This window comes from Bradyrhizobium sp. AUGA SZCCT0105, assembly GCF_018129565.1.
In the GTDB taxonomy this organism is placed as follows: Bacteria; Pseudomonadota; Alphaproteobacteria; order Rhizobiales; family Xanthobacteraceae; genus Bradyrhizobium.
Genome location: NZ_JAFCMK010000002.1, coordinates 330,939 through 387,392, shown reverse-complemented (window position 1 = coordinate 387,392; position 56,454 = coordinate 330,939). Strand labels below are relative to the sequence as shown.

Annotated in this window: 51 protein-coding genes, 3 tRNA genes and 2 riboswitches; of the genes, 23 read left to right on the top strand and 31 right to left on the bottom strand. The window is 64.4% G+C overall.

From position 1 onward, the window contains the following. The first annotated feature begins 301 nt into the window (after nt 1-301). From JQ573_RS10845 to JQ573_RS10830, 4 genes are all read left to right on the top strand, one after another. On the top strand, nt 302-1,258 hold the full coding sequence (locus JQ573_RS10845; protein ID WP_212309920.1) for a helix-turn-helix domain-containing protein: 957 nt from the start codon (nt 302-304) through the stop codon (nt 1,256-1,258). Nucleotides 1,259-1,445: 187 nt separating this feature from the next. Next, nucleotides 1,446-2,963 (top strand): aldehyde dehydrogenase, encoded by a 1,518-nt coding sequence (adh, locus tag JQ573_RS10840; RefSeq protein ID WP_212309919.1) that lies wholly within the window; start codon nt 1,446-1,448, stop codon nt 2,961-2,963. Between the two features lie 80 nt (nt 2,964-3,043). Continuing rightward, on the top strand, nt 3,044-3,394 hold the full coding sequence (locus tag JQ573_RS10835) for a DUF779 domain-containing protein (protein WP_212309918.1): 351 nt from the start codon (nt 3,044-3,046) through the stop codon (nt 3,392-3,394). 100 nt (nt 3,395-3,494) lie between these two features. Continuing rightward, nucleotides 3,495-4,991, top strand: coding sequence for an AMP nucleosidase (locus JQ573_RS10830; protein ID WP_212309917.1), 1,497 nt, complete (start codon nt 3,495-3,497; stop codon nt 4,989-4,991). Nucleotides 4,992-5,013: 22 nt separating this feature from the next. Here the strand turns inward: JQ573_RS10830 and JQ573_RS10825 are convergent, their stop codons facing one another. Together JQ573_RS10825 and JQ573_RS10820 are read right to left on the bottom strand one after the other, a co-directional pair. Then, nucleotides 5,014-5,643, bottom strand: coding sequence for a glutathione binding-like protein (locus JQ573_RS10825; protein ID WP_212309916.1), 630 nt, complete (start codon nt 5,641-5,643; stop codon nt 5,014-5,016). A gap of 10 nt (nt 5,644-5,653) precedes the next feature. Further along, on the bottom strand, nt 5,654-6,247 hold the full coding sequence (locus tag JQ573_RS10820; RefSeq protein ID WP_212309915.1) for a cysteine hydrolase family protein: 594 nt from the start codon (nt 6,245-6,247) through the stop codon (nt 5,654-5,656). A 128-nt stretch (nt 6,248-6,375) separates the two neighbouring features. Here JQ573_RS10820 and JQ573_RS10815 point away from each other — a divergent pair, with 128 nt between their 5' ends. The 4 genes from JQ573_RS10815 to JQ573_RS10800 all read left to right on the top strand — a co-directional run bounded on the left by JQ573_RS10815 (nt 6,376) and on the right by JQ573_RS10800 (nt 9,183). Continuing rightward, entirely contained in the window at nt 6,376-7,212 is an 837-nt protein-coding gene (locus JQ573_RS10815) for a LysR family transcriptional regulator (protein WP_212309914.1), read from the top strand. A 344-nt stretch (nt 7,213-7,556) separates the two neighbouring features. Next, nucleotides 7,557-7,626: transfer RNA gene (locus JQ573_RS10810), tRNA-Phe, on the top strand. A gap of 3 nt (nt 7,627-7,629) precedes the next feature. After that, a tRNA-Ile gene (locus JQ573_RS10805) sits at nt 7,630-7,696 on the top strand. 335 nt (nt 7,697-8,031) lie between these two features. Beyond that, on the top strand, nt 8,032-9,183 hold the full coding sequence (locus JQ573_RS10800; RefSeq protein ID WP_212309913.1) for an SPFH domain-containing protein: 1,152 nt from the start codon (nt 8,032-8,034) through the stop codon (nt 9,181-9,183). A gap of 125 nt (nt 9,184-9,308) precedes the next feature. Here JQ573_RS10800 and JQ573_RS10795 read toward each other — a convergent pair whose 3' ends face one another. After that, nucleotides 9,309-9,920 (bottom strand): TetR family transcriptional regulator, encoded by a 612-nt coding sequence (locus JQ573_RS10795; RefSeq protein WP_249131600.1) that lies wholly within the window; start codon nt 9,918-9,920, stop codon nt 9,309-9,311. 203 nt (nt 9,921-10,123) lie between these two features. Between JQ573_RS10795 and JQ573_RS10790 the strand changes: the two genes are divergently transcribed. Further along, on the top strand, nt 10,124-11,041 hold the full coding sequence (locus tag JQ573_RS10790) for a DUF3313 domain-containing protein (protein WP_212309912.1): 918 nt from the start codon (nt 10,124-10,126) through the stop codon (nt 11,039-11,041). Here the strand turns inward: JQ573_RS10790 and JQ573_RS10785 are convergent. The 3 genes from JQ573_RS10785 to groES form a co-directional block, all read right to left on the bottom strand. Next, entirely contained in the window at nt 11,035-11,649 is a 615-nt protein-coding gene (locus JQ573_RS10785; protein ID WP_212309911.1) for a sel1 repeat family protein, read from the bottom strand. The genes JQ573_RS10790 and JQ573_RS10785 overlap by 7 nt on opposite strands. A gap of 126 nt (nt 11,650-11,775) precedes the next feature. Beyond that, a complete protein-coding gene (gene groL / locus JQ573_RS10780) occupies nt 11,776-13,416 on the bottom strand; it encodes a chaperonin GroEL (RefSeq protein ID WP_092115232.1) in 1,641 nt (546 codons plus the stop codon). Nucleotides 13,417-13,474: 58 nt separating this feature from the next. Continuing rightward, on the bottom strand, nt 13,475-13,789 hold the full coding sequence (gene groES / locus JQ573_RS10775; protein ID WP_097674118.1) for a co-chaperone GroES: 315 nt from the start codon (nt 13,787-13,789) through the stop codon (nt 13,475-13,477). Between the two features lie 392 nt (nt 13,790-14,181). Between groES and JQ573_RS10770 the strand changes: the two genes are divergently transcribed. Beyond that, a complete protein-coding gene (locus JQ573_RS10770) occupies nt 14,182-14,472 on the top strand; it encodes an usg protein (RefSeq protein ID WP_212309910.1) in 291 nt (96 codons plus the stop codon). Between the two features lie 105 nt (nt 14,473-14,577). After that, the gene (locus tag JQ573_RS10765; RefSeq protein WP_212309909.1) at nt 14,578-15,156 is read left to right on the top strand and encodes a cupin domain-containing protein; all 579 of its coding nucleotides are present in this window, start codon (nt 14,578-14,580) and stop codon (nt 15,154-15,156) included. A 217-nt stretch (nt 15,157-15,373) separates the two neighbouring features. Here the strand turns inward: JQ573_RS10765 and JQ573_RS10760 are convergent, their stop codons facing one another. Further along, nucleotides 15,374-16,630, bottom strand: coding sequence for a NupC/NupG family nucleoside CNT transporter (locus JQ573_RS10760; protein ID WP_212309908.1), 1,257 nt, complete (start codon nt 16,628-16,630; stop codon nt 15,374-15,376). Nucleotides 16,631-16,746: 116 nt separating this feature from the next. On the opposite strand from JQ573_RS10760, the gene JQ573_RS10755 reads away from it, so the two are divergent. Then, nucleotides 16,747-17,967, top strand: a complete 1,221-nt coding sequence (locus JQ573_RS10755) for an MFS transporter (RefSeq protein ID WP_212309907.1) — start codon at nt 16,747-16,749, stop codon at nt 17,965-17,967. Between the two features lie 511 nt (nt 17,968-18,478). Here JQ573_RS10755 and JQ573_RS10750 read toward each other — a convergent pair. Then, on the bottom strand, nt 18,479-19,240 hold the full coding sequence (locus tag JQ573_RS10750) for an SDR family oxidoreductase (protein ID WP_212309906.1): 762 nt from the start codon (nt 19,238-19,240) through the stop codon (nt 18,479-18,481). Nucleotides 19,241-19,252: 12 nt separating this feature from the next. Beyond that, nucleotides 19,253-20,014: a proteasome-type protease gene (locus JQ573_RS10745; protein WP_050406373.1), complete on the bottom strand. Its 762-nt coding sequence runs from the start codon at nt 20,012-20,014 to the stop codon at nt 19,253-19,255. Nucleotides 20,015-20,310: 296 nt separating this feature from the next. On the opposite strand from JQ573_RS10745, the gene JQ573_RS10740 reads away from it, so the two are divergent. Continuing rightward, nucleotides 20,311-21,906 (top strand): ABC transporter substrate-binding protein, encoded by a 1,596-nt coding sequence (locus JQ573_RS10740; protein ID WP_212309905.1) that lies wholly within the window; start codon nt 20,311-20,313, stop codon nt 21,904-21,906. Between the two features lie 78 nt (nt 21,907-21,984). On the opposite strand, the gene JQ573_RS10735 is transcribed toward JQ573_RS10740, so the two are convergent. The 4 genes from JQ573_RS10735 to JQ573_RS10720 form a co-directional block, all read right to left on the bottom strand. Next, nucleotides 21,985-22,395, bottom strand: a complete 411-nt coding sequence (locus tag JQ573_RS10735) for a carboxymuconolactone decarboxylase family protein (protein WP_212309904.1) — start codon at nt 22,393-22,395, stop codon at nt 21,985-21,987. Nucleotides 22,396-22,594: 199 nt separating this feature from the next. Beyond that, entirely contained in the window at nt 22,595-23,437 is an 843-nt protein-coding gene (locus tag JQ573_RS10730) for a transglutaminase family protein (protein ID WP_212309903.1), read from the bottom strand. Between the two features lie 152 nt (nt 23,438-23,589). Next, nucleotides 23,590-24,534 carry an alpha-E domain-containing protein gene (locus tag JQ573_RS10725; protein ID WP_092115222.1) on the bottom strand — a complete coding sequence of 315 codons (945 nt, stop codon included), beginning with the start codon at nt 24,532-24,534 and terminating at the stop codon, nt 23,590-23,592. A gap of 170 nt (nt 24,535-24,704) precedes the next feature. Then, a complete protein-coding gene (locus JQ573_RS10720; RefSeq protein ID WP_163161604.1) occupies nt 24,705-26,123 on the bottom strand; it encodes a circularly permuted type 2 ATP-grasp protein in 1,419 nt (472 codons plus the stop codon). A gap of 227 nt (nt 26,124-26,350) precedes the next feature. On the opposite strand from JQ573_RS10720, the gene JQ573_RS10715 reads away from it, so the two are divergent. The 3 genes from JQ573_RS10715 (at nt 26,351) to JQ573_RS10705 (ending at nt 28,448) form a co-directional block, all read left to right on the top strand. After that, nucleotides 26,351-27,103: a molybdopterin-binding protein gene (locus JQ573_RS10715; protein ID WP_212309902.1), complete on the top strand. Its 753-nt coding sequence runs from the start codon at nt 26,351-26,353 to the stop codon at nt 27,101-27,103. A 6-nt stretch (nt 27,104-27,109) separates the two neighbouring features. Then, nucleotides 27,110-27,637 (top strand): xanthine phosphoribosyltransferase, encoded by a 528-nt coding sequence (gpt, locus tag JQ573_RS10710; protein ID WP_092115219.1) that lies wholly within the window; start codon nt 27,110-27,112, stop codon nt 27,635-27,637. A 187-nt stretch (nt 27,638-27,824) separates the two neighbouring features. Further along, complete coding sequence (locus JQ573_RS10705) at nt 27,825-28,448, top strand: hypothetical protein (RefSeq protein ID WP_212309901.1); 624 nt, start codon at nt 27,825-27,827, stop codon at nt 28,446-28,448. 16 nt (nt 28,449-28,464) lie between these two features. On the opposite strand, the gene JQ573_RS10700 is transcribed toward JQ573_RS10705, so the two are convergent. Then, the gene (locus JQ573_RS10700; RefSeq protein ID WP_212309900.1) at nt 28,465-29,487 is read right to left on the bottom strand and encodes a methionine synthase; all 1,023 of its coding nucleotides are present in this window, start codon (nt 29,485-29,487) and stop codon (nt 28,465-28,467) included. A gap of 100 nt (nt 29,488-29,587) precedes the next feature. Here JQ573_RS10700 and JQ573_RS10695 point away from each other — a divergent pair, with 100 nt between their 5' ends. The 3 genes from JQ573_RS10695 to JQ573_RS10685 all read left to right on the top strand — a co-directional run bounded on the left by JQ573_RS10695 (nt 29,588) and on the right by JQ573_RS10685 (nt 31,978). Further along, nucleotides 29,588-30,292 carry a glutathione binding-like protein gene (locus JQ573_RS10695; protein WP_212309899.1) on the top strand — a complete coding sequence of 235 codons (705 nt, stop codon included), beginning with the start codon at nt 29,588-29,590 and terminating at the stop codon, nt 30,290-30,292. 100 nt (nt 30,293-30,392) lie between these two features. Further along, a complete protein-coding gene (locus tag JQ573_RS10690; protein ID WP_212309898.1) occupies nt 30,393-31,004 on the top strand; it encodes a 2-hydroxychromene-2-carboxylate isomerase in 612 nt (203 codons plus the stop codon). Next, nucleotides 31,004-31,978, top strand: coding sequence for an NADPH:quinone oxidoreductase family protein (locus tag JQ573_RS10685; RefSeq protein WP_212309897.1), 975 nt, complete (start codon nt 31,004-31,006; stop codon nt 31,976-31,978). The genes JQ573_RS10690 and JQ573_RS10685 overlap by 1 nt, the downstream gene beginning before the upstream one ends. Before the next feature lie 80 nt (nt 31,979-32,058). Here the strand turns inward: JQ573_RS10685 and JQ573_RS10680 are convergent, their stop codons facing one another. The 11 genes from JQ573_RS10680 to JQ573_RS10630 form a co-directional block, all read right to left on the bottom strand. Beyond that, nucleotides 32,059-32,733: a triacylglycerol lipase gene (locus JQ573_RS10680; protein ID WP_212309896.1), complete on the bottom strand. Its 675-nt coding sequence runs from the start codon at nt 32,731-32,733 to the stop codon at nt 32,059-32,061. Next, nucleotides 32,730-33,620 (bottom strand): crotonase/enoyl-CoA hydratase family protein, encoded by an 891-nt coding sequence (locus tag JQ573_RS10675; protein WP_212309895.1) that lies wholly within the window; start codon nt 33,618-33,620, stop codon nt 32,730-32,732. The genes JQ573_RS10680 and JQ573_RS10675 overlap by 4 nt, the downstream gene beginning before the upstream one ends. Nucleotides 33,621-33,756: 136 nt before the next feature. After that, a complete protein-coding gene (locus tag JQ573_RS10670; RefSeq protein ID WP_212309894.1) occupies nt 33,757-35,175 on the bottom strand; it encodes an amidase in 1,419 nt (472 codons plus the stop codon). Further along, nucleotides 35,168-36,340 carry a M20 aminoacylase family protein gene (locus JQ573_RS10665; RefSeq protein WP_212309893.1) on the bottom strand — a complete coding sequence of 391 codons (1,173 nt, stop codon included), beginning with the start codon at nt 36,338-36,340 and terminating at the stop codon, nt 35,168-35,170. Before JQ573_RS10665 ends, JQ573_RS10670 begins: the two co-directional genes overlap by 8 nt. Before the next feature lie 7 nt (nt 36,341-36,347). After that, complete coding sequence (locus JQ573_RS10660) at nt 36,348-37,868, bottom strand: M81 family metallopeptidase (RefSeq protein ID WP_212309892.1); 1,521 nt, start codon at nt 37,866-37,868, stop codon at nt 36,348-36,350. Nucleotides 37,869-38,108: 240 nt separating this feature from the next. After that, the gene (locus tag JQ573_RS10655; RefSeq protein WP_212309891.1) at nt 38,109-39,758 is read right to left on the bottom strand and encodes an ABC transporter ATP-binding protein; all 1,650 of its coding nucleotides are present in this window, start codon (nt 39,756-39,758) and stop codon (nt 38,109-38,111) included. 154 nt (nt 39,759-39,912) lie between these two features. Continuing rightward, nucleotides 39,913-40,800: an ABC transporter permease gene (locus tag JQ573_RS10650; RefSeq protein ID WP_176530408.1), complete on the bottom strand. Its 888-nt coding sequence runs from the start codon at nt 40,798-40,800 to the stop codon at nt 39,913-39,915. Between the two features lie 3 nt (nt 40,801-40,803). Further along, the gene (locus JQ573_RS10645) at nt 40,804-41,745 is read right to left on the bottom strand and encodes an ABC transporter permease (RefSeq protein WP_212309890.1); all 942 of its coding nucleotides are present in this window, start codon (nt 41,743-41,745) and stop codon (nt 40,804-40,806) included. A 263-nt stretch (nt 41,746-42,008) separates the two neighbouring features. Beyond that, on the bottom strand, nt 42,009-43,325 hold the full coding sequence (locus JQ573_RS10640; protein ID WP_212309889.1) for an ArgE/DapE family deacylase: 1,317 nt from the start codon (nt 43,323-43,325) through the stop codon (nt 42,009-42,011). 126 nt (nt 43,326-43,451) lie between these two features. Then, nucleotides 43,452-44,759 (bottom strand): D-amino acid dehydrogenase, encoded by a 1,308-nt coding sequence (locus tag JQ573_RS10635; protein WP_212309888.1) that lies wholly within the window; start codon nt 44,757-44,759, stop codon nt 43,452-43,454. A gap of 68 nt (nt 44,760-44,827) precedes the next feature. Further along, nucleotides 44,828-44,942: riboswitch (glycine riboswitch) on the bottom strand. A gap of 3 nt (nt 44,943-44,945) precedes the next feature. After that, nucleotides 44,946-45,050, bottom strand: a riboswitch (glycine riboswitch). 91 nt (nt 45,051-45,141) lie between these two features. After that, nucleotides 45,142-46,272, bottom strand: coding sequence for a M20/M25/M40 family metallo-hydrolase (locus tag JQ573_RS10630; protein WP_212309887.1), 1,131 nt, complete (start codon nt 46,270-46,272; stop codon nt 45,142-45,144). Nucleotides 46,273-46,541: 269 nt separating this feature from the next. Here JQ573_RS10630 and JQ573_RS10625 point away from each other — a divergent pair, with 269 nt between their 5' ends. Further along, the gene (locus JQ573_RS10625) at nt 46,542-48,161 is read left to right on the top strand and encodes an ABC transporter substrate-binding protein (protein WP_212309886.1); all 1,620 of its coding nucleotides are present in this window, start codon (nt 46,542-46,544) and stop codon (nt 48,159-48,161) included. Nucleotides 48,162-48,245: 84 nt separating this feature from the next. On the opposite strand, the gene JQ573_RS10620 is transcribed toward JQ573_RS10625, so the two are convergent. Continuing rightward, nucleotides 48,246-48,542 (bottom strand): hypothetical protein, encoded by a 297-nt coding sequence (locus JQ573_RS10620; RefSeq protein ID WP_212309885.1) that lies wholly within the window; start codon nt 48,540-48,542, stop codon nt 48,246-48,248. A gap of 275 nt (nt 48,543-48,817) precedes the next feature. On the opposite strand from JQ573_RS10620, the gene JQ573_RS10615 reads away from it, so the two are divergent. Further along, nucleotides 48,818-49,105: a PilZ domain-containing protein gene (locus tag JQ573_RS10615; protein WP_249131597.1), complete on the top strand. Its 288-nt coding sequence runs from the start codon at nt 48,818-48,820 to the stop codon at nt 49,103-49,105. A gap of 124 nt (nt 49,106-49,229) precedes the next feature. Beyond that, nucleotides 49,230-51,164 carry a phospholipase D-like domain-containing protein gene (locus JQ573_RS10610; RefSeq protein WP_212309883.1) on the top strand — a complete coding sequence of 645 codons (1,935 nt, stop codon included), beginning with the start codon at nt 49,230-49,232 and terminating at the stop codon, nt 51,162-51,164. An 18-nt stretch (nt 51,165-51,182) separates the two neighbouring features. On the opposite strand, the gene JQ573_RS10605 is transcribed toward JQ573_RS10610, so the two are convergent. The 5 genes from JQ573_RS10605 to JQ573_RS10585 all read right to left on the bottom strand — a co-directional run bounded on the left by JQ573_RS10605 (nt 51,183) and on the right by JQ573_RS10585 (nt 55,209). Further along, nucleotides 51,183-51,269 (bottom strand) — tRNA-Leu (locus JQ573_RS10605). Between the two features lie 320 nt (nt 51,270-51,589). After that, a complete protein-coding gene (locus JQ573_RS10600; protein ID WP_212309882.1) occupies nt 51,590-52,612 on the bottom strand; it encodes a zinc-binding alcohol dehydrogenase family protein in 1,023 nt (340 codons plus the stop codon). 9 nt (nt 52,613-52,621) lie between these two features. Continuing rightward, nucleotides 52,622-53,530, bottom strand: coding sequence for a 3-keto-5-aminohexanoate cleavage protein (locus tag JQ573_RS10595; RefSeq protein WP_212309881.1), 909 nt, complete (start codon nt 53,528-53,530; stop codon nt 52,622-52,624). A gap of 12 nt (nt 53,531-53,542) precedes the next feature. Further along, nucleotides 53,543-54,298 carry an SDR family NAD(P)-dependent oxidoreductase gene (locus JQ573_RS10590; RefSeq protein WP_212309880.1) on the bottom strand — a complete coding sequence of 252 codons (756 nt, stop codon included), beginning with the start codon at nt 54,296-54,298 and terminating at the stop codon, nt 53,543-53,545. Between the two features lie 8 nt (nt 54,299-54,306). Beyond that, complete coding sequence (locus JQ573_RS10585) at nt 54,307-55,209, bottom strand: dioxygenase (RefSeq protein ID WP_212309879.1); 903 nt, start codon at nt 55,207-55,209, stop codon at nt 54,307-54,309. A gap of 34 nt (nt 55,210-55,243) precedes the next feature. Between JQ573_RS10585 and JQ573_RS10580 the strand changes: the two genes are divergently transcribed. After that, complete coding sequence (locus JQ573_RS10580) at nt 55,244-56,356, top strand: LacI family DNA-binding transcriptional regulator (protein ID WP_212309878.1); 1,113 nt, start codon at nt 55,244-55,246, stop codon at nt 56,354-56,356. The last annotated feature ends 98 nt before the right edge of the window (nt 56,357-56,454 follow it).

The window sequence follows — 56,454 nt, the reverse complement described above, 5'->3', positions numbered from 1 at the left end:
TCCGGACCACGGCTTTTTCGACAACACGAACGTCTTCATGTGCCGGCCGTGATGCCCAATGGGAGGGGTGCGGATCGAGAGAACGGGGACGGCGGTCGATTGATGCCGCGGCGACTGACACCCGTGCGCGGCTTGCCTCGGGCAGGTGGCTTGGGAGGATACACCGGTTCCGGAAGCGCCGCAATGAGGCCTTCCCTTGAAAGCCCTCGGGGCACGCTATATTCTGCAAAATATAGGGGTGTCAGGGCCAACAACGCCGCGCTCCCGAGGGTCACAGAGCCCGCGGAGCAGGGAGGGAAGCATGAGCCGGTCGCCAGGTGTCATGCATACGGACAAGGTTCTCGACGTGCTGGCCGGAGGCGGAGCGCCCTCCGACCTGTCGGCGTCGTGGCGTCGTTCCGGTCATCTGCACGCGCTCGATCCGGCGAGCCGCCTGCCTTCGTATCGTCTCCAGCAGGCTGACGTCGCCGCCGCGCAGCAGCGTCTCGCCGAATTCCTGGCGGTCGCCCAGCGCACGCTCGACCGGCTGTTCCTTGCCGTGGGCGGGGTCGGTTGTTCGGTGCTGCTCGCCGACCGCGACGGCGTTGTCGTCGACCGGCGCGGCGCAAACGCGGATGACGCGACCTTCGACGCATGGGGGCTCTGGACCGGTGCGGTCTGGAGCGAGAAGCATGAGGGGACCAACGGCATCGGCACCTGCATCGTCGAGAAGCGGCCGCTGTCGATCGATCGCGAGCAGCATTTCTTCACGCGCAATTCCGCCCTGTTCTGCACCACTGCGCCGGTCTTCGACGAGCACGGTGAACTGGCCGCCGCGCTCGACGTCTCCTCCTGTCGGGCCGACCTGACAGGCGGATTCTCCCGTCTGATCGCGACCACGGTCACCGATGCCGCGCGCGCGATCGAAGCCGAGAACTTCCGCCGGGCGTTTCCCGACGCACGAATTCTCCTGACACCGAGAAGCGAGCGCGCCGTGAATTCGCTGCTAGCGGTCGATCGCGACGACCTCGTGGTCGGTGCGACGCGTGCCGCGCGCCGTGCGCTCGGCCTCACGGCGGCGTCGCTGGCGCGGCCGCTGCCGGCCGCCGATCTGATCGGCGAGACCCGCGATGATGGCGGCCTCGTTGCCGCGGAACGCGCGGTGCTGCAGCGCGCGCTGGCGCGGGCCGGCGGCAACGTGTCCAGGGCTGCCAAGGACCTCGACATGTCCCGCGCGACACTGCACCGCAAGCTGAAGCTGCTTGGCTTGCATCGTTAGGGCGTTTCCGCCGGGAGCCGGGTTCAGCCCCCAGGCGATGTCGCGCCGCCGCCGATTGGCGGCGCACTCTGTCTCAGATTTGCGACAGTTCCCGTCGGCGCCTGACGCGGGTCCCTGTTCTGCGCGCATGATTTGACCGACCGTTGGAGCCAACGCCGTGTGCATCGGCGTGCCAACGGAGGAACACATGAACAAGGTGGACATGCAGTCCGTGCTCAAGGCGCCGTTCGCCAAGCGCTACGGCAATTTCATTGGGGGCGAATGGCGCGAACCTCGCTCCGGAAAATATTTCGACAACATCTCGCCGGTCACCGGGTTGCCGATCTGCGAAATCCCGCGCTCGGACGCTGCGGATATCGAGGCGGCGCTCGATGCCGCGCACGCGGCCAAGGACGCCTGGGGCAAGACCAGCGCGGCCGAGCGCGCGCTCATCCTCAACAGGATCGCCGACCGGATGGAGGCCAATCTCGACAAGCTCGCCACCGCCGAGACGTGGGACAACGGCAAGCCGATCCGCGAAACGACGGCCGCCGACATTCCGCTGGCGATCGATCACTTCCGCTACTTTGCCGGCGTGGTTCGTGGCCAGGAGGGTTCGATCTCAGAAATCGACCATGACACGGTGGCCTATCACTTCCACGAGCCGCTCGGAGTGGTCGGCCAGATCATTCCCTGGAATTTCCCGATCCTGATGGCGACCTGGAAGCTGGCGCCCGCGCTTGCCGCCGGCAATTGCGTCGTGCTCAAGCCCGCCGAGCAGACGCCGGCCTCGATCCTGGTGTGGCTCGAACTGGTCGGCGACCTCCTGCCGAAGGGCGTGCTGAACGTCGTCAACGGCTTCGGCCTCGAGGCCGGTAAGCCGCTGGCGTCGTCAAACCGGATCGCCAAGATCGCCTTCACCGGCGAGACCACGACGGGCCGGCTGATCATGCAATATGCATCGCAGAACCTGATCCCGGTGACGCTCGAACTCGGCGGCAAGTCGCCCAACATCTTCTTCAGCGATGTTTGCGCCGAGGACGATGATTTCTTCGACAAGGCGGTCGAAGGCTTCGTGATGTTCGCGCTCAATCAGGGCGAGGTCTGCACCTGCCCGAGCCGCGCGCTGATCCAGGAGTCGATCTACGATCGCTTCATGGAACGCGCGCTGAAGCGCGTCGAGGCGATCACGCAAGGCAGCCCGCTCGATCCGACCACGATGATCGGCGCGCAGGCATCTTCCGAGCAACTGGAGAAGATTCTCTCCTACATCGACATCGGCAAGAAGGAGGGCGCGCAGGTCCTGATCGGCGGCGAGCGCAACAATCTCGGCGGCGGGCTGTCGGGCGGCTATTACGTCAAGCCGACCGTCTTCAAGGGCCACAACAAGATGCGCATCTTCCAGGAGGAGATCTTTGGACCGGTCGTGTCCGTGACCACCTTCAAGACCGACGACGAAGCGCTCTCGATCGCCAACGACACGCTCTACGGTCTCGGTGCCGGCATCTGGAGCCGCGATGCCAATCGCTGCTACCGGTTCGGCCGCGCCATCCAGGCCGGCCGGGTGTGGACCAATTGCTATCACGCCTATCCGGCGCACGCGGCGTTCGGCGGCTACAAGCAATCGGGCATCGGCCGTGAGACGCACAAGATGATGCTCGACCACTACCAGCAGACCAAGAACATCCTGGTCAGCTACAGCCCCAAGAAGCTCGGCTTCTTCTGAGGTCTCAGGCCGCGCGCTGCGGACGAACGCGACAGGCTTCGGCGGGGTGTCCCGCCGGAGCCTCTATCACGGAGGCCGAGATGGCTGACAAGGTGACCGCGACGCCGGCTGCGCTGGAACTGATCGCCGAGATCATCGCCGATCATGGGCCAGTGCTGTTTCACCAGTCGGGCGGCTGCTGCGACGGTTCGTCGCCGATGTGCTATCCGCAAGGTGACTTCCTGATCGGCGATCATGACGTCAAGCTCGGCGAGATCGGCGGGGCGCCGTTCTATATCAGCGGTTCGCAATATGACGTCTGGAAGCACACCGATCTGATCATCGACGTCGTTCCCGGCCGCGGCGGCATGTTCTCGCTCGACAACGGGCGCGAGCGCCGGTTCCTGACCCGGTCCGAGATCTGCGCGCTGCCGCCGCGCGAGCCGGAATAGGGCAGTCCGGGGTCGATCTGGAACTGGAGGCCATTGTCGCTATACTGCGCTGATCCAGGGCGAGTCTCAACTCGGCAACGGATCCGGTGCAAAGCGAACAATGTCTCCGACACCCCCCATCGAAACCCCGCCGCCGATCACGACCGAAGCGTTCGTCGATGCTGCGGCCGCCGTTGCCCGTCTCGAGGAGATCTACGAGCGCAACACGGGATTCCTGCGCAGTCGCTTCGAAGCCTATGTCAACGGGGTGCCGTGCACGACGCGGGTGCGGGCGCATTACCCGTTCGTCCGCATCACGACCTCGTCGCACGCCCGGCTCGATTCCCGTCTCGCCTACGGTTTTGTCGCGGGACCTGGCGTTCATGAGACCAGCATCACCCGGCCGGATATTTTCCGGACCTATCTGACCGAACAGATCGGGCTCCTGATCAAGAACCATGGCGTGGCGGTCGAGATCGGCGAGTCCAACGAGCCGATTCCGATCCATTTCGCCTACCGGCGCGACATCAATATCGAGGCGGCGCTGACCATCGCCGACAGTTCGGCGTTCACACGATCGCTGCGCGACGTGTTCGATACGCCCGACCTTGCGGCGATGGACGATGCGATCGCGGACGGGACGTTTGAACTGACGCCGGGGACGCCAGAGCCGCTGGCCCTGTTCCGTGCCGCGCGCGTCGATTACTCGCTGCGCCGGCTCTATCACTACACCGGCACCGATCCCGAGCACTTCCAGAATTTCGTGATCTTCACCAACTACCAGTTCTATGTCGACGCTTTCGCGCAATCGAGCCTGCAGCGTCTCGCATCGGGTGAGGAAGGCCTCGAGGCGTTCGTCGCGCCCGGCAATGTGATCACGCGCAACGCGCTGGCAGGCGGCGGCGTGAGCGGGACGGCCTCGGATCGCGTCCCGCAGATGCCGGCGTTTCATCGCGTCGAGCCCGGTTATCGCGGCATCACCCTGATCAATATCGGGATCGGTCCATCGAACGCGCGCAACATCACCGACCACGTCGCGGTGCTGCGGCCGCATGCCTGGCTGATGATCGGGCATTGCGCTGGCTTACGCAACACGCAGCGGCTCGGCGACTATGTGCTGGCCCATGGCTATGTCCGTGAGGATCACGTGCTCGATCACGAGCTGCCGCTGTGGGTGCCGATCCCCGCGCTTGCCGAGATGCAGGTCGCGCTTGAGGAGGCGGTCGGCGAGGTGACCGGGCTCACCGGATTCGAGCTCAAGCGGTTGATGCGCACCGGCACGGTCGCGAGCGTCGACAATCGAAATTGGGAAATCAGCGGGCCGCAGGTGATCCGGCGGATGTCGCAATCGCGCTCCATCGCGCTCGACATGGAATCGGCGACGATCGCCGCCAACGGCTATCGCTTCCGCGTGCCCTATGGCACGCTGCTGTGCGTCTCCGACAAGCCGCTGCATGGCGAGATCAAGCTGGCGGGCATGGCGAGCGAATTCTATCGCCAGCGCGTCGGCCAGCACCTTCAGATCGGGCTGAAGGCGCTGGAGCGGCTCAAGCAGCAGGAATCCGAGCGGCTGCATTCGCGCAAGCTGCGCAGCTTCGCCGAGGTCGCGTTTCAGTAACGTGGCGCCGGGCGCGCGGCGATCACGCCGCGACGCTCTTCCACAATTGCATCTCGATGCCGATGGCGGCTTTGACCTGTGGCCGCGCCTGGATGCGTCCGAGATAGGCGGCCAGCGGCGGCCATTGCGCCACATCGACGCCGGCGGTGCGAAGCAACAGCAGAGCCCAGGCGAGATGCGCGTCCGCTACCGTGAAGCGGTTACCGACCAGAAATTCGCGGTCGGTAAGATGCGCTGATGGCACCGACAAGGTCTGTCCGATCCTGGCACGCGGTTTGGCGAGCGATGCATCGTCCTTGTACCAGAAGGTCGGGAACAGGAATCCCTTGTGGATCTCGGTGCCGATGAAGCTCAGCCATTCCTGCAAGCGGTAGCGGTCCGGATGGCCTGGCGGCGGCGCGAGGCCGAGTTCGGGCTTGAGGTCCGCGATGTATTGCAGCACCGCGGCGCTCTCCGTCAGCCGCTCGCCATTCTCGAGCACCAGCACCGGCACCGCGCCTTTCGGCGCGACGGCGCGGAAGTCGCCGTCGTCCTCCAGCACCTTCTTGGTCCAGAGATGCACCATGTGATAGCGCGCGTCGACGCCGGCCTCCATGAGAGCGATCCGGCTGGCGAGCGAGCAGGCCATCGGCCAGAAATACAGCTCGAGCATGATGGTGATCTCAGGCGAGGGCGTTGCCGCGGGCGATGATCGCGAAGCGGTCGGACAGTTCGGCGAGGGCGACGTCGTGAATGAGCTTCGCGGCAATCGTGCCGCCAGTGCCGTCGGGCAGGTCGCGGGTGGCGCAGCTGTCGGCATCGATCGTGGTACGGAAGCCGAGATCGAGCGCGGCGCGGGCGGTCGAGCTCACGCACATATGCGTCATGAAGCCGGCGAGCACGAGCTCCTTGCGGCCGGTCGCGGCAAGCTGCGCGTTGAGGTCAGTGCCGGCGAATGCGTTCGGCAACTGCTTCTCGATCACGATCTCACCGGGCCGCGGCGCCAGCGGCGCGACGATCGCGCCACGCTCCGCAGTGCGATCGAACAGGCTTCCCGGCGCTCCCTTGTGCGCAATGTGGATGATAACAGCGCCGCTTTCTCGCGCGCGGGCGAGCAATGCGGTGGCGCGCGCGATCGCGGGTTTGGCGTCGGGCAAGGCGAGGGGACCGGCGAGATACTCGTTCTGGATATCGATCAGCACGAGGCAGCTGTCGCCGAGGCGGGGCGGGGTGAGGTCGATACCGGCAAGCTGCATCAGCGTTTTGGCTGCGGTCATGGTCCTGAGAACTCCGGAGGATGCGTCTTGCGGAAATATAGCCGCGGACCTGCCTGCCGTTATGCAGGGATATTGCAGCCGGTGGCTGCGTTATTGCAGGGAGGCCGGAGGCGATGTAGCCTGAGGCCATGAACTGGGACGACCTTCGCATCATCGCGGCCGTCAGGGACGAGGGCACCTATGCCGGCGCCAGCGCGCGGCTGCGGATCGACGAGACCACTGTCGGCCGCAGGCTGGCGCGGATCGAGCGTGCGCTCGGGCTGCGTTTGTTCGAGGCCGCCGACGGCGTTCGCAAGCCGACCCGGCAGTGCGACGTGGTGCTCGCGCATATCCAGGCGATGGCCGCGCATGCCGAGGAGATCGGCCGGATCGGCGAAAGCCTGCCCGGCCCGGTCGGCCGGTTGCGCATCGCCTCCACCAACGCGATCGCGGAGGAGGTGCTGGCGCCGCGCACCGGCGAATTGCTGCGCGTCCATCCGGGCTTGACGTTGCAGTTTCTGACGTCGAGCGAGAACGTCAAGTTCTCGCGCTGGGAGGCCGATCTCGCGATCCGCCTGCGCAAGCCCGACAAGGGCGACTTTGCGATCTCGAAGCTCGCCGAAGTCAGGCTGTATTTCTTCGAACCGGTCGCGACGACGGCGGGAGAGGCGGTGACGTGCGCCTATCCCGACGAGCTCGGCGGGATTCCGGAAATGCAGTTCCTGCGCACGAAGCGACTTCGTGCGCGCTGCGTGACCGACAATGTTCGGATCATCCACAAGCTGATCCAGTCGCATCAAGCAGTCGGTGTGCTGCCGGAGCACAGTTGCGTGGACCTGATGACCGATCGCCGTCTGCGCGCCACGCTGCTGCCGAAGCGGCGCGACGTCTGGCTTCTGGTGCAAAGCCATCTCAAGCGCGATGCGGCGACGCGCGTGACGATCGACTGGCTGCGCGGCTGTTTTCAGGACGTCGCGCGCAGCTGACGATGCGGAGGCGGAGCATCCATATGCTCTCCGTCATTCCCCGGTGCGCAATTGCGCACCTGAGGGCGGCGCGCAGCGCCGAGCCCGGAATCCATTTTTCAGCAACGCTTGCGGCTCGATGGATTCCGGGCTCTCGCTTCGCGAGCCCCGGAATGACGAGGTGAACGTGGTCAACTGGGCCACAACGCCGCCCCGTCATGAAAAAATCACACGCCGCCTCTTGCAACCTGGGCGCGCTTCGTTTATTAGCCCGCTCCTTCGCTTCGGCCATGGGTTCGGGCTCGTTGAGATCCCGACTGGCGCGAGCCGCTTTGCGGTGTCGTGTTCCGCCGAAATGAAGATCGCGAGATGTAGCTCATGGAGAGCATCGGGGATGAAACCCCGAAGGCACCGGTTCGATTCCGGACGTCTCACAAAGGATAGCTCAGTTGGTTAGAGCAGGTGAATGATACTCATCGGGTCACGGGTTCGATTCCCGTTCCAAGCGCTCCGTTCAGCCTGAAAAGCTGATACCTCTGAAGGGGACCGGACGCGCGCTTCAGTCGCAGTCCGGCCGTCCTGCCGCAAGGCTCTTCGTCCGAACCTAGACACTGTGAGACCGGCTTTGCGCCGCGGTGGATACCGCTTGTGCTGATGCCGGGTGGCTCCGCTCGGCCGCGCGACATTTGTCGCGCGAACGCGCGCGTGCGCCCGTCATCGCGCAGGCTCAAGCCACGGCCCGCTTGGCTGACAGGAAGCCGCGTTCGCGTCCTCACGTCCTTTGCAAAATGAAACCCGCTCTCCGGCCCATGGGCCAGAGAGCAACAAAGGAGGCGTGCCATGACCTGGCATTTCTTGACGACCACATTGACGGTGAAGGATGGCGAGCGCGCGTTGCTGACGCGCGACGGCCGGCTCGAGCAGGTGCTCGCGCCCGGACGTCATCGCCTGTTCGATCCCCTGCATCAGCTCAAGGCCGAGCTGTTCAGCGTCGTGCGGACCGAATTCCCCGCGGATCGTTACGCGGTGATCAAGGCCGCGCGCCCTGATCTCGCCGACGAGCTGTTCAAGGCGGTCGAGACCCGCGCGAACGAGATCGCGATCGTCAGCCTCGACGGCCGTCCCGTGCAGCTGATGACGCCCTGGCAGACGCGCGTGTACTGGAAGGTCGCGACGTCGGTCGACGTCGAGCGCATCGACGTGACCAGCGATGTCAGGGTCACGGCACGCCACCTCGCGATGATCCAGCCCAACCGGGCCGGCGTCATCACCGAGGCGGTGGTCGAGAACCACGAGGCCGGTCTGCTCACGGTCGAGGGCAAGCTGGTCGAGCGGCTCGCGCCCGGCCGGCACGCGTTCTGGATCGCGGGCCGCAAGATCGAGGTCAAGCGCCTCGACCTGCGGCCTCAGGCGATCGAGATCACGGCGCAGGAGATGCTGACCAAGGATCGCATCGCGCTGCGCGTGACGCTGACCGCGTTCCGCCGGATCGTCGATCCCGAGCGGGTCGTGGCAACGGTGCCCGACGTGGATGCGTGGCTGTACCGCCTGGTGCAGTTCGCGATCCGCGAGGCGGTGGCCGGCCGTACGCTGGACGAGGTGCTGTCTGCGAAGACGGCGCTCGACGAGGAGCTTCGCGACTATGTCCGCGCCCGTGTCGCGGATTCCGGCGTCGAAGTCACCGAGCTCGGCGTGAAGGACGTGATCCTGCCCGGCGAGATCCGCGAGCTGGTCAACAAGGTGGTGGAGGCGGAGCGGGTGGCGAAGGCCAACCTGATCCGCCGGCAGGAGGAGACCGCGGCGACGCGTTCGCTCCTGAACACCGCCAAGCTGATGGAGGAGAACCCTCTGCTGCTGCGGCTCAAGGAGCTGGAGTCGCTCGAGCGTCTGGTCGAGAAGGTCGGCCGCATCGACCTGCATGCGGGCGACGGTCAGGGTCTCGATGCGCTCCTGACCAAGCTGGTCCGCCTCAAGGCGCCCGAGAGCGCGTAAAGACAGGAAGGGCCGCCCACGGGCGGCCCTTCGCTTTTTGGAAGCGGCGTTGCTCGGCCAGCGGCGCGGAAATCTATCTTTCGTCATTCCGGGCTCGCGCTGCGCGCGCCCCGGAATGACGGGAATCAGATCGCGGCCTTCAGATTGGCGAAGGCGTCCTCGACGTATTTGGTGAGCTGGCGCTTGCCGCCTTGCTCGAGCCAGGCGTCGACCGCGATGCGCAGGGCGCCGCTCGCGGCCATCGCGACAAGACGGAGGCGGTCGCGGCGGTCCTTGCCCGGCCACAATTCGCACAGCGTCTCGTAGACGACCTGCTCCCGATGCAGATCGTTGCGGTGCTTCCGGGAGCTCAGCACTTCGCTCTCGCGGATCAGGCGTGAAATCGCAACCGTTCGCGACGTCTGGAAGCGGGCGCACACGTTCAGCAAGGCCTCGCGGACGACGTCGATCGGCGTACCGACGGAGGCGTGGTCGCGGATCGATGCCCTGAGCGCGTCGTCATAGCCGGCGATATGGGCGAGCAGGATGTCGTCCTTGCTCCTGAAATAGTAGAAAAAGGTCCTGCGCGAGATGCCGGCAGCCGCCGCGATCTCATCCAGCGTCGTCGCATCAAAGCCGTTAGCCAGAAACAGCTCCATGCCGACATCGGTGATGCGTTGCAGCGTCTCTCGACGATTTCGCTCGCGCAGGCCTTCGGTTTTTGCAGGCCGCTGGGTTTTCGTCAGTGTCTCCGGCATCGGCCGCTTCTCTCATCAACAGGCAATCAGGGCAAAATCACTTGGTGGCCTCGGGTTCGCGCGGCCGTCGGCGTCAACGCGCGAAGCGGCGCCGTTGGGTATGCGTCTTCCGGTCGCAGCCCGCGGTCACGCCATAAAACCGCCCAACACGATAATTACACCGAGTGTAATATTTACACTTAGTGTAAGTCAGTGGGGCCGCAATGACAACCTGTTCGCGCGTATGCCGGATCAAACGGATTCCGGCGGCAAATGGGTTCGTCAGCGGGCGGGGGGCACTCTTCCGCGGCTGGGCGGCGGCGAGCCTGCTCGGCCTTTTGGTCTCGGGCTGCGCGACGGCGACGCTGGATCAGGCCGGTTCACTCCGCTCCTACGACAACATGGAGCAATCGGACGGGATGTTGACCCGTTCGAAGCTGCGGGTGAGCAAGGACGAGGTGCTGGCGGCGAAGACGATCAGGATCGTGCCCACCGTGTTCTCTGACGGAACGGCAGTGCCCTTCACGGCTGCGCAGCGCAGGCTCGTCACCAACGCCGCCGACCGTGCATTGTGTGCGGGCCTGAGCGAACGCTTCTACGTGGTTGCGTCAGAGCCCGCCGACCTGACCGTTCACGCCGTCATCACGCATGTGGTGCCGACCGATCCGACGGCCGTCGGCGTCTCCAAGGGTGTGTCGGTGGCGAAGACGATTCTGCTGCCCGGTGTGCCGGTACCCGTTCCGCGCATTCCGGTGGGGCTCGGCAGCCTCTCGCTTGAAGCCGAGGCGCGCGATTCGGCTGGACAGCAAAAGGCGGCGATGGTCTGGGGCCGTGCGGCCAGTGCCTTCGACAACGGGCGGATGTCGGAGGAGGGGGATGCGTATGGCCTTGCGGCATCGTTCGGCGGCGATTTCAGCCAGATGCTGGTCACCGGCGTGACGCCGTTCGGCGGCGTGCCGTCGATGCCCTCGATGCAGCGGTTGGGCTTCCTGCTCGGCGGCGCGCCGAAATACCCGGCCTGCGAGGCGTTCGGGCGCGCGCCGGGTCTCGTCGGCATGGTCGGCGACAGCGCCGGCGTGCCACCGGATTGGACCGACAAGGGACCGGTTGCAAAGGCGGATGAGCCCGCGCCCGGTCAGTGATCGATCTCCTTCAGCAAAGCCCTTCCCGCGATGCAGGCCTCATCGTCTTCGCCAAGGTAGCAGGATTGGCTGAGCGCCTTTCGCGCTCGATCAAGGTCTCTTTCGATGCCAATGCCGCGGATCAGGTGAAATCCGGTCATCGTGCAGGCCCAGGGGTCCTTTCGGTCGCATCCCAATTGGTACGTTCGGATGGCGCAGCTGCTGCCCTGGCCCGAATCCATGCCCGCGGCGCGATTGGTGCAGCCGGAGACAAAACCGAGTGCGCAGGCCCGCAGGAACAGCGCCTGCGACAGGCGCTCGCTGCCGGCCTTCTGGATCACGAGCGCTGCTGAATAGCAGTCGCTCGCATCGCCAGCGTGACAGCGGTCGACGCATCGATCGAGCGAGGCGGAACAGCGCGCGATCGAGAAGCTGAGAGTGGTCTCACGCGTCGGCATGACGTCGGCCGGGCACGTTTCTAGCTTCGGAAGCCAGTCTGGCCGGGAAGCCTCTAACTCGCCGATGACCTTGGCTGAGTCGGCAGCGCTTGCCTGTGAAGACTTGAACGAGATCACGGCGAGGGCAACCGCGAGAGCTATCGTAAAGACCGACAGTGTCCGCCGTGACATCGCAGCTCTCCTGTTGCCATGAGAAGTTATTGCGAGCACGGACAGGAAAGCAACGCACCCCAAAACAAAAACCCCGGCATCGCTGCCGGGGTTTTGCATTTCGTAATTTGCCTGAGTGGCTGGACGTTAGAAGTCCATGCCGCCCATGCCGCCGCCCGGAGGCATTGCGGGGCCGCCGGAGTTCTTCTTCGGCAGCTCGGCAACCATCGCTTCCGTGGTGATCAGCAGCGCGGCAACCGAGGCAGCGTTCTGGATCGCGGTACGGACGACCTTGGTCGGGTCGATGATGCCCTTCTTGACGAGGTCGGCATAGTCGCCGGTCTGGGAGTCGAAGCCGTAATTGTAGGCCTTGTTCTCCAGGATCTTGCCGACGATGACCGAACCGTCTTCACCGGCGTTGATCGCGATCTGGCGAGCCGGAGCCGACAGTGCCTTGCGCACGATCTCGACGCCGGTCTTCTGGTCGTCGTTCTTGGTGCGCAGGCCCTTGAGCTGCTCGGAAGCACGGAGCAGGGCGACGCCGCCGCCCGGGACGATGCCTTCCTCGACAGCCGCACGGGTCGCATGCATCGCGTCATCAACGCGATCCTTGCGCTCCTTCACCTCGACCTCGGTCGCGCCGCCGACGCGGATCACCGCGACGCCGCCTGCGAGCTTGGCGAGACGCTCCTGCAGCTTCTCACGGTCGTAGTCCGAGGTGGTTTCCTCGATCTGCGCCTTGATCTGGGCAACGCGGGCGTCGATGTCGGCCTTCTTGCCGGCGCCGTTGACGATCGTGGTGTTCTCCTTGTCGATCATCACCTTCTTGGCGCGACCGAGCATCTGCAGCGTGACGTTCTCGAGCTTGATGCCGAGGTCTTCCGAGATGGCCTGGCCGCCGGTCAGGATCGCGATGTCCTGCAGCATGGCCTTGCGGCGATCGCCGAAGCCCGGAGCCTTGACGGCCGCGACCTTCAGGCCGCCACGCAGGCGGTTGACGACCAGGGTGGCAAGCGCCTCGCCCTCGACGTCTTCAGCGACGATGACCAGCGGCTTGCCGGTCTGCACCACAGCCTCGAGCAGCGGCAGCAGCTCGTTCAGCGAGGAGAGCTTCTTCTCGTTGATGAGGATGTAGGCGTCGTCCATCTCAACGCGCATCTTGTCGGCGTTGGTGACGAAGTAGGGCGAGATGTAGCCGCGGTCGAACTGCATGCCCTCGACGACGTCGAGCTCGGTCTCGAGCGACTTGGCTTCCTCGACCGTGATCACGCCCTCGTTGCCGACCTTCTTCATGGCGTCGGCGAGGAACTTGCCGATCTCGGCATCGCCGTTGGCCGAAATGGTGCCGACCTGGGCGATCTCCTCGTTCGAGGTGACCTTCTTCGAGTTCTTCTGGAGGTCCGCAACGACGGCTTCGACCGCGAGGTCGATACCGCGTTTCAGGTCCATCGGGTTCATGCCGGCGGCAACCGACTTGGCGCCTTCACGCACGATCGCCTGGGCGAGCACGGTGGCGGTGGTGGTGCCGTCGCCGGCCGCGTCAGCGGACTTGGAGGCGACTTCGCGCACCATCTGGGCGCCCATGTTCTCGAACTTGTCCTCGAGCTCGATCTCCTTGGCGACGGTGACGCCGTCCTTGGTGATGCGGGGGGCGCCGAACGACTTCTCGAGCACGACGTTGCGGCCCTTCGGGCCGAGAGTGACCTTCACCGCATTGGCGAGGATGTCGACGCCGCGCAGCATCTTGTCGCGCGCATCGACGGAGAATTTGACTTCTTTAGCTGCCATCTGAATTTTTCCTTGGAATGGTTTTACCCTGGAGGAATCTTGGGGAGCGAGGAGGCGCTTAGGCCGCCTTCTTCTTGGAAGCGGGGACGTCGAGCACGCCCATGATGTCGCTTTCCTTCATGATCAGCAGGTCTTCACCGTCGATCTTGACCTCGGTGCCGGACCACTTGCCGAACAGGACGCGGTCGCCGACCTTGATGTCGATGGGGATCAGCTTGCCAGCTTCGTCGCGGCCGCCCGGGCCGACGGCGATGACTTCGCCCTGCGAGGGCTTTTCCTTGGCACTGTCCGGAATGATGATGCCGCCAGCAGTCTTCTCTTCGGCGTCGATACGCTTGACCACGACGCGGTCGTGAAGCGGACGGAATTTCATGCAGTCCTCCTAAACGTTTGCGGATGCTGTAGATTTTTGGAGAGTTAGCAGTCCAGCCCGGCGAGTGCCAGACCGACTGCGCAGGAGATAGGCCAAGCCTGGGCGGCGGGCAAGTGGCTCTAGCAGAAAAATTGGCACTCGCGAATGGCGGCTGCCAGGTTCATTTCGAGATCATTTCGGCATCCTTAATGCCGCCCGGCAGGGGTCGCCGGGGCTATTAGCAGATGCGGTAAGCTGCTGCTAACGCAAGAAATTTCAACAACCTATTAAACATTTAGGCTTGAGATGGGTTAGTCGCGTGCGTCACATTTGTATCATGTGAGCGCATCCATTGCCGGTGGTCCGGCGGGGGTCGGCCGCCATGTGAATGCGCTCCGTCACAGGAGGTTGGCATGGTCTCGCGAGTTGGTGGGGTTGTTTCCGACGATTTCCGGAAGCAGTTGCTGGGGTATGGACTGACGACGGCGCAAATCCTGTATCGGATGCCGGACCATCCCTCGTTGCTGCAAACCTATGTCTGGCAGAACTACGACCTGTTTCCGAAGTTTCCGGCGCTGCGGGATTTCCTCGCCTTCTGGGAGGAAAAGCTCGAGGGCCCGCTGTTCTCGGTGACGGTGGCGCATTCCAAGCTGGTCAAGCCGGCTGAACTGCGCGCCGTCGACGGCGTGTTCCGGCTGCATTGATCCGCAAGGGGCAAGGGAAGCAAGGCGCGGCCTGCGCCTTTGCCCACCTCGCGCGGCGCGACTTGTGTTAGCCTTCGTCCGTCACAAAAAGACGGGAGGCGAACAATGGCCAAGAAGACGGCATCGAGATCCGCAGCCAAGACCGCGGTGAAGAAGAAATGGTCGGGGCTTGGCGCCGGCGCCAAGAAATCGTCGGCGAAATCGTCCGCGCGCAAGACCATCAAGTCCAAGGGCCGCGTCACCGCGGCGAAGAAGAGTGCGCCGAAAGCAGCGACCAAGACAGCAAGCAAGGCGCGGCCGAAGCAGCGCATCGCCATCAGCCATCACCGCGAAGAGGATTTCAAGGCCGACGGGCTGCGTGCCTATGCCAAGTACCGCGACCTCGGCATATCAGCAGCATCCCATGGCCTCGCGCAGGCGCATGTCATCCGGTTGCAGGGACCGTGCAATCCGGATGAGGTGTCGAAGCTGCACTTCCACGACGTCGAATTCCAGATGGTCTACGTCCTCAAGGGCTGGGTGAAGACCTACATGGAAGGCGAGGGCGAGACGCTGATGAAAGAGGGCAGCGCCTGGACCCAGCCGCCGCGCATCCGGCACATGATCCTGGACTACTCCGACGATGTCGAGCTGCTGGAGGTGATCCTGCCGGCCGAGTTCAAGACGGTGGAGCTGAAGGCGTAGGAAACCGTCGTCATTCCGGGGCGCGCGCAGCGCGAGCCCGGAATCCATTTTTCCACCTGGTTTGCGGCCTGATGGATTCCGGGTTCGATGCTTCGCATCGCCCCGGAATGACGACTACGTCGTCACGTCGGTTTTGTAGCCCGGATGGAGCGAAGCGAAATCCGGGATTCGCGCACACGGTCAGCACTGCCCCGGATTGCGCTGCGCTTCATCCGGGCTACGGCGCTGTCATCATCCCCACGATCGCGCCCATCAGGCACGTCGTCAGCGTGCCGGAGACGACCGACTTCAGTCCGAGCGCGTTGATCTCGTCGCGCCGCTCCGGCGCCATGATGCCGAGGCCGCCGATCATGATGCCGAGGCTCGCGAAGTTGGCAAAACCGCACATCGCGTAGAGCATGATCAGCCGCGAGCGCGGATCGAGCGCATCGGGCCCGAGCTTCGACAGGTCGACATAGGCGATCAGCTCGTTCAGCACGGTCTTGGTGCCCATCAGGCTTCCCGCCGTGATCGCCTGCGGCCACGGCAGGCCCATCAGCCAGCACACCGGCGCCATGACGTAGCCGAGTAGCCGTTGCAGCGAGATCTTCGCGCCGCCGACTTCGGGCAGCAGGCCGATGATCGCGTTCACGAGATAGACCAGCGCAACCAGCACCAGCAGCATCGCGATGATGTTCATCAGCAGTTCGAGCCCGGCGGCGGTGCCCTTCACGATGGCGTCCATCGTCGATGACACCTGAACATCGGGATCGTCGAGCGACCCGCCGGTGCGCTGGTCCGACGTTTCCGGCACCATGATCAGGCTCACCAAAATGGCGGCCGGCGCGCCGAGCACCGAGGCAATGACGAAATGCGCGGCCGCATCTGGGATCAGCGGCGCGAGCAGCGTCGCATAGAGCACCAGCACGGTGCCGGCGATCCCGGCCATGCCGCCGGTCATCACCAGAAACAATTCGCTGCGGGTGAGCTGCGCCAGATAGGGGCGGATGAACAGCGGCGCCTCCACCATGCCGAGGAAGATATTGGCGGCGGTCGAGAGCCCGACCGCGCCGCCGACGCCGAGCGTGCGCTCCAGAATCCAGGCCATGCCGCGCACCACAGGCGGCAGCACGCGCCAATAGAACAACAGCGTCGTCAGCACGCTCATCACCAGCACGATCGGCAGTGCCTGGAAGGCGAGGATGAAATCCGAGCCCGGCGCCTTGGGATCGAACGGCGCCGGACCGCCGCCGACATAACCGAACACGAAGGTGGTGCCGGCGCGCGTCGCGGCCGCGATGGTGCCGACGGCATCGTTGATCGCCCCGAAGGCCTGCGTCACCAGCGGCACCTTGATCAGCAACAGCGCAGTGACGATCGTGACGACGAGTCCGATCGCCGCCTGCCGTAGCGACACCTTCAGGCGATTCTCGCTCAACGCCCAGGCGATCACCAGCAACGCCACCACGCCGAACGCCGATTGCAACTGCAGCATCACGCCCCCAAGAACCCTCGGGCGATTATGGGCAGGGGCCTCGCGCAGCGCAATGCTGTTACGCGTTGATCCCGAATCCATTGACAAGTTGCAGGGGCTCAGTCACGCAATCGTGCATGTCCTCCGCCACGCCGGCCGGTGCCCGCGATCTGCTCGGCCACAGACCGTTCCTGTTCTTTTTGTCGTCGCGCAGCCTGTCGCGCTTCTCCAGCCAGATCGGCGCGGTGGCGATCGGCTGGCAGATCTATGATCTGACTGGGAGCGCGTTCGATCTCGGCATGGTTGGACTGGTGCAGTTCCTGCCCACGGCGCTGCTGGTGTTCGTCGCCGGCCACGCCGCCGACCGCTTCGAGCGCAAGCGCGTGGTGCAGGCCTGCCAGATTGCGGAAGCGCTGACTGCATTGTTTCTCGCCGGAAGCACATTTGCCGGCACCATCTCCGAGATCCAGATCTTCGCTGCGACCTTCGTGCTTGGAATCGCCGGCGCGTTCGAGAGTCCGGCGACCGCCGCGCTGCTGCCGCTGATCGCGCCGCAAGGCTCGCTGCAGCGGGCGACCGCAATCTCGAGCGGCGCCGCTCAGGTCGCGACAATCACCGGACCCGCGCTCGGCGGCTTCGCCTATGCGCTGATGCCGAGCGCGCCCTATGGCATCATGATGGTGTTCTGGCTGTTCGGCGCGCTGCTGACCGGCGGCATCGGCCGACTGCAGCAGGCCGCCAAGAACGGCGAGGTGTCGGATGACCTGTATGCCGGCGTCACCTTCGTTCGCAGCAATCCGGCGATCCTCGGCACCATCTCGCTCGATTTGTTCGCGGTGCTGTTCGGCGGCGTCACCGCGCTGCTGCCGATCTATGCGCGCGACATCCTGCAAACCGGCCCGCTCGGGCTTGGCATCCTGCGCGCCGCGCCCGCGGTCGGTGCGCTCTTGATGACGATGGTGCTGGCGCGGCACACCATCAACCGCCGCGTCGGCATGCGCATGTTCCAGTCGGTGATCGTGTTCGGCGTCGCGACGGCGGTGTTCGCGCTGTCGCACTGGATGTGGCTGTCGGCGCTGGCGCTCGCAGTGCTCGGCGCCGCCGATACGATCAGCGTCGTGATCCGCTTCTCGCTGGTGCAGCTCGCCACCCCCGACGAGATGCGCGGCCGCGTCGGCGCGGTGAACTTCCTGTTCATCAACGCCTCGAACCAGCTCGGCCAGTTCGAGAGCGGCGTCACCGCGGCGCTGCTCGGCGCCGTGCCGTCAGCCGTGCTCGGCGGCGTCGCGACGGTTGCGGTCGCGCTGCTCTGGATGAAGCTGTTCCCGACGCTGCGGGATGTCGAGAAGCTGGAGTAGGAGAGTTCTGCTCCGCAGACACAGCCTCATCCTGAGAGGATGTGAGGCCATATCCTCGTCCACCGCTGTCATCGCCCGGCCTGTGCGCAATTGCACACATGGACCGGGCGATCCAGTACGCCGCGGCCCCTCGGCTCAAGCACTGCGGTCTCTGGAATACTGGATCACCCGCATGCGCGGGTGATGACACTGAGCAAGCCATATGCGAGGAGGCACAATTTCGGAATAATGGAAAAATATCGCTGATTTGCCCGACGTGTCAAGTTGCCGTGTCGAACGCCGGTAGCTGCCGGCTACTTTGCATGGGGTTGTTTTCGATATTTTGGCAGTGCGCCCCTGCGAAGGCATCGCCGGGACAAGCCCGCCGCGCGGTCTCGTGTCCCGGACGCGGTGCAGCGCGAAGCGGTGCGCCGCAGAGCCGGGACCCATCTCATGGTACGACGGATCGAGCCGGTGGGCCCCGGTTCAGCAGCGCGTCATTGCATGCCGCGCTGCGCCCGGGGCACCAGAGTTAGCCCCGGCCCACGAACGGCATCTTGGTTGCCATGACCGTCATGAACAGCACGTTGGCGTCGAGCGGCAGGCCGGCCATGTAGGCGACGGCGTCGCCGACCGCCTTGGCGTCCATGCGCGGCTCGTGCTTGGTGGTGCCGTCCGGCTGCAGCACGCCGGGGCCGTTGACCATGCGGTCGGTCATCGGGGTCGCGGCATTGCCGATATCGACCTGGCCGACCGCGATGTCATACATGCGGCCGTCGAGGTTGGAGGCCTTGGTCAGGCCGGTGATGGCGTGCTTGGTCGAGGTGTAGGCCGCCGAGAACGGCCGCGGCGCATGCGCCGAGATCGAGCCGTTGTTGATGATGCGGCCGCCGCGCGGCTTCTGGTCCTTCATGATGCGGAAGGCGTGCTGGGTGCACAGGAACGGCGCGGTGAGGTTGGTGTTGACCACGGCCTGCCACTGCTCGAGCGGCAGATCCTCGAAATTCACCGGCGGTGCGCCCATGCCGGCGTTGTTGAAGAGAACGTCGAGCCGCCCATAGGTCGCCTTCACCTTGTCGAACAGCGCGGCGATCGCGGCCGGGTTGGCCATGTCGGCCGAGACGCACAGGCTCTTGCCGGCAGGGCCGAGCTTGGCGGTCTCTTCCAGCATCTCGATGCGGCGTCCGGCGAGCACCACGGTGTAGCCCTTGTCCATCAAAGCGAGCGATGCCGCGCGTCCGACACCGGTGCCGGCGCCCGTGACGAGCGCGATCTTGCTGGTTGCTTCGGTCATCCGAGTTTCCTCTTACTTGGTTTTTGCTTCGGTTTCGTTCTTGTAGGGTGGGCGTGGAATGTTCTGGTGCGCCGCGCGCAGCGCAGCCGACCAGCGCGAGCGCAAATCGTGGAAATAGGGCTCGCCGGCCTCGATGCGGTGGTTGAGGTCCGCCTCGCAGGCGTCGGTGCGCACCACCAGCACGTCGATCGGCAGGCCGACGCCGAGATTGGAGCGCATCGTCGAATCCATCGAGATCAGACCTGTCTTGAGCGCTTCATAGAGCTCGACGTCGTAATGCATGGCGCGGTCGAGCACGGGCTTGCCGTATTTATGCTCGCCGATCTGCAAGTAGGGCGTGTCGGTGGTGCATTCGATGAAGTTGCCGGCGGTGTAGACCATGAACAGGCGCATCCGCGAGCCCTTGATCTGGCCGCCGAACAGGAACGAGACGTCGAAGGAGATATCTTCGGAACGCAGCGCATCGCCCTCGGTGGCATGCACCGACCGGATGGCGCGGCCGATCCGCTGTGCCGCCTGGAACATGGTCGGCGCGTTCATCAGCGTCTCGAGCTCGCCGGTGTGCGGATCTTCCATGCCCTCGGTCAGGGTCGACAGCACCGATTGGCTGATCGCGAGGTTGCCGGCGCTGGCGATCGCCATGATGCGGTCGCCGGGCTTTTCGAAGATGTGCAGCTTGCGGAAGGTCGAGACGTTGTCGAGGCCGGCATTGGTGCGGGTATCGGCGATCATGACGAGGCCGTCGCGCACCAGAATTCCGCAGCAATAGGTCATTTGCAGTCCTCAAACGGTCCGAGTTTCTCGGCGCCAAACGTGTAGCCAATTTCGAGGTCGCATCCAACCCTAATTCCCCGTGACGGGACATGCGATGGCCGGTCAAAAGGGGCCGGCGGCGGTCCGTGTCAGGACCCGTTCCACCGTTGGCCGCCTGAAAATCCCGGTCCGCGACCAGCCTCGTTCTGCGTTGCACGCAGCCGGCAATGATCTGCGCTCCCGTGTCATTGCGGGGCATCTGGCGTTGTGGTCGACTGCCCGCAACCGACAACAACAAGAAATTCCGGGAGGCGAGAATGTCGTTCAAACTGGCCACGTGCATCGTGGCATTGGGCGGAGCAGTGATGGCTGCGAGCCCTGCATCGGCGCAGAAGAAGGGCGGCACGCTGCGGCTCTATCACAACGACAATCCGCCCTCGACCTCGCTGCTCGAGGAATCCACCATCGCCTCGGTGATGCCGTTCGCGACGGTCTTCAACAACCTCGTGGTGTTCGATCCGGCCAAGGTGCACGAAAGTATCGACACCGTGATCCCTGATCTCGCCGAGAGCTGGTCGTGGGATTCCACCAACACAAAGCTCACCTTCAAGCTCAGGCACGGCGTGAAGTGGCATGACGGCCAGCCGTTCACGGCCAAGGACGTGCAATGCACCTGGCGGATGCTGATCGGCAAGAGCGAGACCCAGGACTTCAAACGCAATCCGCGCAAGGTCTGGTATTCGAAGCTCAAGGACGTCAGCGTCAATGGCGACGATGAAGCGACCTTCGAGCTGACCGAGCCGCAGCCCGGCCTGCTGGCGCTGCTCGCCAGCGCCTTCTCGGTGGTCTATCCCTGCCATGTGCCGCAGCAGGTGATGCGCACCAAGCCGATCGGCACCGGGCCGTTCAAATTCGTCGAATTCCGGCGCGGCGATTCGATCCGCCTGGTCCGCAACCCCGATTACTTCAAGAAGGACCGGCCGTATCTCGACGAGATCACGGTGCGCTCGATCGACAGCCGGGCCACGCGCATGCTGGCGTTCGCGACCGGCGACTATGACATCACCTTTCCATCCGACGTCAGCATTCCCCTGATGAAGGACGTGAAGGTGCGCGCGCCGAACGCGATCTGCGAGATGACCTCGACCAATCTGCAGATCAATCTCTTGGTCAACCGCGTCAATCCGCCGTTCGACAATCCGGATATCCGCAAGGCGATGTCGCTGGCGTTGGAGCGCCAGGCCTTCAACAGCATCCTGTTCGAAGGCACCGGACGGCTCGGCGGCGCGATGCAGGCCAAGCCGGAAGGCGAATGGGGCATGCCGCCGGAGATCCTGTCGACGCTGATGGGCTACGGCGCAGATACCGGGAAGAACCTCGCGGATGCGCAGGCGATCATGCAGAAGCTCGGCTACAGCGACGCCAAGCCGCTGTCGATCAAGATCCAGACCCGCAATCTGCCGACCTATCGCGATCCGGCGGTGATCCTCGCCGACCAGCTCAAGAAGATCTACATCGTCGCCGAGCTCGATATCCTCGACACACCGCGCTGGTACTCGCGGCTGCAACGCAAGGATTACACGATCGGCCTCAATGTCACCGGCGTCAGCGTCGACGATCCCGACGGCAATCTGGTCGAGAATTATTCCTGCAACTCCGAGCGCAACTATACCCAGTATTGCAATGCCGAGGTCGATAGATTGCTGGCTGCGCAGTCGCGCGAGGTCGACAAGGACAAGCGCCGCAATATCGTGTTCGACATCGAGCGCCTGCTGGTCGACGACGCGGCGCGTCCGGTCATCCTGCACTCATCGGCCGGCAATTGCTGGCAGCCTTACGTGAAGAACTTTCATCCACACGACAACAGCCAGTACAACAATCTGCGCTTCGAGGATGTCTGGCTGGACAAGTGACCGCGATATAGCGGTCATTCCGGAGCGCGCTTAGCGCGCCCCGGAATGACAGGATGAGGGAGGCAAAGCCCGTCCAGCCTACGCATCCGCCGCGCCGACGAGGAACGCCTCGTCGACCGGCACGCCGAGCGCAGTGACCAGCCGGTTGGTTTCGGCGGCCATGCCGACGATCGCCAGCATTTCCTGATATTCGGCCTCGGTCATGCCCTTGGCGCGTGCGCTCGCGGTGTGCGAATGGATGCAGTAGCTGCAGCCATGGGCCACCGAGACCGCAACATAGAGCATTTCCTTGACCTTCGGGTCGAGCGCGCCCGGCGCCATCACCTCCTTGATGCTCTCCCAGGTCCGCCGCAGCGTCTTCGGATCATGCGCGAGCGCGCGCCAGAAATTGTTGATGAAGTCCGAGTTCCGCGTCTTGCGGATGTCGTCGAAGACGGCGCGTGCGTCGGCCGAGAGTTCGTCGTCGGAAATCAGTTTCACAGTTGCCATGGTTTCTCTCGCTGATCCGGTTTGCGGCAGCGATCATAGCATGCTCGCATCTTGCGATCGTCATTCCCCGGTGCGCAATTGCGCACCTGAGGGCTCGCGAAGCGAGAGCCCGGAATCCATCGCGCCACCGGTTGTGCGGACGAATGGATTCCGGGTTCGCGCCAAAAGGCGCGCCCCGGAATGACGACCAGGAGGCTTCTTACGACTGCGTCTGGCTCTGCCACTGTCCGGGGCGGCCGGCCTGGTCGACCTTGACCGCGACCGACAGCGTCTCGTTGCCGCCGCCATAGCGGGTGCCGCGGACCGGGGCGGCGCCGAGATAGTCGAGGCCGATCGCGACGCGGGCATGGGCGTCGGTGGTGCAGATGCCGTTGGCGGCGTCGAAGCCGACCCAGCCGAGGTCGGGCACGAAGGCCTCGGCCCAGGCGTGGCCGGCCTGCTGGTTGACCATGCCGTCGGAGCGTAGGAAGTGGCCGGAGACGAACCGCGCCGGAACGCCGCCGGCGCGCGCGCAGGCGATCAGGATGTGCGCGTAGTCCTGGCAGACCCCGCGCTTCAGCGCGAACGCCTCGGAGGCCGAGGTGGCACTGTTGGTCGGGTCCTCGTCGAAGGTCATGTGCTCGTAGATATGCACCATCACCGCGTGCAGGAAGCCGAGCACGTCGCTACCTGCTTCCGCGCGCAGCTCGCGCACGAAATTCGTCATCGCCGGGTTGAGATCGGTCAGCGGCGTGGGGCGCAGGAACAGGCTCGGGGGAAACCGCTCGTCGGTGCCTTTCAGCACGCCGCCGGTGTCCTGGGTCTCGACCAGACCCTCGCAATGGATCGTGAGGTCGGTGATCGCACCGTGCGTCAGCACATGGGTGACGTTGCCGAACGCGTCCTCATGGGTGTCGAGCCGGGAATCGGTCGAGACGTCGATCTGCCAGTCGGCGACATACTGGCCGTCATGGCTGCCCGGCGTCATCCGCAGAATCTGGATCACGCCCGAAGCCGCCGGCTCGTAGCGATAGGTGGTGGTGTGGGCTATCCGCAGGCGCATGGTTCAACCGGGATTCAGTCGGTCTTTTGGGGCAGGAACATCATGCCCCGGGCATCCACGTCTTTCTTCCTAATCGGCCGCGAAAGCAAGACATGGGTGACCGGGATCAACCCGGTCATGACGACATTTTGAGCACTTTTCCCGCGGCGCGGTCAGATCAAATATTGCTTGGCGACGATCTCACCCAGCCGCGAATTATCGGCAAGGAATTCCTGGATGAATTCATGCACGCCGTGCTGGAAGATATCGTCCATATGGCTGTGCTCGAGCCGGTTCCTGATGCCGCGGGCGTGGCGCTGGGCGGCGCCCTGGCGGCCATAGGCGACGCCGATCTGGTCCAGATTGCGCACCAGGTTGCTGTAGCAGCTGGCAAGCGACCGCGGCAGCGTGTCGTTGAGGATCAGGAGGTCGGCGATCAGCCAGGGCTTCAGGGTTTCCCGGTACACCCAGTGATAGGCGGTCGTTGCCGACACCGAGCGCAGGATCGAGGTCCACTGGTAGTAATCCAGCGGGCCGCCGACATGCTCCTCCTCGGGCAGCAGCATGTGATACTTGACGTCGAGAATGCGGGCGGTGTTGTCGGCGCGCTCGAGATGCACGCCGAGCCGCGAGAACCAGTAGGCGTCGTTGCGCAGCATGGTGCGGTAGGCCGAGCCGTCGAAGCGCAGCGAGGTCTCCTGCACGAAGCGCAGGAATTTTGCCAGCTCCTCGCGGTTGGCGGGCCCCTTGTTCCAGACTGCCTGCAGCTCGATCCACGATGAATTGATGGTGTCCCACATCTCCGACGTCAGCGCGGTGCGCACCGAGCGCGAATTGAGCCGCGCGGCCTCGATGCAGTTCTTGATCGAGGACGGATTCTCCGACGAGAACGACAGATACTCGACGACGTTCCGCTCGTTGGCTTCTTCGTAATGGTCGTAGAAGGCCGCGCCGACACCGGCGGTGAGCAGCGCGGAATCCCACTCATTGGTCTTGCCGATATAGGCCGCGGGCAATGCGGTGACACGGAGCGTGGCGTCGATCGTGCGCGCGAGATACTCGGCGCGTTCGACATAACGGGCCAGCCAGAACAGGTTTTCGGCGGTGCGCGACAGCATGCGATAGTCCCTACAAGACGAAACGTGTTTCACCTCCCCCTGAAAGGGGGAGGTCGACGCGCAGCGGCGGGTGGGGGTCCTCTCTCCATTCGGCGTATGCGGCCGACCCCCACCCCGACCCTCCCCCTTGCAGGGGGAGGGAGGGCTCGCGCAGCGCGTTTGGCTTCAAATCACTCACTCAATATCCAGGTGTCCTTGGTACCGCCGCCCTGGCTAGAATTGACCACGAGCGATCCTTCCTTCAGCGCGACGCGGGTCAGCCCGCCCGGCACGATGGTGGTGTGGCTGGAGCCGGTCAGCACGAACGGGCGGAGGTCGACATGGCGCGGCGCCAGGCCCTTGTCGGTGCAGGTCGGGCAGGTCGACAGCGCCAGCGTCGGCTGCGCGATGAAGCCCTCTGGCTCGCGCTTGAGCTTGTCGCGGAACGCCTCGATGGTCGCCTTGGTGGCGGCCGGGCCGATCAGCATGCCGTAGCCGCCCGAGCCGTGCACCTCCTTGACGACGAGGTCGGCGAGGTTGTCGAGCACGTAGGACAGATCCTGCGGTTCGCGGCAGCGCCAGGTCTGCACGTTCTTCAGGATCGGCTCCTCGCTGAGGTAGAATTTCACGATATCGGGCATGTAGGAGTAGATCGCCTTGTCGTCGGCGATGCCGGTGCCGACCGCGTTGGCGAGCGTGATGTTGCCGGCCGCATAGGCCGACATCAGCCCGGGGACGCCCAGCGCGGAATCCGGCCGGAAGGTGAGGGGATCGAGAAAGTCATCGTCGACGCGGCGGTAGATCACGTCGACCCGCTTCAGCCCCTCGGTGGTGCGCATGAACACCTCGTCGTTCTTGACGATGAGGTCGCGCCCCTCGACCAGCTCGATGCCGAGCTTGTCGGCCAGGAAGGAGTGCTCGTAATAGGCCGAGTTGTAGACGCCGGGCGTCATCAGCGCGACCGTCGGCTCGGCCGAGGCGCTGTGCGGCGCCACCGACCGCAGCGCGGACAGCAGCTCGTCCGGATAGCGCTCGACCGGCGCGACGCGGTGCCGCGCGAACAGGTCTGGAAACAGCCGCATCATGATCTCGCGGTTTTCCAGCATGTAGGAGACGCCGGACGGCGTGCGCGCATTGTCCTCCAGCACGATGAAATTGTCCGGATCGGTGCGGATGATGTCGATGCCGGCGATGTGGACGTAGATGTCGTGCGGCACGTCCTGGCCGTTCATCTCCGGCCGGAACACCGGGTTCTGGAAGATCAGGTCTTCGGGGATGATGTTGGCGCGCAGGATGTCGCGGCCGTGATAGATGTCCTTGAGGAACATGTTGAGCGCGAGCACGCGCTGCTTGAGGCCCTTCTCCAGCAGCGTCCACTCGGTCGCGGACATGATGCGCGGGATGACGTCGAACGGGATCAGCCGCTCCTGGGCCTCGGAATCGCCGTAGACCGCGAAGGTGATGCCGATCCGGCGGAACAGCAGCTCCGCTTCCTGGCGTCGATACTCGAGCGCATCCGGCGGCGTCTCTTTGAGCCAGCGGGAGAGCTCCTGGTAGGCCGGGCGGAGATCCTCGCCGAGGCCGTTCATCTCATCGAACGCGACTGCCATATATCCCGATTGCCCTCCCAAGCCATGTGACACAGTGCATGACTTGATGGGATGGTAGCAAGGGGCGGGCCAGCGCGATATGCATTGGCTCCTGGCATTTGCTAAGGGGGAGGCGGAAGGCCTGCCCGAAAAACCGGCTGAGGTCTGCTTAATTCGGCGGCAAAACTCCGTGACATCAAGGCATTGGAACGGCAATGTCAGGGGATCAAGTTTAAGGAAATGAGACCATGAGCGAGATCGTCACGGCGGGGATATTGGTGATCGGCGACGAGATCCTGTCCGGCCGGACCAAGGACAAGAACATCGGCTTCATCGCCGAATACCTGACCAATATCGGCATCGACCTGAAAGAGGTCCGCGTCGTTGCCGACGACGAGGTCGACATCGTGTCCGCCCTTGATGCGCTGCGGCATAGGTACAATTACGTGTTCACCACCGGCGGCATCGGGCCGACCCATGACGACATCACCGCCGACAGCGTGGCGAAGGCGTTCGGGGTCGAGATCCACCATCATCCCGACGTGGTGGCGCGGTTCAGGGAGCGCTGGACCGAGCAGGACCTCAACGAGGCGCGGCTGCGGATGGCCCGGGTGCCCGATGGCGCCGAACTGATCCAGAGCGCGACCATCCTGGCGCCGGGCTTCAAGCTCGGCAACGTCATCGTGATGGCCGGCATCCCCACCATCATGCAGGCGATGATGGACATCGTGGCGCCGACGCTGAAGTCCGGCGTGCGGATGCTGTCGGATTCGGTCCGCGCCGATGCGCGGGAAGGCGACATCGGCGGCCCGCTGCGGGCGATCGCGGAAGCCAATCCCGACACCATTATCGGCAGCTATCCGTTCCAGGACGAGAACCAGAAGCCGAACACCAATCTGGTGGTGCGCTCGCGCGATCCGGAGAAGCTCGCCGCGGCCATGGCCGCGGTGAAGGAGATGCTGAAGCAGGTGCAGGCCGCGCAGAAGAAGCCGGCGGGTTGAGGCGACATGGTTGAACGAAATTCTGAACAGAATGCGCAGGATCGGGCCGGCAGGCCGTTCCCGGTCTCGTGGGATCAATTCCATCGGGATTGCCGGGCGCTGACCTGGCGTCTCAACGAGGTCGGCCCGTTCCACGCGGTGATCGCGATCACCCGCGGCGGGCTGGTGCCGGCGGCGATCGTGGCGCGCGAGCTCGGCTTGCGGGTGATCGATACCGTCTGCGTCGCAAGCTACGACCACGACAAGCAGGGCGACCTGAAGGTGCTCAAGGGCATTTCGGAGCAGACCGCCAAGCTCGGTGGCGGCACCGGCAAGGGGCTCTTGATCGTCGACGACCTCGTCGATACCGGCAAGACCGGCAAGCTGGTGCGCGAGATGCTGCCCGACGCGCATTTCGCAACGGTGTACGCAAAGCCCAAGGGCCGCCCGCTGGTCGACACCTACATCACCGAGGTGTCGCAGGACACCTGGATCTTCTTTCCCTGGGACACCGCGCTGTCGTTCCAGCCGCCGATCCGCGACGGGGCGGCGTAAAGAGTCACCTCGCCCCGCTTGCGGGGAGAGGTCGGATCGCGTCGCTAGATGCGATCCGGGTGAGGGGGACTCACCGCGAGTTCATCTCTTACTATCTTTGCGGACACAGCCCCTCACCCCGACCCTCTAAGAGGGAGCTCCGCTCATCTCGACCCCGCAAGAGCGGGGCGAGGGGGAAGTCAGAAGCATGCCCCTGCAAAACCGCGTCACCCCGACAGGCGACATCGTCGCGTCCGAACATCGCGGCACCTTCACCGGCAATCGCGGCATCATCCACGATCCCGCGACGCGGACGCTTTTGAACAAGCGCTGGTCGAGTCCGGCCTGGCTCACCTGCGTCTGCGAGTTCAGGGGACGGCGACGCGAGGTGATGAGCCGCCAGAGCTGGACCGAGCTGTTCTTCCTCGATGAAGCGACCGCATTCGCGGCCGGGCATCGGCCCTGCTTCTACTGCCGCCGCGACGACGCCAAGCGGTTTCGTGCCGCGTGGGAGCAAGGCAACGGCACGAGCGATCTCAGCGCCAAGGCGATGGATGCGGTGCTGCACGCCGAGCGGCTCGACCGCGGCAAGAAGCGGCTGCATCCACTGCCGATGCCGCTCGCCGCGCTACCTGACGGCGCGATGATGCAGGCGAACGGCGAGAGCTATCTCGTTGCCGGTGGCAGGACCTTGCGCTGGTCGTTCGCCGGCTACGAGCGGGCCGACGTGACCGCTCCCGCCATGCTGCTGACGCCGCCGTCGACCGTCCGTGCGCTTCAGGCCGGCTATCGGCCGGTGCTGCATCCGAGCGCGATAGCTGCCTTGGGCTGAGCCGCCGGCACGGCCCTTACGCCAGTCGCTGCCGTGCCAGTTTTGCGCCGGCGCCGAGCGCGACCAGCTTGGCTTCGGCGATATCCCGCCGCATCGGGGCCATGCCGCAATTGGTGGTCGCGATGATGTTGCCCTTCGGCACGTGTTTCGCGACGGCTTCGATCACCTTGACGACATCCTCCGCAGTCTCGACGTCGTCGCTGGCGACGTCGATCACGCCGGCCTGGACGATCTTGCCGGGGAGCGCGGCGAGCAGCTCGATCGGCACCTTCGAGTTACGGCATTCGATCGCGACCTGCTGGATCGTGCTCTTGTCGATGACCGGGAAGGTCTCTTCATATTGCCGCCACTCGCCACCGAGCGTCTGCTTCCAGTCGGTGTTGGCCTTGATGCCGTAGCCGTAGCAAATGTGAACGGCGGTGGCGCAGGTCAGGCCCTCGGCGGCGCGCTCGAGCGCCTTGATGCCCCAGTCGCGGACTTCGTCCATGTAGACGTTGAAGGCCGGCTCGTCGAACTGGATCATGTCGACGCCGTCGGCCTGCAGTGCCTTGGCCTCCTGGTTCAACAGCTCGGCGAAGGCGAAGGCCATCTTCACGCGGTCGCCGTAATATTGGTCGGCGATGGTGTCGATGATCGTCATCGGACCGGGCAGGGTGAACTTCAGCCTGTTCCTGGTGTGGGCGCGCGCGGCACGCGCCTCGCTTTCATGGACGCGTCCCTTGAGCTGCAGCGGCGCGACCACCTGCGGGACCATGGCTTTGTAGCGGTCCTTGCGGATGCCCATCTCGACCTTGTGGGCGAAATCGATGCCCTCGATCCGCTCCAGGAAACCGTGCACGAAGTGCTGGCGCGCCTGCTCGCCCTCGGTGACGATGTCGACGCCGGCATCCTCCTGCAGCTTGACCGCAAGCACCGTGGCGTCGCGCTTGGCGCGGGCGAGTTCGGCGCCTTCCGATTTCCAGGGCGCCCACAGCATGTTCGGCTCGGCGAGCCATTCCGGCTTCGGCAGGGAGCCTGCGATCGTGGTTGGAAACAGCATGGGTGCCTCCCGCTGGGTTCTGATTGAGCGCCTGTGTGCCATGTCCTAGAGTGGAGGTACAGAACAACAAAAGTCTTTGTGACGGGGAATAAGGACGTCGATGATCGACCTGCACTACGCGCCGACGCCGAACGGCTGGAAGATCTCGATCATGCTTGAGGAACTGGGGCTGCCCTATCAGGTGGTCCCGGTGAACATCCGGGCCGGCGAGCAGTTCCGGCCGGAATTCCTGGCCATCAGCCCGAACAACCGCATCCCTGCGATTGTCGATCATGCGCCTGCCGACGGCGGCGGGCCGTTCTCGGTGTTCGAGACCGGCGCGATCCTGATCTATCTCGCCGACAAGGCCGGCCGCTTCCTGTCCAGGGAGCTGCGTGCGCGGTCGAACGTCATCCAATGGGTGATGTGGCAGATGGGTGGCCTCGGGCCGATGCTCGGCCAGCACGGCCATTTCGCGCTCTATGCGGCCGAGAAGATTCCCTACGCGATCGAACGCTACCGCGACGAGACCGCGCGGCTCTATGGCGTGCTCGACCGCCAGCTCGGCAAGACCGGTGCCTATATCGCCGGCGACGATTATTCGATCGCCGACATCGCCTGCTTTCCCTGGACCATGACCCACAAGGCGCAGGGCTTCACCCTCGACGATTACCCGAACATCAAGCGCTGGTACGCGGCCGTGCGTGCCCGCCCGCAGGTGCAGGCCGGCCTTGCGATCGGAAAATTCGTCAAGGAGCCGTTTGACGAGGAATCACGCAAGAACATGTTCGGCCAGCGTGCGAAGGAGCTGGTCGAGAAGAAATAATGTCAGTTATTCCGCGGCGCGACACAGTCGCGAGGTCCGCGCCTTGCAGCGCATCCCGGAATGACGACAATGACTATGGAAAAGACAAAGGGAAACGCCAATGATCGAATTCTTCTTCGACTGTTCCAGCCCGTGGACCTATCTCGCCTGGCACAACATTCAGCCGATTGCGAAGGAGTTCGACGCGCCGATCACCTGGCGGCCGATCCTGGTCGGCGGCATCTTCAACACCGTCAATCCGTCGGTCTACGCGCAGCGCGAGAAGCCGGTGCCGCTGAAGGCCCGCTATATGAAAAAGGATCTCGGCGACTGGGCGCGCTCGGCTGGGCTAGCGATCAAGATGCCGCCGACCGTGTTCCCGGTGAACAGCGTCAAGGCGATGCGCGGCTGCATCTGGCTCGGCAACGAGAAGATGGTGCCGTTCGCGCGCGCGGTGTTCGAGGCCTATTGGGGTGACGACAAGGACATCTCGCAGGATGCGGTGCTGACCGGGATCTGCACCAAGCTCGGGATCGATCCGGCGCAATTCCTGGCCGGTATCGGCGACCAGGCGATCAAGGATCAGCTCAAGGCCAACACCGAGGAGGTGATGGCGCGCGGCGGCTTCGGCTCGCCCACGATCTATCTCGACAAGACCGACATGTATTTCGGCAACGACCGCCTGCCGCTGATCCGCGAGGCGCTGGCCCGCCTCAAGGCACGAGCCGCCTGATGCCGAAAGCTGTCGTTTGCCGTGAGCTCGGTTCGCCCGAGCGCCTTCAGCTCGAGAATTTTGCCTCGGTGCCCTTGCAGCCGGGGCAGGTGCGTGTTGCGATCCGTGCCGCCGGGATCAATTTCCCCGACATCCTGATGGCCGCGGGCGAGTACCAGCTCAAGCCGCCGCTGCCGTTCACGCCGGGCTCGGAGGCTGCCGGCGATGTCGTCGAGGTCAATGACGCGGCCGGCGTCGCTATTGGCGACAAGGTGATCGTCAAGATGCGTTTTGGCGCTTATTGCGACGAGACGGTCGCGACACCGTCGCAGCTCGTGCCGGTGCCGTCGACCTTCGACTATGCGGAAGGTGCGACCTTCCTTGCCGCGCATGGCACGGCGCATCACGCGCTGATCGATCGCGGGCAGATCAAGCCGGGCGAGGTGCTGCTGGTGCATGGCGCCGGCGGCGGCGTCGGGCTTGCTGCGGTCGAGATCGGCAAGCTGCTCGGCGCCACCGTGATCGCGGCGGCCTCGAGCGAGGAGAAGCTCGCGATCGCGAAAGCACGCGGCGCGGATCATCTCGTGCTCTACACGCGCGAGCCGTTTCGTGACGCGGTCAAGCGCATCACCGATGGCCGCGGCGCCGACGTGGTGTTCGATCCCGTCGGCGGCGAGGTGTTCGAGAACTCGATGCGCTGCATCAACTGGGGGGCGCGCATTCTCGTCGTCGGCTTCACCGGCGGCATCGGTCTTGCCCGCACCAATCTGTTGATGATCAAGGGCGCGAGCGTGCTCGGCGTTCGTGCCGGCGAGGCGGTGCGGAAGAACCCCGCGCTCGGCGAGGTCAGGGTCAAGGCGCTGAGCGAATGGGCCGAGGCCGGCCGGGTGCGACCGAATATCTCACATCGGCTGCCGCTGGAGGACTATGCGAAGGCGATGCGGCTGTTGATCGAACGCAAGGCGATCGGGCGTGTGGCGCTGTTGACCAGGTGAAGTGCGTAGGGCGGGTTAGCCGAAGGCGTAACCCGCCACGTCTTGCCAAGTAATGGTGGATTACGCTTCGCTAATCCACCCTACGCCTTCGCAAATCTTCCCTCCCGCAAAAACACAAGCGTTTGTGCGATCGCCTCCCGGTTGCGCACCAGCCAGGGATGCGAGGTGCGGATCACGATATGATCGGCCATGCCGTCGAGCCGGGTGTTGGCGACCGACACCCGGCCGTCATGCGGCCGGGGCAGGGCCATGGAGGTGATCGGATAGACCGAGCGGTTGCCGGCGATGATGCCGGCGCAATAGTCGATCGCCGGCAGCAATGCGCTGGTCGCGGCATCGCGGCGGGTGACGAGCTGCTGGCCGGCCGGACCGAAGAAAGCGCGATAGGCCGCGAGGTGTTTCAGGCGGTCGGCGATCTCGCTGCCGCCATTCGGCGTGCCCAGCATCACGATGCGGCCGAGCCGCGCGGGGCGATGTCGTGCCAGGTAAACGCGAGCCAGGAGACCGCCCATGGAATGGCAGACGAAATGCACGGAGCCGTCGAGGCTTTGCGCGAAGCGATCGAGCGAAGGGTGGATGTCCTCGGCCAGCGCATCGAGCCCCTTGCGCCGGCTGTCATAGTCGAGATTGAGCGTGGCAAAACCGGCATCCCTGAGCGCCAGCTCCATCCTGCGAAACGAGCGCGCCGTCCTGCTGATGCCGTGCAGCAGGACGACGCCGTCAGGTGCGGACGCCGCGGGACGCCGTTCGCTCACTTATAGTCGCGCTCTTGCCACCATGGGAAATAGTCGGGCATGTCCGACGACACCTTGTTCTTGAACTGCGCGGGACGCTTTTCCAGGAACGATACCACACCTTCCTTGACGTCCTCGGAGCGGCCGCGCGCATAGATGCCGCGGCTGTCGACCTTGTGCGCCTCCATCGGATCGTCGGCGCCCATCATGCGCCACATCATCTGGCGGATCAGCGCCACCGATACCGGCGCGGTCTTGGCCGCGAACTCCTTGGCGAGCGCGCGCGCGGTCGGCAGCAGATCCTCCGGCGGCACCACCTTGCTGACGAGGCGGCCGGCGAGCGCTTCCTGTGCCGGGAAGACGCGGCCTGAGTAGCACCACTCCAGTGCCTGCGAGATGCCGACGATGCGCGGCAGGAACCAGCTCGAGGCGGCCTCCGGCACGATGCCGCGCTGGGAGAACACGAAGCCGAAGCGCGCGGCTTCGGAGGCAATGCGGATATCCATCGCAAGCTGCATGGTGACGCCGATACCGACCGCCGGGCCGTTCACCGCGGCGATCACAGGCTTCAGGCACTTGAAGATACGCAGCGTCACCTGGCCGCCGCCGTCGCGCACCTGCGGATCGCTGTAGTCGATGCTGCCGTCGGCATTGCGCTTGACCGGACCGCGCCGCGCATCGCGGTCGAAGGTGTTGGCGCCGGAGGACAGATCGGCGCCGGCGCAGAAGCCGCGGCCTTCACCGGTCACGATGATCGCCCTGACGTCGTCGTCCTTGTCGGCTTGGTCGAACGCGTCGATCAGCTCCTGCTGCATCGTGGCGTTGAAGGCGTTGAGCTTGTCGGGCCGGTTCAGCGTGATGGTCAGGATCTGCTCGGCGACCTCGTACTTGATCGTCTCATACGCCATGGGGATGATTTCCTCTCGGTTTTCTTTGAATGAACGGCGCTGGCGCGCGTCTCCATTCAGTTAACCCGGCAATCATCCCTTGTGAAGAAGAGGGATGCGCGGCGTGGCTCCGCGCATCCTGACTTGCGTTGAGGCGCTACTTCTTCGGTGGCGTGGGCCACGGCTTCTGCGGGCCGCGCAGGCCTTCGAACGCCTTGCCGATGCCGAGCACGCCGATGTCATCGAAGCGCCGGCCGATGATCTGGACGCCGATCGGAAAGCCCTTCTTGTCATAGCCGCCGTTGATCGACAGCGCCGGGTTCTCCGACATATTCCACGGCACGGTAAAGCAGATGTGCTCGAACGGCTTTGCGGGGTCGTTGAGGGGTGCTGCGAACTCCGCCGGGAAGTTCACCACCGGCGACACCGGCGAGATCACATAGTCGACGTCGCAGAACAGTTTTGCGGCGGCCGCGCGGATCGCCATCGTCTGGTTGAAGCCGCGCACCACGTCGACGCCGGAGAGCTTTGCGCCGGCCTCGGCCCAGTCGAGGATGTAGGGCAGCGTCTTGCCGCGGTCGGCCTGCGACAGCTTCGACAGCTCATCCCAGGTCCGCGCACGCCAGAAATTGTCGAGCCCCTCGAGCATCTCAGGCGTCAGGATGCCGTCGATCTCGGTGATGACGGCACCGGCGGATTCGAACGCCTTCGCTGCCTTGACGGCGACCTCGCGAACCTCCTTCTCGACCTTCTGGCCGGATCCGGCATCGAGCATCAGCCCGATGCGCAGCTTGCGCGGCGACTTCTCCAGCGCCTTCCAGTTCACCTCGAGTGCCGGCAGGCTCATGCCGTCGCGGCGGTCGGGACGCGACAGCACGCTCATCATCAACGCGGCGTCGTCGACCGTTCGGGTCATCGGCCCGGCGACGCGGCCGACATAGGGCGGGTCGATCGGCACGCGGCCGAGGCTCGGCTTCAGGGCGACGAGGCCGCACCAGGAGGCCGGCAGCCGCACCGAGCCGCCGATGTCGGTGCCGAGATGCAGCGGGCCGTAGCCGGCCGCGCCGGCCGCACCGGCGCCTGCGCTCGAGCCGCCGGGATTCTTGCTGATGTCCCAGGGATTGCGGGTGAGGGGATGGAACGACGACAGCCCCGACGACAGCATGCCGTAATCCGGCATCGTGGTCTTGGAGAAGATCACGCAGCCGGCTTCACGCAGCCGCGCGGCAGGCGGCGCATCCTTTTCCGCAGGCACAAGCTTGACGCTGGCGGCACCCAGCGGCACCGGCTGGCCCTTGGTCGCGACGTTGTCCTTGATGGTGACGGGCACGCCGTCGAGCGTGCCGACCGGCTCGCTCTGCTGCCAGCGCTCGGTCGCAGCTTTGGCGACCTTCCGCGCGCCGTCAGGGTCGTACAGATACAGCGCCTTGATGTGCGGCTCCCAGGTCGCGACCTGGGAGATGATGTCTTCCAGCACCTCGGACGGCGAGAACTGCTTGGCACGGTAGCCGGCCAGCAGGTCAACGGCGGAGAGATCGTGCAGCGACGTGATGGCGTCCTCTTTCGGCCTATGCATGCGCACCTGCCGGCATACGCTTCTCGATGATGCGGGCGAACATGCTGGCGCCGATCGGCAGGATCTTGTCGTCGAGAACGTAACCGGGATTGTGCACGGGCACCGAACCGTCATGGCCGACCCAGAAATACGCACCGGGAATGGCCTGCATCATGTCGGCGAAATCCTCGCTGCCCATCTTGGGCGTCGAGCGGGTGATCACCTTGGCCGGATCGACAACGGTGCGCGCGACTTCCTCGACGACGCGGGACTGCTCTTCCTGATTCACCAGTACGCTGAAGCCGTCGCGGATCTCGACCGAGATTTCGGCGTCATATGCCACCGCAAAGCCGGCTGCGATTTCGCGCATCCGCTTGCGGATCAGCTCACGGATCTCGTCGGAGAAGCAGCGCACCGTGCCGCACATCCAGGCTTCGCCGGGAATGACGTTGTACGCCGACCCGGAATGGATCTGCGTGATCGACAGCACCGCAGCCTGTAGCGGATCGACGTTGCGGCTGACGATCGACTGCAACGCCTGTCCGAGCGTCATTGCGATCACGACCGCGTCCTTGGAGCGCTCCGGCATCGCGCCATGCGCGCCGTAGCCCTGGATCCTGATGTCGAAGAAGTCGGCTGCGGCCATTGCCGGGCCCGGCAGGATCGCGATCTCGCCATGGTTGAGGTCGGGCGCGTTGTGCAGGCCGTAGACCTCGTCGCAGGGGAACTGCTTGAACAGGCCGTCCTTGATCATGGCGCGGGCGCCGCCAAGGCCTTCCTCGGCCGGCTGGAAGATGAAGTGCACCGTGCCGTCGAAATTGCGGGTCTCGGCGAGATAGCGCGCCGAGCCGAGCAGCATCGTGGTGTGGCCGTCATGGCCGCAGCCGTGGAAGCGGCCGGGGATGGTGGAGCGCCACTTCAGATTGGTGTTCTCTTCCATCGGCAGCGCATCCATGTCGGCGCGCAGGCCGATCTTCTTGCTGCTGTTGCCCTTGCCCTTGAGCACGCCGACCACGCCGGTGCCGCCGAGGCCGCGATGTACCTCGATGCCCCAGCTCGTCAGCTTGTCGGCGACGATGCCTGAGGTGCGGACCTCCTCGAAGCCGATCTCGGGATGCGCATGCAGATCCCGTCTGATGGCGGTGAGTTCGTCGGCAAAACTGTCGATGCGCTCAATGGTCGGCATGATCTCTCTATCCGTTTGTGCGTGATGGGGAGGAGGGGGTGAAAGTGGGGCCGTTAGGCTTGATACGAATGCCGGGACGCAAATGTTTCCACGGCAGTGTGGCGGTATCGGCCGGCATTGCGCCGGGCGCGGCGCAGATCAGCAGCTTCTCGGCGATCGGCTCGAAATCGGCGCGGAAATGCACCGAGCTCTTGTTGACCAGGATCTTCTGCGCGGTCGGCTCGATGCCGACATAACGGTACATCGACTGGTCGGCAAGCTGCGCCTTGTAGGAGCCGACGACGACGCGGACGTCGCCGACCCGCAGGCAAGCCGAGGGTCCCATATCCATGTCGCGGCCGCCGTAGAATGGCCCAGGCGCGACAAACCTGCCGTCCGAGAGCTTTTCGACGACGAAGGTCTCGCGGTACGGCGCGTCGCCGGCGATGCCGGATTTGCCGCCGAGATCGAGCGTGACGGTAGCGCCGACACCGGCTTCATGCGCTGCCTTCGCCGACTGCGGATCGAAGATCACGCCGGTGGCGGCGCTGGCCTTGTTGCGCACCAGCGCCCGCAGCATGCCCGTAGTGTCGGACGTGCCGCCAGCGCCGGGATTGTCCTGGGTGTCGGCGATCACGATCGGCCTTGTCGCCGATGCTGCCAGTTCCATCGCCAACCGCACGCCGTCGTCGGGCGAATAGATACGGCCGTCGAAATCGTTTTCATGGCCCTCGACCAATGCGACGAGCCGGTCGGCGGCCGCATCCGCATCGGCCTGCGTCCGGCCATAGGTAAACACGCTCGGGCCGCAGTCCCTGAAGTCGGCAGCCGGGAAGCCGAACGCAAACGACAGCGTCGGTACCGCGTCGCTCTCGAGCGACGCAAGCTGCTGATAGATGTTCTTCGCCGGCTGATCGTTGGTGCATTGCCAGCTGATCGGGATCAGGAACGGCAGCTGCCGGAACGCCTTTGCCAGTCGTTCACCGGACTTGAGCAGCAAGGCCAGATGCCTGGCGCAGGCCCGGCCGGTGTCGGCCATGTCGACATGCGGGTAGGTGCGGTAGGCGATCAGCGCATCGGCATGCGCGATCATTTCGGGCGAGACGTTCGCGTGCAGGTCGAGGCTCGCGACCAGTGGAATGTCCTTGCCGACCACCTTGCGCACGCGGGCGAGGATCTCGCCCTCGCCGTCGTCATAGTGCTCGGTCACCATGGCGCCGTGCAGGTCGAGATAGACGCCATCAATCGGCCCCGCAGCGGCAATGCCGTCGACAATCTCCCTGACGATCCGCTCGAAGGCATCTTTCGTGACATGGGCCGATGGAGTCGCGCCGGCCGCAACAGTCGGAGCGAGCTCCCAGCCGTTGGCTTCCGCCGCCTCGACAAAGCCGGCGAGGCCGGCATTGATCTTGCGCATCACCCTGAGCACGTCGCTGCCATGCGTCATCGACGGCCAGCCGCCGCCGTGCACGAAGTCGTCATAGGTTGCCTTCGTCGGTGCGAAGGTGTTGGTCTCGTGCAGGAAGCCGCCAACGGCAATGCGGGTCATCAAGTTGGTCTCGATACGTTTCTTCGATCACGATGCGAACGGAACGGTTCGCGCCACGATCTCGTTGGTTTGAGCGTGTTCTTTCGGGAAGACCGGCGTCCACCTTCCAGGCCATGCCCTAGCGCGCGACGTTAAGCGTGTCGTCGCGCCAAGCGCAAGCCGGGGAGCACCTCCGGATTTGCATGCCCTATGGGCGTATTGAAAGGCCCAAAGGTACGTCGTCAGGTTAAGTCTAAAGACCTAGGCCGTTGCCACGAGGCCTTCCGAAACCGGGCGGAAATTCGCAAAATCCCACCCGCGCCCCGGTGCTGCTTCGAGCAGCGCACGGGTGTAGGCCTGTTGCGGATTGGTCAGCACCTCGGCCGCCGGTCCCTGTTCCACGACGCGGCCATGTTGCATCACGGCGACGTCGTCGCAGATCTGTGCGGCGACGCGCAGATCGTGCGTGATGAACAACAGCGCGATGCCGAGCCGCCGCTGGATTTCGTCGAGCAGATTAAGAACCTGCGCCTGCACCGAGACGTCGAGCGCGGACACCGCCTCATCCGCCACCAGCACGTCGGGATCGAGCGCCAGCGCGCGCGCGATCGCGATGCGCTGGCGCTGACCGCCGGAGAACTGGTGCGGATAGCGCGAAATCGCGTCGGGCGGCAGATGGACGAGCTCAAGCAGCTCGCGGGCCCGCGCCAGCGCATCCTTGCGCGGCATGCCGTAATTGATCGGGCCTTCCGCGATGCTCTCGCCAACGGTGACGCGCGGGTTGAGCGAGCGGTAGGGGTCCTGGAAGATGATCTGGATCTTCTGGCGATGCGGCTGCAACAGCCGGCGCGACAGGTCGGAGATCTCGCGGCCGGCGAGGCGCACCCCGCCCGAGGTCGGATCGATCAGGCGGACGATGCAGCGCGCCACCGTCGATTTGCCGGAACCGCTTTCGCCGACGATGCCGAGCGTGCGGCCCTTGCGCAGGGTGAGCGTGACGTTGCTGGCGGCGGCGACCTCGCGGGCTTTGCCGTACAGCGACCGCTCCCGGTAGACCTTGCTGAGTTCGTTGGCTTCCAGCACCACCGGCTCCTTCGTCTCCGGCCGCGGCGCGCGCGGCACGAGGCTCGGCACCGCGGACAGCAGGTTGCGGGTATATTCCATCGTCGGGTTGCGCAGCACATCTTGCAGCTGGCCGGTCTCGACCAGCCGGCCGTGCCGCATCACCGCGACGCGGTCGGCGATCTCGGCCACCACGCCCATGTCGTGGGTGATGAACAGAACCGCCGTGCCGTGATCGCGTTGCAGGTCGCGGATCAGCGTGAGGATCTGCTTCTGGGTGGTGACGTCGAGCGCGGTGGTCGGCTCGTCCGCGATCAGGAGCTTTGGTTCCAGCACCAGCGCCATCGCGATCATGATGCGCTGGCGCTGTCCGCCCGAGAGGCGGTGAGGATAGGAGGAGAAGATGCGCTCCACATCGGGCAGCCGCACATGCTCCATCATCGCCAGGATCTTCTGACGCCGCGCGCGGGAGTCGAGATCGGTATGGGCGCGCAGCACCTCGTCGATCTGGCGGCCGACCGGCACCACCGGATTGAGCGCGGTCATTGGCTCCTGGAAGATCATCGCCATCCGCGTCGCGCGCAGCTGGCGCAGCCGCCGGTCGGTCGCGGTGAGCAGTTCCTCGCCGACCAGTTTGACGCTGCCGCCTGACGGCACCAGCGTGCCCTTCTGCAGCAGGCCCATCGTGGTCAAAGAGGTCACCGACTTGCCCGAGCCGCTTTCGCCGACAAGGCAGAGCGTCTCGCCCTCGCGCACCTGCAGCGACAGGTCGTCGATGATGCGGTGCGCGTCCGCCTTGCGGCCGAGACCGACGACGAGATTGTTGATGTCGAGGACGACGTTGGTCATCAGGCTGGTTCCACCGGCGTTGCGAGTGATAGCGACAGATTTCGTCTTGCGTCATTCCGGGGCGATGCGAGGCATCGAACCCGGAATCTCGAGATTCCGGGTCTGGTGCTAACGCACCATCCCGGAATGACGGCTTCAATTGGTATTGAAGCCGTCACTTGCCCTCACGCTGTTTCATGCGGGGATCGAGCGCGTCGCGCGCGGCGTCGCCGATCAGGTTGACGCTGAGAATGGCGATCGAGAGCAGCAGCCCCGGCCAGAAGATCAGCGACGGCTTGACCTGGAAATAGGCACGGCCCTCGGCCATGATGTTGCCCCAGGTCGGCGTTTCCGGCGAGATGCCGGCGCCGAGGAACGACAGGATCGCCTCGGTCAGGATCGCGGATGCGCAGACATAGGTGCCTTGCACGATCAGCGGCGCGATCGTGTTCGGCATCAAATGCCGCCACATGATCTTCGGCAGGCTTGAGCCCAGCGAGATCGCGGCCTCGACATAGGGCTCCTCGCGCGCGGTCAGCACCACCGAGCGCACCAGCCGCGCCACGCGCGGGATCTCGGGGATGGTGATCGCGACCATCACGGTCCAGATGCTGGCGCCGGACAGCGACACCACGGCGATCGCGAGCAGGATAGCGGGGATCGCCATCAAGCCGTCCATCACGCGCATCATCACCGCATCGACCCAGCGGAAGAAGCCGGCGACGAGGCCGATCAGGAGCCCGATGGCGATCGAGCAGACGGCGGCGCCGAGCCCGATCAACAGCGAGATCCGTGCGCCATAGATGACGCGCGACAGCAGGTCGCGTCCATAGGCGTCGGTGCCGAGCAGGTATTGCGCGCTCGACGGCTTCAGCCGCTGCGACGGCGTCAGCAACAACGGATCGTGCGGCGCGAGCAGCGGCGCGAAGATCGCCATCAGGATGATCAGGACGAGGCAGATCGTTGCAACCGCGATGATCGGCGTCGACGCCAGGAAGCCGAACTTGACGCGGAACGGCCGGGTGACGGGGATGGAGGATTCGGGAAGGGTTTCGATCGCCATTGCTCAGTACCGGATACGAGGATCGAGCAGGGTGTAAGCGAGGTCGATCAAGAGATTGACCGCGACATAGATACCCGATGTCAAAAGGATCATGGCCTGGATCACCGGATAGTCGCGCGCCAGCACCGCATCGACGGTGAGGCGGCCGATGCCGGGCAGGTTGAACACGCTCTCGGTGACGACCACGCCCGAGATCAGCAGCGCGAAACCGGAACCGATCACGGTGATGACCGGAACCGCGGCGTTGCGCAGCGCATGGCGCAGCAGCACACCGGTCTCGCCGATGCCCTTGGCCCGCGCGGTGCGCACGTAATCCTCACCCAGCACATCGAGCATCGAGGCCCGTGTCATGCGTGCGATCAACGCGACATAGATGAAGGAGAGCGTGCAGGTCGGCAGGATGATGCGTTCGAAGAACGGACCGAAGCCGGCCGAGATGCTCTTGAAGCCCTGCACCGGCACCCAACGCAGATCGATCGCAAACACCTGGATCAGCACATAGCCGATCACGAACACCGGCACCGAGAAGCCGAGCACCGACAGCCCCATCACGCAGCGATCGATCCAGGTGCCGTGTTTCCATGCCGCGATCACGCCAAGCGGCACCGCCACCAGGATCGAAAGCACGATGGTGGCGAGTGCGACCGAGATCGAGGGCTCGAGGCGCGGACCGATCATTTCGAGGATCGGCTTGTTCGAGATCAGGGAGACGCCGAGGTCGCCGTGCAGCAGCTTGGCGACCCAGGTATAAAACTGGATGTAGATCGGCTCGTTGAGACCGAGCGAGGTGCGTATACGGTCGAGCTGTTCCGGTGTCGCATTGTCGCCGGCAAGAATTGCGGCCGGGTCACCCGGCGTCAGCCGCAGCAACAGGAACACGAACAGAGCCACCACGCCCATCACGGGAATGGCGGCGAGGATGCGGCGGAGGAGATAGCCGATCATCGCTGCTATCTCCTGCCGTCAGATGGTGCGAAGCGAAGGCTGGGCCGCATCATACTCATGGTGTCCCCGTGATGTGTCTCATGCGCTTCTGCGTCTTGTCTCAAGACTAGCGCGAACGTGATGAATTTGCAGGCAAATACTGTGCCAATGGAGACGTCATATCAAGGCGCGGTTCAGGCCGTTGGCGGCCTCCTTTGGTCTGAAGTTGCTATTTCGAATTGCACATGTCGCCATGTGCCACCGACCTGAAACGGCAAGTCCATTCACGCTTTCACCACGCCGCACCAATTGGCGACGAACAGTGCGATGCTCTGCGTTGTCTTGCGAAGGCTGTCGAGCTCGACACGTTCGTTGAACGCATGCGGGCCGATACCGTACGGACCATAGCAAAGGGCAGGGATGCCGTAGTCGACGCAATAGTAGCGGGTGTCGTTGACGGCGGTGGACAGGCGCTCCTGCATCGGAGCCTGGAAGATGGAATGATGTGCTGCCGACAGGGCTGCTTCCGCTTCGCTGCCAGGCTCGCACACCGCTGCGTCTGCCTGAAAACCGCTCCACACGAGCTCGGCCGGATTATCGGACAGGAAGTCGTCGGCCTTGTGCGCCTCCGTCAGGCATTCCTCGATGCCGCGCATCGCCTGCTGGGGTGTTTCGCCCGGCAAGAGACCAAGCCGGCAATCCAGTTCGCACCAGGCCGCGGTCGAACTGGCCCAATCGCCGCCCTTGATGATCCCGACGTTGAACTTGATCGGATTCTTGACGCTGCGGAACCAGCTGTTGTCGAGCGCCCGGGCATTGAGCGCCCTGGTGTAATCCTGGAATGCGCGCACCAGATGCATCGCCGACAGGATGGCGCTCGTACCGGCTTCCGAATAGGCGACATGCACCGGCGTGCCGCGGACGCGCAGTCGAAACCAGACGGCGCCGACCTGGGCGCGCGTGAGCGTGTGTCCGGTCGGTTCGGGAATCAGGCAGGCGTCGGCGCGATAGCCGCGCATCAAGGTCGACAGCGCGCCGTTGCCGGTGCTCTCTTCCTCGGTCACGGTTTGCAGATGGACGCGTCCGCCCGGGGCATAGCCGGCGTCTCTGAAAGCATCGAGCGCGAAGATCATTGCCGAGACACCGGCCTTCATGTCTTGCGCGCCGCGCCCGAACATCCAGCCGTCGTGCACGGCGCCCGAGAACGGCGGTTGTTCCCAAAGATCGGCGGGCCCCTCCGGCACCACGTCGATATGACCTTGCAGGATCAGGCTGCGTCCGCTGCCTTTGCTGTCGAGCGTCGCAACGACCTGCTGCGATCCGGCAAGGTCGATGCCGTCCATCGGTGCAGCCTTCGGATGACTCATCAGGTTGACGTCGGCAAGGCTGAACGTATCGACGTCGTAGCGGCGCTTTGCGAATTGCTCCGCCAGCCAATGTTGCTGTGGGGCTTCCTGTCCGCGCAAGCTGCGGAACTGCACCATGCGCGACAGGAACGCGATCTGATCGTCGAAGTTTCGATCGACGGCCGCGCACAGCTCTGCGGCAATCTGATCCGGCTTGGTCAACGTCTCGTGCGTGTCCGCCACCCCAATGCGCATTGTCCCCTCCCGCGCTGAAGCGCTTTTCCCCAATGTGACGCTAGTCGTTGTCATGCGGTGTTTCTCAGCGAATTCCGACTTGGCCACACGCAAATACGCTCATATTCTTCCTCGTCGGCCGGATAATTAGGGGAAAGCTGCGCGGGCGGTCTCGGTCACATCGACCTGCGACGGCACCATTGAAGGCGTGTCGAGGTCGCGCCAGTCATCGATCGCGCCTGCCACCATCTGCGCCGTCGCAGCCGACAGCGTCCAGCCGAGATGACCGTGGCCGGTGTTGTAGAACACGCCCGGAAACCGTCCGGCGCGCACCACCGGCATCATGTTCGGCATCATCGGGCGCAGGCCGGCCCACGGCACGACCCTCGAGGTGTCGATGCCGGGAAAATGCTGCCGCACCCAATCCACCAGCGGCTGGATGCGGTCTGCGCGGATGTCGCGGTTGAAGCCGTTGAACTCGGCCGTGCCGGCGACGCGGAAGCGGTCCGCGCCGAGCCGGCTGGTGACGATTTTCGCCGCCTCATCGAGCAGGCTGACGGTTGGCGCAGCGTCCCGGCTTTGCGGCGCATCGAGCTGCACGGTGATCGAATAGCCCTTCACCGGATAGACGTTGACGCGGTCGTTGAGCAGGCCTGCGAAGTGGCGGCTCGCGACGCCGGCGCAAATCACGATGCCGTCCGCCTGCAACTCATGTCGCGTCGCGACGCCAGCATCGTGCGAAGCGGCTTCGTTCCAGCCGATGCGGAAGCCGTCGTCGCCGCGCGCGATCGCATCGACATCGGCTTCATGGACGAAGCTCGCACCGCGGCGGATGCAGGCGTCGGCGAGCCCGCGCGTGAACTTGTGGATATCGCCGGTCGCGTCCGACGGCGTGAAGAAGCCGCCATAGCAGGTCGTCTGCAGCGCGGGTTCGATGCTGCGGATTTCGTCCGCCGTCACCGGCCGGCGGTCGAGCCCGCCTTGTTGCAGCAGCGTGTTGACGCGCAGGCCCGCCTCGAATCCGGCCTTGTCGTGATAGACGTGCAGGATGCCGCGGCGTTCGAGATCGAAGGCGATATTCTCGCGCTGTGCGATCGAGAACAGATGCTTGCGCGCTTCGATTGCGAGCCGCGTGGTCTCGATGGTGTTGGTGCGATAGCGGCCGATGTGGCCGACGAACTCGCCGATCCAGGAGTATTTGTGCCAGCTCGGCTTCGGATTCATCAGCAGCGGCGCGTCGCTTCGAAGCATCCAGCGCAACCCCTTGAGGATGGTCGCGGCGCTGTTCCACACCTCCGCATTGCTGGCGGAAAGCTGTCCGCCGTTGGCGAACGAGGTTTCCATCGCGGCGTAGCGATGCCTGTCGAGGACAGTCACCCGGTAGCCGCGTTCGAGCAGGGCATAGGCCGTCGTCACGCCGGTGATGCCGGCGCCAATGATTGCGATGTGAGGCATGGTGGTCTTCAGGCTCCCGTGGGTTAGAGTCGCCGAACCACCGGTGAAACCGGCTGTTTCGACGCCCCATCTGTCACGGTACCTGAGAGCTTGATCCGCATCGGGCCTCGGCCCGATGGCAGACTATCCCCTTCGGTGGACGTCATGGCCGTTTCCATTTGGCCATGCCGTCTCTCTCCAGATCGTCCTGACGATACAGTCCTTTTGCCTGAGAGTTTCCGGGGCGGTTGCTCCGTCGGCGCCGAAGCACAACACGAATGTTGTCGCTTCGATCTCTCCCGCATCGTCGTGTTGGACGGCCGGACCGTAGGCGAAGCCAAAAAATTGGACAAGGCTAAATTTCGGTCCGGCAGTGCCAACGTGTTGTGCAGTGCAAATCGAGTTAATCGAGCGTCGCCAGCAGTGCCGCCATCAGGCGGCCACGCTCGGCGAGGCTCTCGACTTCGATATGTTCGTTCAAAGTGTGGGCGTCGGCGCCCCGTACGCCGAGGCCGTCGAGGGTCGGGATGCCCATCGCGCCAGTGAAGTTGCCGTCAGAGCCGCCGCCGGCGCTGCCATGCGGCAAATCAAGACCCATATCGGCGGCGAGACGCTTTGCCTTTTCATAGAGGGCCATGGTGCCGGCATCCGGCTCCCACACCGGGCGCGTGACGCCGCGCGTGACCTTGAATGTCACGTCATTTGCCGTACCCGACAGCGCCAGCATGCGCTCGACGCCGCGGTCGAGATCGGCCTGGCGCTTGGCCATGCTGAGCGCTTCGCCGGTGCAGGTCGTTGCGACGCAATTGACCCATTGCCCGCCATGCACGATGCCGACCGAGAAGGTGCAGTCTTCGGTGGTCATGCCGTCGATGGCAATGATTTGCCGGGCCATTTCGCGGATCGCGGAACGGCCCGAGGAGAGTGTCGCGCCGGCATGGCTTGGCTTGCCGACAGCTTCCAGATTGAAGCGCGCGATTGCGTAGCGGCCGGTGACGACGCCGTTGTTCGGCCGGCCGGGCTCGGGCACCAGCACGTATTTGTTGCGCGCGGCTTCGGCCTCGATGATGACGCGCGTCGACGGCGTGCCGACCTCTTCATCGGGCGTGAACAGCACCGTGATCGGCAGCGGCGTCGTAAAGGACGCGCGCGCCAACTGCCGGATCGCCTCGATCGACAGATAGTTGCCGCCCTTCATGTCGAAGATACCGGGCCCGAAGCACTTGTTGCCTTCGCGCCGCCACGCCAGCTTTTCGATGGTGCCGACCGGGTGCACGGTGTCCAGATGGCCGGCGATGAGGATGCCGGGCTGACCTTGTTTCGGATGGGGAAAACGGGCGCGGACGCAGCCAGCGAAGCCCTGGCGTCCCGCGATGCGTTCGATCGTCGCACCCATCACCGCCATCTCGCGCGCGGCGAGGTCGAGCATGCGCTCGACTGCGGCCGCATCCCATGTCGGACTCTCGCATTCCACCCAGCTGCGCAGCCCCTGCAGCATCGCTTCGGAATCAAAAGGAAGATTGGCGGGGTTCATGTCTTTTCTCTCTTGTTGTTTGTGCGCGCCGATACGCGTTCGCGTGCCGTACGAAAAGCTCGGAAGACGAGTTTGTAAAGTCAAATGCGCTGCACCAGCGGTTCATTCGTTCGTATACGTTCGATCCTGCCGGAAACCGATTGACGCGCATTGCGCTTGATGCAAGTCTCGATTTCACAAGCCATACAGCATGTTAGTTCGCCTAAATAACGAACCGCATGCATAACGAATAAGCCGGCTTTGACCAGTTACACGTCAGGAGAAATTGCATGTTCCCTATCTCGCGTTGGAAGCACCGCACGCTAGCGGCTGCGTTGACGGCGCTCGCGCTGTCGTTCGCGCCGCAGGAATTGTCCTTTGCGCCGCAGGCGATGGCCGCGGGCAAGACCATCACCGCGGTGATGCATTCGGATCTGCGCGTCATCGATCCGATCCTGACCACGGCCTATATCACGCGAGACCATGGCTACATGGTCTACGACACGCTGGTCGCGACCGACTCCAACTTCAAGATCCAGCCGCAGATGGCCGACTGGAAGGTGTCTGACGACAAGCTCACTTACACATTCACGCTGCGCGATGGCCTGAAGTGGCACGACGGAACGCCGGTGACCGCGGAAGACTGCGTCGCTTCGCTGAAGCGCTGGGCCAAGGTCGACGGCATGGGCCAGAAGCTGATGGATTTCACGGCGAGCTTAGAGGCCACCGACGCGAAGACGATCACGCTGAAGCTGAAGGAGCCCTACGGCCTGGTGCTGGATTCGATCGGCAAGCCGTCGTCGCGCGTTGCCTTCATGATGCCGAAGCGGCTGGCCGAAACCCCGCCGGACAAGCCGATCCCGGAGCAGATCGGTTCGGGCCCGTTCAAGTTCGTCCAGGCCGAATTCCAGCCTGGCGTGAAGGCGGTCTATGTCAAGAACACGGACTACGTGCCGCGCAAGGAGCCGGCGAGCTGGACCGCGGGCGGCAAGGTCGTGAAGGTTGACCGCGTCGAGTGGGTCACGATGGCCGACGCGCAGACTGCGATGAACGCGCTGCAGTCCGGCGACATCGATTTCCTGGAGAACCCGTCGTTCGACACGTTGTCGATCCTGGAAGGCGACAAGGACCTGAAGGTCGAGACGCTGAACAAGTTCGGCTTCCAGACGCTCGGCCGCATGAACTTCCTCTATCCGCCGTTCGACAACATCAAGGTTCGCCAGGCGGCGCTGATGGCGATCAACCAGAAGCAGGTGCTCGACGCGCTGGTCGGCAATCCGAAATACTACAAGACCTGCGTCGCCTTCTTCATCTGCGACACGCCGTTCGCGTCCGAAGTCGGCGGCGAGACCTTGTTGAAGGGCGGCGACATGGCGGCGGCCAAGAAGGCGCTTGCCGAGTCGGGCTATGATGGCACGCCCGTCGTCATCATGGCGCCGGGCGACGTCACCACGCTCAAGGCGCAGCCGGTTGTTGTCGCCCAGCAACTGCGCGACGCCGGCTTCAAGGTCGACCTGCAGGCCACCGACTGGCAGACAGTGGTGACCCGCCGCGCCAGCCAGAAGGCGCCGAAGGATGGCGGCTGGAACATGTTCTTCACCAACTGGGTCAGTGCCGACGTCTCCAACCCGATCGCCAACCTCTCGATCGGCGGCCAGGGCAAGAATGGCGGATGGTTCGGCTGGGCCGACGATCCGAAGATCGAACAGCTGAAGGACGCCTTCGTTCGCGCGCCGTCGCTCGACGAGCAGAAGAAGATCGCGGCCGATATCCAGAAGGAAGCCTACGAGCAGGTCATCTATATTCCGCTCGGTCAGTATCAGGGTCCGAGCGCATGGCGGAAGTCGCTGTCCGGTGTGCTCGATGGTCCGGCAACGCCGATCTTCTGGAATATCGACAAGTCCGAGTAGGCTTGCGGCTTGACGCAATACAAACGGCCGGGACTTGTCCCGGCCGTTTTCGTTTCGCGCAGCCGCGCCGCGACGGCGGCTAATCTAGTGGCCCGATTTAGCGTTGCTCGTGCTCGACAGGCTCGTGAGCTGGGTCTGTCCGACGCCGGCGCCGTTCATCCAGACCATTGCGCCCGCGGCGAACGCCAACAATCCGCACGCCGCGATCGCGCTGCGAATCCATCGCCGGTAGATCGCGCGCTCGTTGGGCGTCGCATCGAGGAATCTCTGTGCGTTAAGCCCGTTGCTGCAGTGAGCCGCGTCGTCGCCGTGTTCGAGGATGGAAGCACCGTGATCGGGCGCGGCATTGCCGACAATCTGATTGCGATCCGCAATCGTCATCGCCTATCTCCAACACATTGATCTCGAAATCTGAGGGCCGCGAAATGTGCGGCCGGAATTTCCAATGCGCCGACACTACATCACGTGGCGATCGCGGCATGTGAACCCTGCCACACCCTCAAAACACGATCAGGTGATGCAGGCATCGTGACGCCGCCTGCTCAGGCCGTGGGCGGGCGCGTGGCATACCAATTTGGATAGCGGCGGCCTTAAGGTTCCCGTCAGTATTGTGTCGTAGTCTGACCGCCGACTTGTGTACCTACCGCGACGGGCCCATGGCCGACGACCATAGCGGGCCCGCACCGGCCAGCGCGCAACAGCCAATGCCGACCGAGAAGCGCCGTTCCGGCGCACGCCGCCGCGTCCTCAAGTCGGGAGCGATCGAGTTCGGCAATGAAGTGATCGCCTGCACGGTGCGGAATCTCTCGCCTCAGGGCGCCTGCATCGAAGTGAACTCGCCGCTGTGGTTTCCCGACCGCTTCACCCTCGGCGTCGACGGCCAGCGGTGGCCGTCCCGCATCGTATGGAAGAAGCAGAAGCGGCTGGGACTGGCGTTCGAGTAAGGCTCGACGCCCGGCGCGCCGCGCCGCGCCGATTTGCACGAACAGTTGTCGTCTATTTCACAAACTACCCAAGGTTTGCGGAGTATTGTCCGCCGGGCCGATACCCAGCCTCGGGGAAATTGCGATGACCATCAATGTCAAGGCCTACGCGAACGCCGATGATATCCTGATCGCCTGGCAGCCGGACACCTGGTCCAACGACTGGGTCGGCTTCCAGCTCGAGCGGCGCAACAACATCACGCAACAGACGACCGTGCTGTCCAACCGCATTCCGCCGAAGCCCGGCGAGAAACCGGTCGCGGACGCCGGCATATCCTCGACGCAATCGCCGTTCCGGCGCTGCATCTGGGCCGATCACAGCGTCGTCGATACGGAGAATGTCTCGTATCGCGTCACCGCAATGAAGGGCGGCGCGAACGGGACTTTCACGCCCGATGCGGCCACGGTGACGGCCTGGACGACGCCGACGGTTGCTTCGGGCGATGCGGGCGGCGGCTTGTCGGCTTATTTCAACCGCGGCACCCTGATGTCGCAGATCGTCAGCCGCTTCGTGCAGGGCGATACGTCCGACGACGCGCTGCGCAATTTCGTCAAGGGCCTGTCCGACCCGGCCAACCAGGCGCGCCGCTACCTTTCAGGCGACGCCCTGCACGAGATCCTGGCCTTCTTGCACGATGCCGATCTCCGCGGCAGCCAGATCCATGCCGCCATCTACGAGATGAATGACGAGGAGTTGGTCGGCGCGCTGAAACCGTTCGGCAGCCGCGGCAACGTTCTGCTCGGCAATGGCAGTGCGACCAAGCCGAACATCGCGGGCGAGCTCAGTGGCGCCGGCCTGACGGTCAAGCATCGCGATCTGTCGAATGCGGGCAGGTCGTCACCGAGCGTCCACAACAAGTTCGTGGTCGAGAGCGACGCGCATGGCAACGCGATCCGCGTGCTCACCGGCAGCACCAACTGGACCACCACCGGGCTGTGCACGCAGCTCAACAACGTGCTGATCATCGAGAATGCGGTGATCGCCAAGCGCTACCTCGATCAGTGGGGCAAGCTGGTCGCCGCGGGCAATGCCATGCCGCCCGCGCTCAAGACGTCGAATTCCAGTCCGACCAGCGACAGCAACATTTCGGTCTTCTTCGCCGCGACCAACGGCGAGGCGGAGTTCAAGCCGGTGCTGGACCTCATCAAGAACGCCAAGGACGGCGCGCTCTTCCTGATGTTCATGCCGGGTCAATCGCCGTTGCTGGATGCCCTGCTGGTCCGCGCACAGCAGAACGACATCTATGTCCGTGGCGTGGTGTCGACCATGATGGCCAGCAAGAACGGCGACATCGTTTCGGTCGGAGGGGAGGTCGTCAAATCGGGCGCACCGAAGCAATCCTTCCATGACGACGTCCAGCTGCCGCATGGTGTGAGCGCGACCAACGAACCCTCATGGGCCGACGTCGAGTTCAGCGTCCAGCAGATCCGCAACGCCGGGATGATCGCGATCGTTCACTCCAAGACCATCGTGATCGATCCGTTCTCCGACAATTGCGCCGTCATCACCGGATCGCACAATTTCTCGGTCGCCGCTTCGGAGAAGAACGACGAGAATCTCGTGATCATCCGCGGCAACAAGCAGCTTGCCCAGGCCTATGCGCTGCACATCAACGGCGTCTACGACCACTATTCCTGGCGCGGCTATCTCGGCAGCGGCGGCAATCCGGATCAGATTTATTCGCTCGACGGCTGGAAGCCCGGCGGCGGCAAGGAGCAGGAGCTGGATTTCTGGATGGAGGAGCCGGTGCCGCCCCGTCCGACGGGCAGCGGAGGCGGTGGCGGCGCGGCGCAACAGTCCAGTGTGGCTGGCGGGGTGTCGACGAAGACAGCCGTCAAGAAAGTGCCCAAGAAAGCCACGAAGAAAGCCACGAAAACATCGGCCAAGAAAGTCGCCAAGACGTCAGCCAAGAAATCGGCGAAGAAGGCGAGGAAGCCGGCTAAGGCCGCAGAGGCAAAGAAAACCAAGGCCAGGACGACGAAGAAGGCCAAGGCAAAGAAGGCGAAGGCCAAGAAGTAAGAGCGGTGCGCAACAGGCTGGTGCGGGCGGTGGGACTCGAACCCACATGACGTTGCCGTCGAGGGATTTTAAGTCCCTTGCGTCTACCAGTTTCGCCACGTCCGCATATTGATTTTGTTGATCTTTTCGTAATCTAGACCAAGGAGTTTTCCAAGATCCCTTGGCGGTTTTCCAATCTGGCTTCGTTCTGCTCCGGCAAAACCCCGGCGGCGCACCTTCTAGCTCTTCGTCGTCAGCCGAGCAAACGTCCGGATGACGTCGTCCTCCCGGGCGACGTCGCGGGTGTAGTGGCCGACTATGCGTTCCGAACTGTGGATGATCGGCGATCATGATCGCAATACGTTTCGGATTGCGTCAATGAGCCCGACCTGGTGGTCGACCAGCACGAGCGCCGCATTCCCTGACGAAGCGAACGACATTCATGATCAGGCTCCCGGTCGCAGGACGACGCGGTTGCGCGATGATCCGATCACTGCGGTGTAGGCCGCCTTCGTCTCAGCGAGCGGGTAGATCGAGGACGGGACGATCGGATAGGGGCGCAGGAAGCCGCCGGCGAACCCAGGTAGCACGCTACGCAGCAGCTCTGCGCTTTCGATCGTGGAAAACGCAAGCGTGTCGACGCCGAGGTAAGTGTGCCGTCCGCGATAGAATTCCAGGATGTTGAATTTGACCGTCTGGTTGGTCGTGGCAATCAGGATCTGCCGCCCGGCCTTTGCAAGCGAATGATGCGCATCGTCGAAATAGGGGTCACCGACCGTGTTGAAGACGATATCGGCTCCGTGGCCGTCGGTCAGTTCGCGCACACGCTCCGCGACGTCGGCCGTCGAGGAATTGATGATTTGGATCGGGGCGTTGGCGTGGCCTTCGTAGGGTTCGTCCTTGCGCACCACGCCGATCACCCTGGCGCCTTGCCAGGTCGCAAGCTGGACCGCAGCCTGCCCGACCTTGCCGTTGACGCCCATGATGAGGACATGTTCACCGGGTTTCGGCGCGCCGGCTCGCCGAAAGCCTTCGATGGCTGTCACGAACGGTACGCCGATCCCTGCAGCCTCATCCATGGAAATGCCGTCCGGCTTTTCGACCAGGGCCGCGGCCTCGACGACGACATGGCTGGCGTGCGTACCGTCGCGGCGGATTCCGAGGTCGCCCGACGAACCGAACACGGCTTTTCCGATCAATGCGTCCGGCCCTTCGACCACCCGCCCGGAAAAATCACGGCCCGGGGTTCTTGGGAACACCGCATAGGGCATCAATCCCGTGGCGGCCTTGACGTCCGACGGGTTGACGCCCGCGGCTTCGATCGCAACCACGACTTCGTGTGGTTGCCGCGTGAGCGAGTGTTTCTCGATGGACGGCGCGATCGCCGCCGCATCGGCGGCTTTGGCATTGAGCCGCACGCAGGTCGCCTCGACGACGACATCGGTCCCCGATCTGGTGATGGCATTCATAGTTCGCTCCTAAGCCTTGATTGTCTTCGTGGGCGAGGGCAGGCCGACGATCCGCCGGCTGTCCTCGATCGTCGCGATGGCGCCCCCGAGATCCTCGACGATGCGGCGCGCCTTTGTGACCATTTCCGCGTTGGAGGTCGCGAACTGGCCGCGCGTGAGATAGACTGCATCTTCCAGGCCGATCCGCACGTGACCGCCCGCAAGATAGGATTGTGCGACCGTCGTGAATGCGGCCTTGCCGATGCCGACCGCGGTGAACTCCGCGTCCGACGGCAGCAGGCCGCGCGCGTACAATACGGTTTCCGGGGCAGGCTGAAAGCCGTAACGAACGCCCATCACGAAGGAACACAGGACTGGCCCTTGCAGAGAGCCGTCGGCCAGCAGATCGCGCATCAGCGCGATATCGCCGGAATCGAACAGCTCGATCTCCGGTTTGACGCCGGCGTCCGCGATCACTTTCGCCATCCGGCGAACGTTCGCCGGCGTATTGATCACGACCTCGCCTCCGGAGTTCATGGTGTTGAGATCGAGCGTGCAAATGTCCGGTCGCAGCACGGTGACGTGCTCGACCCGCTTCTCCGGCGCCATCAGGGTCGTGCCCTCGGCGGCCACCTTCGGATCGTCCCTGGATGGAACAAAGCGTCCGCCCGGTCCTGTCGTGATGTTGAGGATCAACGCGGGGTTGCGCGCGCGAATGCGCTCGACGACGTCGACATAGTGGTCGAGCAGCATCGAGGGACGGCCGGTAAGCGGGTCCCGAACGTGGATGTGGACGATGGCGGCGCCCGCATCGGCGGCGTAGAGACAGGCGTCAGCGATCTGCGCCGGCGTGATGGGAAGATGGGGGGTCTGCTCGGGTGTCGTCAGGTTGCCGGTCACGGCGCAGGTGATGATGACCTTTTCGCGGGGGGATCGCATAGACTTGTTCTTTCAAAGCGAGCGGCCGCCGTCGACCACGAAAGTCGTTCCGGTCGCGAAGCCGAGTTGGTTTGCGCAGGCGAGAATGGCCGAGGCGATGTCCTCTGCAGTCGCGATCCGCTTCAGCGGTGTCGTCGTCGCGGTCTTGGCGTTGAAGTCCGCGCCGCGCCCCGGAACGAAGCCGGTGTCGACCACGCCGGGTGCGACCGCGAGCACCCGCACCTCGGGGGCCAGCACGCGGGCGAGCGATTTCGTCATGACGTCGATGCCGGCCTTGACGGCACAATAGGCAATCGAGGACCCGATCCCGTTGGTGCCCGCGATCGATGATATCGAAACGACGAGGCCGTCGCCGGATGCCTTCAGGAGCGGAGCGAAGGTGCGGATCGCCGCAAATTGTCCGCGCCAGTTGACCGCGAACATCCGGTCAATCAGGTCGTCGTCCAGCGCGTCGAGATCGGCGTGAGGCACCGGCTTGGTAAAGCCGGCGGCGTTGACGAGGATATCGAGCCGGCCGAAGCGCCGCTCGATCTCGGCGCGCAGTGCTTTCAGGGTTGCCGTCTGCGCGACGTCGGCGATCAACGCGGCGTGGCCGTCTCCATGCAGGGATTGCACCACCGTTGCCGCGGCGGCCGCTTCGTCCGGAACGTCGCGGTGGCTGATTGCGATGCGGGCACCGAGTTCGGCGAAGCGCTTGGCGGACACGGCCCCGATGCTGCCGGCGCCACCTACGACGAGCACGACCTTGTCCTTCACGGATTGATTCATCGTGTGCCTCACTTGATCGGCGGCTTGGGGAGGATCGCTTCACCGTTTTCCATGGTGAAACGATAGTTCAGCGTGTACCAGGGCGCGCGGACCCCGGGCGCCGGTGGGTCGCCGTCGTCATGCCGGCGATAATCGCCGACCAGCGCGCGCGTCACTCCGAACACCACGTCGCTGTCCAGGTGTTCGTCGTGGTCGACGAAGACCTGCGTGATCAGCGTCTTGTAACCGGGCTTGAAGCCCAGGAAGTGCATGTGTGCCGGCCGGTAGGGATGCCTGTTCTGGGCGCGCAGCATGTCGCCGACCGGGCCATCGGTCGGCACGGGATAGCCGGCGGGCTTGACCGATCTGAATGAAAACCGACCCGAGGCGTCGGTGGTGAACTTGCCGCGCAGGTTCATGTCTGCCTGCGTTTCGTCCTGGTTCTCGTAGAGGCCGACCGGTGAGGATTGCCAGACGTCGACCTCGACATTGGCGAGGGGCTTGCCCGCGATGTCGACGACCTCGCACGCGACGAAGAGTTCGGGGCCGGGTGTCGCAGAACGAACGATCGATGCTCCGTTCTGCGTTCGGGGAGAATTGGCCCGCCAGAATGGGCCCAGCAATGCTGCCGCGGTTTCGGTCGCACCGGCGTTGCCGTTGTTCAGCAGGCAGACCAGCGTCGAGAAGCCGGTCGCATCCGCGAAGAGGATGCCCTCGTTGTGGCTGTCGTGGGTGGCCTGTCCGATCCGGTTCAGGAAATCGATGCCGAGATCATATTCCGCTTCGGTGAGTTTCACCTCGCGGGCGAAGGCGTGGAGGTGCCTGACGAAGGCTTCCATCACCGTTCGGAGCCGCGCGTTGTCGGTCGACGCCATCGCCCGCAACACGGTCGGCGTTACGTCCTCGAGCTTCTCGATAATGCCGTGAGACATCGGTGTGCTCCTGTACAAACGGTTGCGCTCATGAATGCAATCGTTTGCAGTTGATATTGCAATCGATTGCAATAAGTCAAGGGACGCGCTATGCTCATTTCGCGCGAATGAGCTAAGCAACAGGAATCGCTGGGTGAATCGACCTGTCACGACAATCAAGCAGATCGCGGCCGCCGCCGGCGTTCATCCTTCGACCGTGTCGCGGGCCCTCGATCCCAAGAAACGGCATTTGGTCGCGGACGACGTCGCCAACAGGATCTCCGCCCAGGCGGAGGCGCTGGGCTATCAACCGAACCGGCTGGCCGCCAACCTGCGACTGGGTCGATCCGATCTCGTCGGTGTGCTGCTGCCCGACATCACCAATCCGGTGTTCGCTCCGATCCTTGGCGGCATTACGGAGGTTCTCTCTACGGAAGGCTACGCACCGATCGTTGCGGACGCCGGCAATGTATCGTCGCAGCAGATCTTCTTTGCCGAGAGACTGCTCAGCCAGCGGGTCGACGGCCTGATCCTGGCGACGGTTTCGCAGGATGACGAACTCGTCGGTTTCTGTATCCGGCGCGGCGTTCCCGTGATCCTCGTCAACCGATCCGAAGCGCGCGATCGCGTCTCCTCAGTCGTCTCGGACGACGAAATGGGAATGCGCCTCGCTGTCGATCATCTCGTCGATATCGGACACCGCCGCATTGCGCATATCGCAGGGCCGCTGTCGACATCAACCGGCGCGCTGCGGCGTGATGGCTTTGAGCGCGCGATGGCACGGCACGGATTGACCGGTGTCATACGTGAAGCCGCGGGATACACGCGCGAAGGGGGCGCGCTGGCGGCGACGCGTCTCGTCGGCGGGCCGCATCAGGTGACTGCGATCGTTGCCGCGAACGACCTGCTGGCGATCGGTGCCCTCGACGCCCTGAAGGAGCGGCTCCTGCGGTGCCCGGAGGATCTCTCGCTCGTCGGTCACAACGACATGCCACTCATGGATGTCGTCTCGCCCCCCCTCACCACCGTGCGCATCGAGCACCGCGAGATGGGGCGGATCGCCGGCAGAATGCTGATCGAAATGCTCCAGAGCGGGTCGGCCGAGATCCGGCACGTCGTACTTCCTCCTGAGCTGGTCGTCAGGAAATCCACGCAACCGGCGGCCTAGAGATCTGCCGGCTGCTTTCGGCCGGGCAGGTCATCAAGCTTGCGCCGCGCGGGCTTCCTTCTGTCGAGGAGCACGTCGGCGATCTCGCCTTCGGTCGC

Coding starts and splice junctions, on each gene's coding strand:
- JQ573_RS10845 (WP_212309920.1), top strand. CDS start 302: ATGAGCCGGTCGCCAGGTGTCATGCATACGGACAAGGTTCTCGACGTG.
- adh (WP_212309919.1), top strand. CDS start 1,446: ATGAACAAGGTGGACATGCAGTCCGTGCTCAAGGCGCCGTTCGCCAAG.
- JQ573_RS10835 (WP_212309918.1), top strand. CDS start 3,044: ATGGCTGACAAGGTGACCGCGACGCCGGCTGCGCTGGAACTGATCGCC.
- JQ573_RS10830 (WP_212309917.1), top strand. CDS start 3,495: ATGTCTCCGACACCCCCCATCGAAACCCCGCCGCCGATCACGACCGAA.
- JQ573_RS10825 (WP_212309916.1), bottom strand. CDS start 5,643: ATGCTCGAGCTGTATTTCTGGCCGATGGCCTGCTCGCTCGCCAGCCGG.
- JQ573_RS10820 (WP_212309915.1), bottom strand. CDS start 6,247: ATGACCGCAGCCAAAACGCTGATGCAGCTTGCCGGTATCGACCTCACC.
- JQ573_RS10815 (WP_212309914.1), top strand. CDS start 6,376: ATGAACTGGGACGACCTTCGCATCATCGCGGCCGTCAGGGACGAGGGC.
- JQ573_RS10800 (WP_212309913.1), top strand. CDS start 8,032: ATGACCTGGCATTTCTTGACGACCACATTGACGGTGAAGGATGGCGAG.
- JQ573_RS10795 (WP_249131600.1), bottom strand. CDS start 9,920: ATGCCGGAGACACTGACGAAAACCCAGCGGCCTGCAAAAACCGAAGGC.
- JQ573_RS10790 (WP_212309912.1), top strand. CDS start 10,124: ATGACAACCTGTTCGCGCGTATGCCGGATCAAACGGATTCCGGCGGCA.
- JQ573_RS10785 (WP_212309911.1), bottom strand. CDS start 11,649: ATGTCACGGCGGACACTGTCGGTCTTTACGATAGCTCTCGCGGTTGCC.
- groL (WP_092115232.1), bottom strand. CDS start 13,416: ATGGCAGCTAAAGAAGTCAAATTCTCCGTCGATGCGCGCGACAAGATG.
- groES (WP_097674118.1), bottom strand. CDS start 13,789: ATGAAATTCCGTCCGCTTCACGACCGCGTCGTGGTCAAGCGTATCGAC.
- JQ573_RS10770 (WP_212309910.1), top strand. CDS start 14,182: ATGGTCTCGCGAGTTGGTGGGGTTGTTTCCGACGATTTCCGGAAGCAG.
- JQ573_RS10765 (WP_212309909.1), top strand. CDS start 14,578: ATGGCCAAGAAGACGGCATCGAGATCCGCAGCCAAGACCGCGGTGAAG.
- JQ573_RS10760 (WP_212309908.1), bottom strand. CDS start 16,630: ATGCTGCAGTTGCAATCGGCGTTCGGCGTGGTGGCGTTGCTGGTGATC.
- JQ573_RS10755 (WP_212309907.1), top strand. CDS start 16,747: ATGTCCTCCGCCACGCCGGCCGGTGCCCGCGATCTGCTCGGCCACAGA.
- JQ573_RS10750 (WP_212309906.1), bottom strand. CDS start 19,240: ATGACCGAAGCAACCAGCAAGATCGCGCTCGTCACGGGCGCCGGCACC.
- JQ573_RS10745 (WP_050406373.1), bottom strand. CDS start 20,014: ATGACCTATTGCTGCGGAATTCTGGTGCGCGACGGCCTCGTCATGATC.
- JQ573_RS10740 (WP_212309905.1), top strand. CDS start 20,311: ATGTCGTTCAAACTGGCCACGTGCATCGTGGCATTGGGCGGAGCAGTG.
- JQ573_RS10735 (WP_212309904.1), bottom strand. CDS start 22,395: ATGGCAACTGTGAAACTGATTTCCGACGACGAACTCTCGGCCGACGCA.
- JQ573_RS10730 (WP_212309903.1), bottom strand. CDS start 23,437: ATGCGCCTGCGGATAGCCCACACCACCACCTATCGCTACGAGCCGGCG.
- JQ573_RS10725 (WP_092115222.1), bottom strand. CDS start 24,534: ATGCTGTCGCGCACCGCCGAAAACCTGTTCTGGCTGGCCCGTTATGTC.
- JQ573_RS10720 (WP_163161604.1), bottom strand. CDS start 26,123: ATGGCAGTCGCGTTCGATGAGATGAACGGCCTCGGCGAGGATCTCCGC.
- JQ573_RS10715 (WP_212309902.1), top strand. CDS start 26,351: ATGAGCGAGATCGTCACGGCGGGGATATTGGTGATCGGCGACGAGATC.
- gpt (WP_092115219.1), top strand. CDS start 27,110: ATGGTTGAACGAAATTCTGAACAGAATGCGCAGGATCGGGCCGGCAGG.
- JQ573_RS10705 (WP_212309901.1), top strand. CDS start 27,825: ATGCCCCTGCAAAACCGCGTCACCCCGACAGGCGACATCGTCGCGTCC.
- JQ573_RS10700 (WP_212309900.1), bottom strand. CDS start 29,487: ATGCTGTTTCCAACCACGATCGCAGGCTCCCTGCCGAAGCCGGAATGG.
- JQ573_RS10695 (WP_212309899.1), top strand. CDS start 29,588: ATGATCGACCTGCACTACGCGCCGACGCCGAACGGCTGGAAGATCTCG.
- JQ573_RS10690 (WP_212309898.1), top strand. CDS start 30,393: ATGATCGAATTCTTCTTCGACTGTTCCAGCCCGTGGACCTATCTCGCC.
- JQ573_RS10685 (WP_212309897.1), top strand. CDS start 31,004: ATGCCGAAAGCTGTCGTTTGCCGTGAGCTCGGTTCGCCCGAGCGCCTT.
- JQ573_RS10675 (WP_212309895.1), bottom strand. CDS start 33,620: ATGGCGTATGAGACGATCAAGTACGAGGTCGCCGAGCAGATCCTGACC.
- JQ573_RS10670 (WP_212309894.1), bottom strand. CDS start 35,175: ATGCATAGGCCGAAAGAGGACGCCATCACGTCGCTGCACGATCTCTCC.
- JQ573_RS10665 (WP_212309893.1), bottom strand. CDS start 36,340: ATGCCGACCATTGAGCGCATCGACAGTTTTGCCGACGAACTCACCGCC.
- JQ573_RS10660 (WP_212309892.1), bottom strand. CDS start 37,868: ATGACCCGCATTGCCGTTGGCGGCTTCCTGCACGAGACCAACACCTTC.
- JQ573_RS10655 (WP_212309891.1), bottom strand. CDS start 39,758: ATGACCAACGTCGTCCTCGACATCAACAATCTCGTCGTCGGTCTCGGC.
- JQ573_RS10650 (WP_176530408.1), bottom strand. CDS start 40,800: ATGGCGATCGAAACCCTTCCCGAATCCTCCATCCCCGTCACCCGGCCG.
- JQ573_RS10645 (WP_212309890.1), bottom strand. CDS start 41,745: ATGATCGGCTATCTCCTCCGCCGCATCCTCGCCGCCATTCCCGTGATG.
- JQ573_RS10640 (WP_212309889.1), bottom strand. CDS start 43,325: ATGCGCATTGGGGTGGCGGACACGCACGAGACGTTGACCAAGCCGGAT.
- JQ573_RS10635 (WP_212309888.1), bottom strand. CDS start 44,759: ATGCCTCACATCGCAATCATTGGCGCCGGCATCACCGGCGTGACGACG.
- JQ573_RS10630 (WP_212309887.1), bottom strand. CDS start 46,272: ATGAACCCCGCCAATCTTCCTTTTGATTCCGAAGCGATGCTGCAGGGG.
- JQ573_RS10625 (WP_212309886.1), top strand. CDS start 46,542: ATGTTCCCTATCTCGCGTTGGAAGCACCGCACGCTAGCGGCTGCGTTG.
- JQ573_RS10620 (WP_212309885.1), bottom strand. CDS start 48,542: ATGACGATTGCGGATCGCAATCAGATTGTCGGCAATGCCGCGCCCGAT.
- JQ573_RS10615 (WP_249131597.1), top strand. CDS start 48,818: ATGGCCGACGACCATAGCGGGCCCGCACCGGCCAGCGCGCAACAGCCA.
- JQ573_RS10610 (WP_212309883.1), top strand. CDS start 49,230: ATGACCATCAATGTCAAGGCCTACGCGAACGCCGATGATATCCTGATC.
- JQ573_RS10600 (WP_212309882.1), bottom strand. CDS start 52,612: ATGAATGCCATCACCAGATCGGGGACCGATGTCGTCGTCGAGGCGACC.
- JQ573_RS10595 (WP_212309881.1), bottom strand. CDS start 53,530: ATGCGATCCCCCCGCGAAAAGGTCATCATCACCTGCGCCGTGACCGGC.
- JQ573_RS10590 (WP_212309880.1), bottom strand. CDS start 54,298: ATGAATCAATCCGTGAAGGACAAGGTCGTGCTCGTCGTAGGTGGCGCC.
- JQ573_RS10585 (WP_212309879.1), bottom strand. CDS start 55,209: ATGTCTCACGGCATTATCGAGAAGCTCGAGGACGTAACGCCGACCGTG.
- JQ573_RS10580 (WP_212309878.1), top strand. CDS start 55,244: ATGCAATCGTTTGCAGTTGATATTGCAATCGATTGCAATAAGTCAAGG.